Genomic DNA, 57671 nt, shown 5'->3' with positions numbered 1-57671 from the left:
GTTACCGCTATTGAGCCTGCAAGCGCGTTAATGCAGTCGGGCATTGCCTTCACGGGAGAGTCCGTGACGTGGATTAAAGATACCCTGCCCTTGCTGACATCTCAGAAGAAACAACACTATGGGTTAATTTTAATTAGTGCTGTTTGGATGCACTTGACCCACGTTCAGCAACAACAAAGCTTACAACGATGCAGCCAATTGCTTGTTGCCGAAGGGCACTTAGTGATTACCTTACGACACGGTGAATTTGATGACGAGCGTGTGGCAAATCCGCTGAACGAAAGTGATACCATCGAGTTCGCAAAATCCTGTGGCTTAACCTTAATCCATAACTTCGCCTCAAGCGACAAACTGCACCGCCAAGAGGTAAGTTGGCAAACCTTAGTCTTTACAAAATAAGCAGAAATGTCGCTTCACTCGGAGCACTTTTCATACTAACCTAGTGCTTGTTTGCAGGTTAATTTAGCGCAGTTAATTGAGCAAGGTTGTAGCCATTCGGAGGGCTTTTTGTGGCTGTAGTACATAGACGTACCTGTTTATTGATACTTTTCGCCGCTTTGGGGTTGCTGGTTAGCCTTTCTATTCCTGTGTCCGCCACTACTTCTGCGTCCGTTTCTGACACTACACTAGGCACAATTAGTGAGAATGCATTGCCTCATTTTGAAGAGGCTATTTTTCTACACCCTCAACAAACCTATCGCAAATTAGCCACGTTAGCACAATCAAATAACTTCAGCGATGAAGGCAAAGTTTGGCTTTTGTTGCGAAAAGCGCAGTCCGAAAGCGTATTAGCCCTTTACAAAGAAATGGACGCCACCCTTGTTGCTGTCGCACCGTTTGCCGATGTAATGACGAACGAGCAAAATGCGCTGTGGTATTATTTAAGGGGAAGCAGATTGCACCTTAAGGGCAATATTTCAGGCGCTATCGACGCACTGAAATATGCTGTTGAAGTCGCCAAAGAGGATACGAACAGTACGGTTTACGTGCTCGCCATTAGAGAATTAGGTTACGTATTTGCACTTTCTGGCGACTACTACCGCGCCACCCTTATACTGCAAGATGCTTATAAAAATCTCGTTATTTTAAACAACCAATTTTTTAATGGGTTGTTAGAAGAGAGTTTAGGCGACACCTACAACTACTTAGGCAATTACACAAAAGCCATTGAATATTACGAAGGCGCCCTTGTCTTCTTCGAGTCAATTGGCTACCAACCCCTTGTGGCCAGTACCTTGTTGGGGTTAGCCATTGTTAACCGGAAACTAGAGAATTGGAATGATGCACTTTCCTACTTCGACCGTTACGAAATAGCGCTGGATTTTTCTAGTGAGCACGGTGAAAAGTTCTACCTGCATTATGGCCGCGCCATGACATTGGCAGAAAAAGGAGAGTGCAACGTTGCTATTAGTGCCATAGATAATGCGCTGAGCTTATCGGGGCCCATCGATTACTACGCAGAACTTTATAAAAAAAGGGCCTTATGCAATCTAGCTCTTGATAACTTAGCCGCGGCAAAACAAGATTTATCGAAAGCGCGCACTATCTTTAACGGTTTAAAAGCGTTGCACAATACCCAGTGGCACTTAGAGCTTGATTACATTGCTGGTTTAGTCGCATTTAAAGACCATCGCTTTGAACAGGCATTTGAACTTATTCATAGGTATTACAAAGACTTTCTTGAATTGCAGCGTTTAAACAATTCAGAGTATGTCACCCAAGTACAAGCCACAATGGAAGCCGAGCGTAAAGACAAAGAAATTGCACTGTTAAGGCAACAAACACAACTTCAAGCGGCAACAGCAAGGGAGCAATCGCTTAAAGTACGGCAGAAAAATATGATGCTAGTAGGCGTAGTAGTAATCTTTGCTTTGTTACTTATTTTTGTGGTTTTCCAATACAAAAACTCAAGAAAGCTACTAGCCCTTTCTATTCGAGACGATCTTACTGGCTTACACAATCGGCGTTACTTCTTTGATTATTTTGAGCATAATCTAGTTAATTTAAGCCCTAATCACGTGGGGTTGGCGCTCATTTCTTTCGACATTGATAACTTCAAACACATTAACGACAACCTTGGTCATCACGTAGGCGATGAAGTCATTAAAACCGTGGCACAAACTGCGGCAAACACGCTACGTACGAATGACGTTATTGCACGTATTGGGGGAGACGAGTTTATTATCGCCCTTCCCCGCACCACACTTTTGCAAGCCAAAGAAATAGCCAAGCGAATCCTTGAAAATATCAGAAGTCACCGGTTTACCACTAAAGAAGGCGCAGATTTTAGTGTAACGGCGAGTTTGGGCGTGGCATATCATCATCAAAATAAGCTTATTGCCTTAGATGTGAAATCATTAATGGAGTCTGCCGACACAGCGCTATACCAATCTAAGCGTGCTGGCAAAAATCGCTTTACGGTGGCAGCTTAGGAAAATCGCGGGTAAGGCTTTATTTCTGGCAAAACTTACCTATTATTTGGGTAAGCTTCAAGAAAGGGAATTTATGATCAAAGCGAAGTTATTTTTTCTAAGCTTCTGTTTATTTTCATTTTTCAGCGGTGCAAACACGGGCTCTCGCCTAACTGCAACGGGCGGCATTACTGGGTTTGAAGGTACCGCTGGTGGTGGTATCACGCCTTGGGCCTTTATTAGCGGCTATGGCAGTAAAGAAGAAATTAACGGTACCGCGAATGTTCAATACCTTCATTTAAACGACTACACCTTAACCACCTTTGGTGCCAGCCTTGGCATTTACGATCGCGTTGAATTAAGCGTACAACGCCAAAGCCTAGATATTTCATCCGGCATTACCAGCAATGTTTTCAGCTTACTCACCGATGGGGCAATTAGCGCCGCACAATCTACCCGTATCGACATGGATATTGTGTCTGCAAAAGTGAAAATATTGGGTGATGGCGTTTTTAATCAACGCACTTGGGTACCCCAGGTGGCTGTTGGCGCACAATATAAAAAACACCGAGATTTTGATACCACGCTTCTATTGCCCGATGGCACCGGCCCACTTCCTAATCAAGGTGTTGCACGCATACTTGGGGCGAAAGATGATAGCGGTACTGACTTTTTTGTTTCTGCAACCAAGCTTTATTTAGGCCATATTAGCGGTTTTAATTTATTGACCAATCTGACCGCCCGCTATACCAAAGCAAATACCTTTGGCTTACTTGGTTTTGCTAGTGAAAATGACGATAGTTATAAACTGGAGTGGGAAGGCTCTTTGGCGCTGCTAACCAGCACGTCAACCGTAGTCGGTGTTGAGCTTAGAACGCAAACCAATCGCCTAGGCGGGTTAGCACAAGAAGATACGGTAACCGACGCCTTCATTGCTTATTTTCCCAATAAGTCATTTTCTCTCACCGCAGCTTATGTAGATTTAGGCAACTTGCCTATGCAGTCTAGCTCGACAGGCTTCTACCTAACTGCCACTGCTAATTTTTAAGTTGGTGATGATGAGTACCTATTTACATAAAACAAGAATAACGACAGCCGTAATTGCGCTACTTTTTACTCTGTTAGGCGGCATCAGTGGGTGTTCCAGCACGCAAACTGCCAAGCAAAATTCTACCAGACTGTACGATGAAATCGGTGGCAGTAAAACCCTTAATACTGTGTTTGGTGTTGCCATTAATCGCATCTATAAAGACCCTGTTATAGGGCATTACTTTAATGGTGTTCCAAAAAGTCATTTACGCAAACAACTGGTATTACAAACGTGCGAGCTTATTGGCGGCCCTTGTGTTTACGAAGGCAAGGCCATGCTAGAGACCCACAAAGACTTAAATATTAAAGAGCGAGAATTTTACATTTTGGTGGAGTATGTTCAGGGCGCTATGCGAGATGTAGGGCTAACTTATCAGCAAGAAAATCAAATTCTGCAAAAACTAGCACCAATCAAATACGAAACTATTTACCTGTAGTTTGTGGGGGCATCTAGTGGTATATCCACAGTATGTTTAGCACAGCTAGGCATATGCGCTGAAACTATCTCGCCTTTCGTGTAAAAACCTGCCAAGTTCAAGGACAGCTGTATTAGACATTCGTATTTTTAAAGGTAAAAGTGCTAAGGTTAGTCTGTGAGTTATCAATAGGATACATGGATGAGCCTACAGCTATATATAGATAAACTTTCCAACCTTCGCGCTGCCCGTGCTAACGGCCGGGCTAGGCCTCACAAAATATGTATGATGTTGGCTGTGGCAGATTTAATCGAGAATGGTCACATATCCACCAATAAGATTAACTACGATAACGAACTTAAATCTCGATTTACCTTTTATTTTGACCAGCTAAAACAGGGCAATGATGCTAACAGCCCATTTTTACCTTTTCATCATTTGGAAAGTGAGAAGTATTGGCACCTCGCATTTCGCTCTGATAGAGACGAAAAGAACTACAGATTAAAAAGCGCATCAGCCGCTAGGGTTGAAAAGTACGTCTATCATGCTTACCTCGATGTCCAGTTGTTTGAATATCTACGATCACAAAACTCCGCGATACACTTACGAGCAGCACTTAGCACTAATATTGATCAACTAGAAGAACAATTTGGCCGCTGGATGAAGCTTCAAGGCAAATCAGATAAAACGATAAAAAATTACATCGGTGCAATGAAATCCTCCCTATCAAATTGGGCAAACGATGCACACATCACTAATAAAAGTCTAATTAGCGTTGCCTCTTATTTCGAATACAAAACTATAACCACCAAGCTTCGGGAGCTGAACGAATTTAAAGCGAACGACAAACGTGGAAAGGGAATGTACTCGGCTGCACTAAACGCATACAGTGCTTTTTTAGAAGATGTTACCCAAGTAGAAACCCAATTCGATATTGAAGAAATTCTGGCACAACCAAATATTTCAAATACAACTAAGGCAACATTGGTAAATACACGGTTAGGTCAAGGTGGATTTAGGCAGGAGCTCATTTGTCTGTGGGGAGGCTGTTCAATTACTAATTACCAAAATACTGATTTTTTAATCGCTTCACACATTAAACCCTGGAAAGAGGCAAGCAACAGTGAACGCCTTGATAAATATAACGGCTTACTTCTTTTAGCAAACTTAGATAAAGCATTCGATAGAGGTTACATAAGCTTTCTAGATACGGGCAAAATTGTCATATCAGAAAAGTTAGCGGAACCAGAAGTGTTAGGTATCAATTCTAAAATGCGAGTTTCGCTTCAACGCTTCCACCAAGAGTACCTTGCGTTTCATAGAGAACAAGTTTTTCGCTATTCAGCATAAGTGAAAACATCTTCTTTTTACCTGAATATTGATTAACTTAGCGTTCATTTTTCGTTCATCTCCCATCCCCTATTCTTCTTATTAGTTCCCCAACCTAATAAGGATATTCAATGTATAAACTTCTTATCGCTCCAACCTGTTTTTTAGCAGCAAGTGCTGTATTTGCGGCTGACAAACCCATTATTAATGCTCCTTCATACGACTTTGCACAGGTTTCATTGGTGCAAACGGAATTCGCCGATTTAGATATGTTTACTCCGAAAGGCTTTGAGTTTAAGGCAAGTAAAGTACTTGGAATGAACGTTTTTGGTGAAGCCACATACTTTATGGCTGATGACAAAACCCAAGGGGTAAACATGGATGTCGACCGCTGGAAAGTGGCAGTTGGCTATATTCACCATTTTTCAAATCGCACAGTACTGGACGGTAAAGTCGGCTATGGTGAAATTGATATTAAAATAAACGACAGTGACAATGCCGTTTCAGCCGGAACCGAGTACTTTACCGGTGAAGCCAATATTCGACATATGATAACAAGCAATGTGGAAGTCTATGGCGGATTAGAATGGCAAAAATGGGATGAAGGTTCTGATCAAAAAGCCTATAAGTTAGGCACACAATACCGTTGGGATTCGATAGCAGTTGGCGGTGAATATACTAAATTCTCCGATTCCGAGGTGTTTGCTGCCTTTGTTCGCTACACCTTTTAAAAACGTTTAATTATCTGATTAATCAAAATAAAGTAGTGAAATCCTTGTGTATTTCGCTGCTTTATTTTCACAGCTTCATACTATTGATGAATACCTTTAATGTGGTTTATGGCCTATAACATAGCGGCTTGAAGCACCCTTACGAATCATTAAAGAATAATCAATCGTTATGAGGAATTTGAACATGGAAGAATTTATTGCATCACTTGATGTTGATCAGTATCTCCCTGGCGCACTAGCGTGGGCCACCAATATACTACTTGCGTTACTTATATTAATTATAGGCATGTGGGTAGCAGGTAAAGCATACAAAGGCATGGTTGCACTAGCCGGTCGATACCCCCAATTAGACGACACCCTATTTAAGTTTTTTGGTAGCGTAATACGCTACACCATCTTAGCTTTCGTGGGCATAGCAGTACTTAACCGTTTTGGTGTACAAACCGCATCTATCATTGCATTGCTGGGTGCCGCAGGGCTTGCCGTAGGCTTAGCACTGCAAGGCACACTGTCTAACTTAGCCGCTGGCGTTATGCTACTTATCTTCCGCCCTTACAAAGTAGATGACTTTGTAGAAGCAGCAGGTAAGTTTGGTAAAGTGACCGAAATAGATATGTTCACTACCATTTTGCAAACCTTCGATAACCAACACATTATCATTCCAAATAGCCAAATTTGGGGCGAGCAAATTACCAACCATTCACACCATGAAATTCGCGGTGTAGATATGACCTTTGGTGTTGCTTATGGTGAAAGTATTGATGCCGCACGTGCCGTTATCGACAAAGTACTTGCTGAACACCCACATGTACTTAAAGAACCTGCGCCGTTTGTTGAAGTAGAAACCTTAAACAACAGCTCGGTAGACTTCATTGTACGTCCGTTCTGTGAAGGTCAGCACTACTTCGATATTCGTTACTCAGTGCCTGAGCAAATTAAGAAAGGGCTTGATGAAGCGAACATTGAAATTCCATTCCCACATCGTAAAGTTATTTTGGTTAATGAGACCAATCAATAACAAGTCTTGATGTGAAATAGGTAAGTAGATACGCAGATAAGTAGAAAATAACTAAAAGCGACTGTTCAATGTTATTGAACAGTCGCTTTTTTGTATGCGGTTTTGACTTTATTTGCGCCTAAACCACCTGCCCGGCTGCCCAGCCGCTGCTCCACGCCCACTGAAAATTAAAGCCTCCTAGCCAACCGGTTACGTCTACCACTTCGCCTATAAAATAAAGGCCTTCTACGTTTTTAGCCATCATGGTTTTAGACGATAGCTCATCGGTGTTTACACCACCAATAGTAACTTCGGCGGTTCTGTAACCCTCGGTGCCGTTAGGTTTTATTTGCCAGTTTTCTAGCGTATTAGCAATAGCCTCGCATTCGCTGTGGCTCAATTGTTTTACCGGTACGTTGCGCCATTGATGATATTCAATAAAGCTTTGTACCATGCGTTTAGGAAACACTTTGTTTAAACAGGTTGCCAGTAAGGCATCTGGCGTGTCGGTGCGCGCCGTATTAATAAGCGCCTGCGCATCTTCGGTAGGTAGCGTATTAATGCTTAACGCCTCGCCTGCTTCCCAAAAGCTTGAGATTTGTAGCATGGCTGGGCCGCTTAGGCCGCGATGCGTAAACAGCATAGCTTCACGGAATGAGGTGTCGTTGCATTGTGCATTTACGTCTATGGCAATGCCGCTTAGCTCGGCTAATACGTCTTTGTCTTTATCTTGCAGGGTGAAAGGTACTAGTGCTGCGCGAGTGGGTAGCACGTTTAAGCCAAACTGCTCTGCCACTTTGTAGCCAAACGGTGTTGCGCCTAGCTTCGGCATGCTTAAGCCGCCGGTGGCGATAACTAGCGACTCACATTGGTATTCACCCAAAGAAGTGTTTAGCGTGTAACCTGATTCGGTTTTCTCAACGCTTATAATGTCGCAGCGTGTGGTAATAGTTACCCCCGCTTTATCACACTCTTTTAGCAGAAGTTCTACAATATCTTTGGCGCTGTCGTCGCAAAATAGCTGGCCTAGGGTTTTCTCATGGTATGCAATGCCGTGCTCGGCTACCAATCCAATAAAATCCCATTGGGTGTAGCGGCTTAATGCCGACTTACAAAAGTGTGGGTTTTGCGATAGAAAGTTTTCCGGGCCAGCGTACATATTGGTGAAGTTACAGCGTCCGCCTCCAGACATAAGAATTTTACGACCTACTTTTTTGGCGTGATCGAGCACTTCTACACTGCGCCCACGGGCACCGGCTTGCGCTGCACAAAACAGCCCTGCTGCACCAGCACCAATCACAATTACATCACGCTGTTTCACACTACTCACCTTTAACTGCTGTACCTGACTTGGAATATCGTACTAATTGCCCTAACTGTCTAATAATAAGGCATGGGGCAAAACGAGCTGAATTATACGTAAATGCTGGGGGGCTACAATGTATGCCAGCAGTTTAATTTTAAACCACTGCTGTAGCGTATTGGTAGATAGGGGTTTTTAGTCTTCGAGTGCAAAAGTTTATGTTCGCGCAAACACCGCTAAAGGGTGCGTAGTGATTAGCGCCATGTGTGCTCGCGCACCCGGTTTCATGGCATTTTCATGGCTTACACGTACCTTTAATTGGCTGCCGCTGTCTAGGGTTACGGCATAAAGGCGGCTTTCACCCTCGTAACGTACCCAATCTACAGTGCCATTGGGGCATTCATGGTCTGCCCGTAAACTTAAATCGTCAGGGCGCACTAACAAGTCTACCTTGCCGTTAGCACCATCTACTGATGTGCCAGGCACAGTGCCAATGTCAGTGGTAACGATGCCGTTATCGAAGGTGCCTGGAATAAAGCTAGCTTCACCCATAAATCGAGCTACAAAACGGCTGGCGGGCTCTGAGTAACATGCTTCTGGGGTAGCAAGTTGCTCTAGTACGCCTTTATTTAATATCCCTACTCTGTCACCTACGCTTAAGGCTTCTTCCTGGTCGTGAGTTACCCAAATAGCAGGCACGCCTGCAGCTTTAAGGGCATCGCGTATTTCCCAACGAAGGCTGTCTTTTAAGGCAGCGTCTAGATTTGAAAGGGGTTCATCTAATAAAACAAATGCCGGCTCGTGTGCCAAGGTGCGGGCTAGTGCAACACGTTGCTTTTGACCACCCGATAAACGAGCAGGCTTAGCATCGCGAAAATCTTCAAGGCCAAGAAGCTTTAACCAATGATCGGCAAGCTTAGTATCTTTTAAACGGAAGCAAACATTTTGCTGAACGGTCAAATGAGGGAACAGGGCGAAATCTTGAAACACCATGCCTACATTGCGTTTTTCAGGAGGCACCGTTTTCTTCGGCGTGGCGGTCCAGTTGCCAAGGGTCATTTGCCCTTCTGAAATAGGAATAAGGCCAGCTAATGCCTGTAAGATAGTGGTTTTACCGCAGCCTGTTGGGCCCACCAGCATGAGAATTTCGTCTGAACCTAATTCTAGGTTGAGCTTATTCACTACACGGGTAGCACCATAATTAACTGACAACTCACTCACTTTAAGCATTAACTACGATCATCCTCGGAAACGGTAAACTGGGCCCGGCGTTCGCCAGAAAGCATTAATATTAATCCAAAGCCCGATAACAATACCAGCAATAACCCCGGTACAGCAGCGCGACCAAAGTAACCGGCTTCGTACACACGCCACATGTAGGTGGCTAAGGTTTCAAACCCCGTTGGCCCCAACATTAGGGTGGCAGGTAATTCTCGCATGGCTTCTAAAAACACCAAGGCGGCACCGGCTATCATGCCTCTTAGGGTAAGTGGCAACGTAATGCGCATAAATGCTTCGCGAGGGCTAGCCCCTAACACTCGTGCTGCTTTCACTAATCCGGTATCTAAATTCTCTGCGGTACTACGCACACTACCCACGGCAAGGGGTATAAAGCGCAGAACATACGCCATCACTAACAAACCCAAGGTTTGATACAAATAAGGCAATTGAAGGCCAACGTAAACCAATGCAGTACCCATCACGATACCAGGTACGCCAAAACCAAAATAAGTAATGCGTTCCATTAAACGCCCAGCTTTGCCCGCAATAGCCGCGTGGGCAACGGGTATGGCCAAAATAACGGCCACAATAGCGGCTAGGAAAGACGCATAGGCTGAATTCCACGCATAACTAAACTCGAATCCACCTGTGCCTTCCCGTATTAGCCACAGAGTGAATACCGCAAGAGGCAATACTATAGCCAGCAACAATATAGGCATTGCTGCTAGTAACATAAGGTTACGCTGCCAACGGGCAGGCCATAAACTTAAATGTCTACCTGGGCGTTCTTTGGCGCCGCCAATACGACTTTCAATGAATAAGATTAATCCTACAATCACCATTAACTGCAAGCTCAGCATGGCAGCTTGGCTTAAGCCAAAGGCATTGTATTCAACAAAGATAACGCGGGTGAAAGTGTCTAATCCCATGATGGCTGGCGTACCAAAATCAGACAGCGCATAAAGTGCAGCTAATAAGGCGCCGGCAGCAATACTGGTGGCTACACGAGGTAATACCACGCGCCACAAACTAGTATACAAAGATACGCCAAGGGTGCGGGCTGCATTGATTAAGCTGGCATCAAGGCTTAGTAACGATGCCCGTGTGGTCATCATCACAAAAGGATAGGTGTACAATGACATAACTAGCGCTGAGCCCCACAAACCATCAATACTGGGTGTGGTAATCCCTAATACGTTTTCTATTTCGCCACCACGGCCAAATGAAAAGTACATGGCGAACGCACCGATATAACTGGGTAAGGCTAAGGGCGCAGCTAAAAGAATTAGCCAAAATCGTTTGAACGGCATTTGCACGTAAGCAGTAAAGAGCGCTAGGGGCACACCTATAAGCACCGAGCCAATAATAGTCAGCACCATGAGTGATACAGTGTTGCCGAGTACGCGCAAGTTGTGGGTGTCGAATATTTCTGCGCTATCTGATGCTAACGAAAATAAAACGCCTACTGGCAACAATGCCATTAACGCGATAATTAGAGCCAGCGGGTACGACTTTGGCCAGTTGCTCACAGCACCCCGACTTTTCGCATAAGGTTAAGCGTGGGGCGTAAATCTGCTAGTTTTCTAAGATCCATATCGGGTGGCGATATTTCAGATAATGCAGGTAAGCCTTGCGGCGGTGTAACACCTTGTACCAACGGAATTTCATACGCTTCGCTTGCCAAATACCCTTGTACTTCGCGGCTCAGTAAATAGCGGATAAAGTTAACAGGTAAATCACCTTCGCTTAATGCCACAATACCCGAAGCATTGACTAAACAGCCTGCATCGTTTTGCGTATAGGCAAGGGCAACATTAGCGTTTGGCTTACCGGCTTTTAAGCGCAGCGTGTAGTAATGGTTTGCAAAGCCCATATCCACTTCGCCCCGTTCAACGCCCATCACTACGCCAAGTTCGCCTGCGTATTTTTTCGCTTTGCTATTAACGCCTTTAAGCCAATCGGCCGTGGCCTTTTCGCCTTCTAAAATGCGCATAGCGGTAACGAATGACTGGAATGATGCATAGGCCGGAGCCCAACCCAATGCCAAATCACTATCGGCTAAGGCCATTACGCTATCTGGGATTTGATCGGGCGTTACCCGCTCTGTGTTATACGGCAATGTACGAATACGGCCAGTAACGGGTGTCCAGCTAGGATACTGGAAGCCGTCTTTCAATTGAGTGGTTAAGTCGGTAGGTAACGGCTTAGCTAAACCTGAATCGGTTACCATGCCAATACTACCGGTATCTACCGCCCAAAATAAATCAGCGCGTTTCACCCCTGCTTTTGCTTCTGCAGCAAGGGTATTGGCTAACGCGGCTGAAGCGCCGCGTCTAATTTTTAAGTTAAGCTTTGGATTACGTTTTTTAATGGCATCGAGTACATTTTCATACAAACCACCTTCACCACGCCCTAAATAAAGGGTGAGATCACCTTCCAACTGAGGAAGGGATTCTACCGACACACTTGCAATAGTGTTGGCAAAGCTCAAACTGCTGATAGGTAAACTACCTAACGCACCTGCGGCGGCTAAACCTTGTAAAAATGTTCTACGTTGCATTTGAAAAAACTATTCCTTAGAAAACGTCTTTACGACTTTTTTCTGCTTCTACTAACAAGGAACGAGCGCGGTCTAATTTAGTTTGCATAGTTTCCACTACGCCACGCACCGCCTCTACACCTTTACCGCCCGTAATTGCTTGTGGAAGGGTTACGTTAAAGTCTTTTTCTAAGTCTTCAACTAGGTCAGCGTCTAATTCAATTAACGCCCCTTCTACCCCTTCAAAACGCTGTAAGTATGTATCGTGAACCAAGGTGGTGGCAACTTCCGTCAGTTGCTCTGCCGATTTAGCGACTACGCGATCTAAACGCTTTTTAATATCGTCGATAACTTCAGGCGCGGTGGTTGGTTCAACTTCAGTGGTTTGTACTTTGGCAACCAAACCCTGCTTTTGATATTGTGACGCAAGTTTAACTGCGCCTAACGCTTGCCACAAGGCTTGATTAAGTTTGGTTTGCTCTGCGCGAACGTCTTCTACAGATTTGCCGTTTTCGATACCCATTTTAATGCCATAGATACCCTGCCAAATAGACGCATAAACAGGTACGTACTGAGTTTCTATCGCAGAATGAAAATCGACTTCTTCCCAATATTCAATTAGGGCGTCTGTGTCTACGTTCTTGCTGTCTTTTTCGTACGCATCAACAACACTGCCGAATTTTTCTTCTAACCAGTGTACTTCTTCTGTGTACTCACCAATATGAGCCTGAAGGTTGTTTACATGTTCGCTGATTACACCATTTGCAAAGGCGCTGCTTGTGCCCAATGAAAAGGTCACTGCTAATACTAATACCGAGGCACTTAGCTTCTTAAGTGTTGTTGTCATCATTTTTCCTAGTACGCTTCTAATTATGCAAATGATACTTATTATCATTAATTAAGTAAAGGTAACTCGACGTATGATTATGTCATACTTTCGTATTTCCAAATGGGCTTTAACGTCAGTAACTACGCTGATTTCAGTGAATATTGCGTTTAGCAATTCATCGTATAACCGCTATTCATTGGCTGTCTGCGGCATAGTTATATTACATTTTAACGACACTATGCGATCAACTTTAGTGAGGTCAAGCTAGTGCAAAAGGCTATCAATATTTTTATGACGTCCACTTACTTAGGCTCTCAAGAAGGGCTAGGTTAGTACATTTCGCGATCAAAAAAGGCCTGAGCATCACTTCATATTATGCTCAAGCCTTTCAATGGGTTTAGTGCTTAGTGCTAAACTTGCTGTTACAAGCTTTTTAGCATGCTCTCGGCATCACTGACTTCAAAGCGACCCGGATCTTCTACACTGATTTTTTTCACTACGCAGTCTTCAACTAACATGGCGTAACGCATAGAGCGCAAGCCACCAAAGTCGCTGGTATTCATGTCTAAACCAATTTGCTTTGTGAAATGACCGTTGCCGTCTGCCAGCATCATAATCTCTTCAGCGTTATTCACCTTACCCCATGCATCCATTACGAATGCATCGTTTACCGATAAGCAAATAACAGTGTCTACGCCTTTCGCTTTAATTTTATCTGCCAATGCTACATAGCCCGGTAGATGTGCTTGAGAACAGGTTGGCGTAAACGCGCCTGGCACTGCAAACATTACTACTCGCTTGTCGTTAAAAAGCTCGGCAGTGCCGGGGTTTGTCATCTCACCATTTACTAAAAGGCTGAAATCCACCTCGGGCAAGGTGCTACCAACTTCTATCATGCTGCTCTCCTAGGATTTTTGACGTAAATACACATCGAATCTATGTTTTTTACTTTCTATTGCCATTGATGGATTATTTCCTGCTAGCACTTCTGCACTATTAGGGCGTTTTACCACAACTCTAGCCGATGCTAGTGCTAACGCTGGCGCGAGTAACGCGTCGGCGTCGGCGTCGTGTCCAAGCAATTGTTGAAACAATCGCATTTCCTTCTTCACCAAGGCTGATTTCTTTTTGTGCGGAAACATAGGGTCTAAGTAAATCGCATCTACGTTTTCACCATTCCAGTATTGCATTACATCGGCACTATTTCCATGTTGTAGTGCTAATCGTTCTGCAAGTTCTGGGAAGCGCACTTGTAAACGTCGAATACCATCTTCAAGCAACGCGGCTACTATGGGCGAACGCTCTATCATAGTAACCTTGCAGCCTACACTAACCAACACAAATGCATCTCTGCCTAAACCCGGCGTAGCATCTACTACGTGCCATGGTTTTGCACCTTTAATTACATCACCTTTTAACCCCACCGCTTTTACAATAGGCTCTTTTCTGCCGCCACCATGGGCTTTGCGATATAGGCTAGCAGGGGAAGCAAAATCAACGTCAACCGGCAGTGTTTTCTTTTCGCTCGCATCAGCAAGGCCAAGTACATCGTGACTGACTTGAAGGTAAAAGCCTTCAACGGGCTTTTCTTCAATTGAAAAACCCCAGTTTTTACTGATCGTTAGCGCGAGCGCTTTGTCGCTTTCAAAGCGGGTATCGCCTTCGGTGCTAGCAATCACAAGAGGCAAAGTATTAAGCATGGCCATATTGCTCCTTGTGCCCTATCCAGCGGTTGATAATGGCTTGAGCGTGGGAAGGATATTGCTCCCATAAGGTATAGGCAATTTCTTGTACTTTGGGAATCAGCGCGGCATCGCGAACTAAGTCGGCAATTTTAAGTTCGGCCATACCGGTTTGACGAGTCCCCATAAATTCTCCTGGCCCACGAATTTCTAAGTCTCGCTGGGCAATGTAAAACCCATCGTTAGATTCACGCAAAACAGTTAATCGCTGAGTAGCCGTTTTAGACAAGGGGCTTTGGTACATAAGTACGCATTGGCTTTCTACCGCCCCACGCCCGACTCGCCCGCGAAGTTGGTGTAGCTGAGCTAACCCCAATCGTTCGGGGTTTTCAATAATCATAATACTGGCATTGGGTACATCTACCCCTACCTCAATGACGGTTGTGGCCACCAGTAAATCGAGCTCACCCGCTTTAAAGTCGGCCATTACTTGTAGTTTTTCAGCAGGCTTTAAGCGCCCATGCACTAAACCTACGTTAAGTTCCGGCAACGCTGTGCGAAGGATAACCGCTGCATCTTCGGCGGCTTGGCATTCCAACACTTCTGATTCATCAATTAGAGTACAAACCCAGTAGGCTTGCCTACCGTTTTCTTTACAGGCTGTGCGAACGCGCTCAATAACTTCCGCTCGCCTGCTATCCGGCAATACCACTGTGGTCACTGGTGTACGTCCCGGAGGTAATTCATCAATGACAGACGTATCTAGGTCGGCATAGGCAGTCATGGCCAGCGTTCGAGGTATAGGGGTTGCCGTCATAATTAACTGGTGTGGGTATCGCCCCTGTTGCTCGCCTTTATCGCGAAGCGCAAGGCGTTGATGTACACCAAATCTGTGCTGTTCATCCACAATCACCAAGGCGAGTTGTTGGTAGTTTACGCTTTCTTGAAAAATCGCGTGGGTGCCCACCAACATTTGTACATCGCCACTTTCAAGCCGCGCTAGCACTTCGGTGCGGGCTTTACCTTTAAGCTTACCGGCCAACCACCCAATTTCTATGCCCAGCGGCGCAAACCATTCTCTAAAATTATTAGCATGCTGTTCAGCAAGCAGCTCCGTTGGCGCCATTAACGCCACCTGATGCCCCGCGCCAATAGCAGATAGCGCAGCAAGGGCGGCCACTAAGGTTTTTCCTGAGCCTACGTCGCCTTGTACTAAGCGCATCATGGGTCTGGGGTGTTGCATATCTTGCTGAATATCGGCCACTACTCGCTGCTGTGCGCCTGTAGGCGAGAATGGCAACTGCGCTAACATCTTTTCAATAAGGGGCTTATCTACTTTTACGCTAATGCCGGGTTGTGCATCTGAAAGCTTACGTACTTTTAATACACTTAAATGGTGGGACAAAAGCTCTTCTAAAATTAATCGATACTGAGCAGGATGAAGCCCTTCTTCCATTTCATGCACATCGGTATCGGGGGTTGGCCGATGCACTGCATGTAATGCTTCGTTTAGGCTTATCTGGTCGCTGTACATACCGTCAGGCAGTAAGTCAGCCAGTGCGCCTTTATCTAACATTTTAAGGGCTTGGTCAGTTAAGTTGCGCAAGGTAAGTTGCTTTACTCCCTCGGTGGTGGGGTAAACAGGCGTTAACGATTCTGCTTCTAGCGGTGCGTCTTCATCGATGAGTTTGAACTCAGGGTGCATCATTTCAATGCCCCACTTGCCAGTGCGAACCTCACCAAAGCATCGTATTACATTGCCCGGCGTCATCATCGTGCGTTGAACTGCGCCAAAGTGAAAAAAACGCAAAGTAATGGTGCCTGTACCATCACTTAACTTCACCACCAACATGCGTTTTTTACCGTATTGGATATCGGCACTTTTTACTTCGCCCTGCACGCTAACATGGGTAAACGGGCGGCACTCGGCCACGCTGTAAACCCGTGTTCTGTCTTCATAACGGAGCGGCAGGTGAAACAGCACGTCTTGTAAGGTAAATAAGCCAATTTTAGCCAGCTTTTCGGCCACTTTAGCGCCTACCCCTTTTAGGGCGGTGATGGGCGTGGTGGCAAGAGTTTGCATTTGACCGACATTCCTTAGATCAAGCGTATGATTTCATTAGGGTAATGAAAGCAATCATTTATTAGAAACGAAGTGTAATAGATTGCGAGAAGCTTGGCGAGTACGGTTTAAGGCCAGTATGACAGGTGCTACGAGTTTGACAGGCTAGGCGCCTGTAGGCACTGTCTGTTCATCGTCAGATAAGGCGTGTAATGCTTCTGGCGTTAACTGCATTTGTTTCCACCAACTTGCTGGTGCATCAATGCGGCCTATGTCATCAATAGCCGGGTATGGAACCCCTTTCGTTTTACTTAAGGCGCACAGTCTGGGGTAACCTCTTTCGAACAACAGTTTTTGGCATTCTTCTTCAGGTAAATGTTCAACATCGTACATACCTGCCAGTTCACGCTGGCGCTGCGCTTCATATAGCACAAGTGCTGCCGCCACAGACACATTCAACGATTGCACCATACCCGCCATAGGAATGATGATATCTTGATCGGCCATCGCAATCGCTTCATCGGTAGCGCCGTAGCGTTCTTGACCAAAAATAATCGCGGTAGGTTTGGTGTAATCGACTTCACGAAAGCCCACTGCAGTATCAGACAAATGGGTCACTAACACCTGCATACCCTGCTGCTTAAGTGCGCCAATGGCGTTTCCTAAACTATCATGGTTGGTTTGGCGAACCCATTGCTGGCTGCCCATAGCGGTGTCGCCACGAAACTGATATTTCTCTTCCCACACGGTATGTACGCGGTGAATGCCAATGGCATCACAAGTGCGAACAACAGCCGATACATTGTGGGGTTTGTGTACGTTTTCGAGGCAAACCGTAAGGTCGGTTTGCCTTTTTGCCAACGCACTTCGAATGCGAAGGTAACGCTCTGGCGACATGACTTACTCCGGCAATTCCATCACGCCGTCGATTTCAATTTGTGCGCCTTTAGGCAATGCAGACACTTGCACTGCAGCACGCGCCGGGTATGGCTTGTTGAAGTAACGGCTCATAATTTCATTTACCGTCGCAAAGTGATCTAAATCGATAAGAAAGATGTTCACTTTTACCAAGTCGTTCGTGGTGCCGCCAGCGGCATCGCACACGGCTTTTAAGTTTTCAAAAACCTGTACCGCTTGTTCAGCGAAGTCTTCTGAAACCATTTCCATGGTCTCTGCAACCAAAGGAATTTGGCCAGAAAGATACACTGTTGTGCCAGCCTTAACTGCTTGACTGTAAGTACCAATAGCGGCAGGTGCCTTATCGGTCTGAATAATAGACTTAGACATAATGGATCCTAAAAATTTTTTAAAAGTTAGTGTCTGGACTGACTATGACGTGACACTTTCTGAACCTCTGGCATGGTGCGGATTTTTTTCATCACTCGTGCCAAATGTACGCGATTTTGCGTGGTAATTTCGATGTCGATAAAGTAGATATTACTCTCTTTTTCTTCTGTTTGCAGTCCAATAATATTGGAATCGCAACCAGAAATCGTATTCGTAAGGGTAGCAAGGGTACCCTGATGATTAAACAACTCAATTCGAAGCGATGCTTTAAATTCACCTTGGGGTTCTTCATCCCAACGCATAGGTAATACACGCTGAGGCTCTTCTCTTGAAAGCTTGCGAATGTTGTTACAACCAATTTGGTGAATCGTCATACCCCGACCTGGGCTTAATACCGCCACAATTTCATCGTCAGGAATAGGGTGACAACAACGGGCATAATGCACCAATAAGCCTTCCGTACCGCGAATAGCCACGTTACCTTTTTTCTCTGGTAAATCTGTGTTTTCACCTAACAGTCTGCGCGCAACAATAGCGCTTAGCTCGTTACCTAAACCGATATCGATAAGCAACGAATCAAAATCATCGTGCTTAGTTTCAGCCACCACACGTTCAATATCGGCCTCCAGAATATCGTCCAGCTTCACTTCACCTAATGCATGGCGCAGTAAGCGGTTACCCATGTTCACGGCTTCTTGCGAATGCTGCTTGCGCAAATATTGACGAATACGGGTGCGTGCGCGAGCACTTACTACGAAGTTCAGCCAGTTAGCATTGGGCTTAGCTTTAGGTGAGGTAATAATTTCTACGGTTTGGCCATTTTGTAGCGGCTTACTTAAGCTGTAGTTTCTACGCTCTACTCGAACACCTACACAGGTGTTACCAATATCTGAATGCACCGCATAGGCAAAGTCTACGGCCGTAGCGCCCATGGGCAGCTCAATAATGCGGCCATCTGGGGTGAATACGTATATTTCTTCTGGGAATAAATCCGTTTTAACCGATTCAATAAATTCGAACGATGAACTGGCTGATTGTTGAAGCTCAAGTAACGACTGCATCCACTTACGCGCTCTTAGTTGCGCAGTAGTGCCGTTGTCGCCAGGTTCTTTATAAAGCCAATGCGCGGCAACCCCTTTATCTGCCATTTGATCCATTTCTTGGGTACGAATTTGTATTTCTACCGGAATACCATGGGGGCCAATAAGCGAGGTGTGCAATGACTGATAGCCATTGGTACGGGGAATAGCAATGTAATCTTTAAAACGGTTTTCAATAGGCTTATACAAACTGTGCATAGCGCCTAACGAACGGTAACAATTATCGACTGAATCGACCACAATACGAAACGCGTAAATGTCCATCACTTCGTTGAACATGAGTTCTTTATTACGCATTTTACGATAAATAGAGTACAGGTGTTTTTCGCGGCCCAGTACGTCCGACTCAATTTTATAAGCCGTTAAGCGGGTGCTTAGTTCTTCACGAATATTTTCGATAATTTCTTTACGATTACCACGTGCTTGGCGAACCGCTGATTTCAGTGCGCGATGGCGCATAGGGTACATGGCAAGAAAACCTAAGTCTTCGAGCTCATTTTTAATATCGTGAATACCTAAGCGATGGGCAATAGGTGCATAAATTTCAAGGGTTTCAAGAGCAATACGGCGGCGCTTGTCAGGACGAAGCGAACCTAATGTACGCATATTGTGGGTACGGTCAGCTAGCTTAATCAGAATAACCCGGATGTCTTGCACCATGGCCATCATCATTTTACGGAAGTTTTCAGCCTGTGCTTCTTGCTTACTGCTAAAAGCAATTTTATCTAGCTTACTTACCCCTTCCACCAGCTCAGCAACGGTATCTCCGAAAGCTTCAGCAAGATCTTCTTGGCTGTAATGGGTGTCTTCAATCACGTCGTGTAGCAAGGCTGCCATGAGAGTTTCATGGTCTAAATGCATGTCAGCAAGAATACTGGCAACAGCAACAGGGTGCGTAATATAGGGGTCGCCACTTGAGCGCATTTGTCCATCGTGGGCTTCTTGAGCCAACACAAATGCCTCTTGTACCAGCTGAACTCGGTCAGCAGGCAAGTACTTTATTACTTTCTGTTTTAAGCCTTCAAACAAATACACGGACTAGTGCGACTCCTGATTAACGTTACAACCTTAAGAATACGTAGAATTGAGCCTTTAGCCAATACCCAAAAAGCAAAGCGCCAGTGCTTTTTTCAAAGCACTGGCGCTTAAACATACAATAGTTACCTTTGCGGTGAAACTATTGATCAGAAAGAATATTAGCTACTGAAGAAAATTCAGCATGTTCTTGTTGTTCCTGATCGCGCAAATCATCTTGTTCAAGTGTACTAGCAGTTACTAAACCTTCTTCGATTTCACGAAGTGCCGTTACGGTAGGCTTGTCATTTTGCACATCAACCATTGGCTCTTTACCTTCGGTGGCAATTTGACGTGCACGACGGGCCGCTACTAAAACCAAATCAAAGCGGTTACCAATTTTATCTACGGCATCTTCAACTGTTACGCGGGCCATGTATTTCTCCGAAAATTAGGTTGATAAAGTAATTCAAAAAACGGCCGCGTAGTATACACTCTTGTACTGCGCGATCCTAGCGGTTTGTTTGAAATTAAAACAATATAAATATTAAGCAGATCCGAGCAATTCGTCTAATAAAGGCTGATAACGCATTTGCTGTTTTATTGTTCTTAAACGCTGTGAAATCACAATCGCTTCTAAATCGTTAAGCGCTGTAGCGAAGTCGTCATTTATTATTACGTGGCTGAACTCATTAAAATGCGACATTTCAGCCACCGCTTCTTTCATGCGGCCGGCAATCACTTCATCGCTGTCTTGCCCACGGCTGTTTAAACGTTGCTCTAGCACCTCGATTGAAGGCGGTAATATAAAAATGCCACAGGTGTCAGGCATACGCTTTTGTACCTGACGTGCACCTTGCCAATCGATATCTAGAAACACATCGATACCTCGGTGCAAAGTTTGCTCAATCGTCACCCGTGATGTGCCGTAGTAATTACCGAATACTTCAGCCCACTCAAAAAAAACGCCTTGCTCTATAAGCGCTTCAAATTGCTCACGGCTTACAAAGTGGTAATGCTGCCCATCAACTTCACCCGGCCTAGGTTTACGAGTAGTATGGGACACTGACACTTCCATTGCATTATTGCTATTAGACGCGTACTTTTCCATTAACGCCTTTATAAGGCTGGATTTTCCTGCGCCGGAAGGCGCTGCAAGTATAAATAAGTTACCGAGTAATGATGCCATGAAAGTATTAAATATTTTTTAAAATATGGTGATTTCGTGGAGCAATGATAGCATATTGAACCGTTAAGCCGTAGTAGCAATCGTTTAAACATACTCTCGATGCCTGCGCCAACACTTCAAACAGTGTGATGAGTTTACAGCGCGTTTAATACCCGTGCTGTTTTAGGAAAATACAAGAAGTAGGAACACACAAACATGGCGCAAGAACTTTTGCCGTACGTTGAACAGAACCCCAGCTCTACGCCAAATGCGTGCGTAATTTGGCTTCATGGTTTAGGCGATTCTGGTCATGGCTTCGCGCCTATTGTACCTGAGCTAAAGCTACCTGATAGCATGTCAGTGAAGTTTGTTTTCCCCCACGCGCCAGAGCGTCCCGTTACCATTAACGGTGGCATGCGTATGCGAGCGTGGTACGACATCAAATCACTCGATTTCAATAGCCGCGCTGATTTAGATGGTGTACTTGAGTCGGCAAGTCAAGTGGAAGCCCTTATCCAAGAACAAGTAGATAATGGCATTCCTACAAACCGCATTGTGTTAGCAGGATTCTCGCAAGGTGGCGTAATAGCACTTCATGTGGCGCCTCGTTTCAAACACAAACTAGCTGGTGTGTTAGCATTATCGACGTATATGTGTGAGCCAAAATTATTGGCACAAGACGCTACCGATACGAATCGTGACATACCCATAATGATGGCCCATGGCGAGCAGGATGAAGTAGTACCAATTTTTATGGGCAATGCGGCATATAAGACGTTAACCGAGAATGGTTTTAATGCCACTTGGCAAACCTATACCATGCAACACAATGTATGCATGCAAGAGCTAAGTGATATATCTACTTGGCTACAAAAATTGCTTGCTTAGTGTGCTTGTACGCTTGTCATACAGCACGCTTAGAGGCTGCTTGATTAACTATACAAATTAACGCTACATCACTCGGTTTCTTCCAGCACCTTTCGCTTCGTAAAGGTGCTCGTCAGCCAACTTTACCGTGTCATTGATATTCGCGTCAGTCAGCGCTGTCGCCACCCCAAAACTGGCGGTGATCGAATGGAAAATATCGCCTTCTATAAACGGGGAGTTTTCAATTTCCACTCGAATTTTTTCAGCCAGCTTTACTGCCATACTCAAGGTTGTTTTGGGGTAAATAATTAAAAATTCCTCGCCCCCTGTACGTGACACAACATCGGTCGCCCTAATGGCGTTTTTCATTAGTGTAGCAACCTGAACTAATACTCTGTCGCCTACGTCATGCCCGTAGTTATCGTTTATTTTTTTAAAGTAATCGATATCCACCACAACAATACTTAACGGGAAATAATCTGCGGGGTTTTTCATTGCACGCTCAAAATAGACCGACTCTAGAAAACGCCGGTTTGGTACCTTCGTTAACGGGTCAGAATTGGCTTGGCGCAATCTTTCTAAGTTATCTGTCATCATCTCTTTTCTGCTTTTGTGCCAGAAGTATTCAGAAATAAACGCAACCGCAATAAAACTGCAAAGGGATATAAGGAACCTTGATACATCTTCACCACGATAGTTCGCAGGAATGGACTCTTGGTAGTAAACGATAAAGGCGACCACGCCTACTGTACCCGTGACGTAAAAAATGGCCGCTCTAAAACGCACGATAATAATTTGTATCAAAATGATCGGGTACACGAAGTGCAGCCCAGTATTATTGTAGCCACCGGTAATGGTGAGCACCGCCACCATAACCGCAACAATAAACCCCGCTATATAGTAAAAAATATTGCTGTTTTTAAAGATATGCGACAACGCTGCATTAGCGAAAACTGAAAACGAAAAAAAACCTAACCAAAACGCGAGATAGTGATCATCCCGCGCTAAATTTTTAGCGGCAAGCACGGCCATAATAATACCGCCAATATATGAGATGAAATACAAGGTCAAACGGCGGCGTTTCACTTCAGCGCCATTTAAATGTGTCTTTTCGAGAAATTTGTGTAACGAAGAAGTATCCATGAAAGCGGGAGCTTATACCTATTGCTAGCGTGCAATAAGCATAGTCACACTATGTACAATTTCCCAACCGTAAACCTGTGCGCAAGTTAAAGATTTAAGTACAATGTACTTATAAGTCGAACGAAAGCCTTTAGCAATAGTCGGTTGATTGCTTTAGGTTCTATGCCTTAAACAAGGCTCTAGACAGGATATTAATGATGCAAGCAGCCCCTAAAAGAACGATTCGTATTGCCACACGAAAAAGCGCACTGGCGCTATGGCAAGCAGAGTACGTGAAAGCGAAACTGTTAGAACACCATGATTCAATAGTGGTTGAACTGGTTCCAATGAGCACTCAAGGCGATAGAATCCTTGATACTCCTTTAGCAAAAATTGGTGGTAAAGGCTTGTTTATAAAAGAACTTGAAATAGCCATGCTAGAAGGCAGAGCCGATATTGCCGTGCACTCAATGAAGGATGTGCCGGTTGAATTTCCCGAAGATTTTGGCCTTCACGCCATTTGCGAACGTGAAAACCCGTTCGATGCCTTTGTCTCAAACCACTTTGATAATTTAGATGCATTGCCAGAAGGTGCTGTGGTGGGTACTTCTAGTCTTCGCCGCCAATGCCAAATTCGTAAACATCGTCCGGACCTGAAAATTAAAGATTTACGCGGCAATGTGAATACCCGCCTAGCCAAACTAGATGCTGGCGAATACGATGCCATCATTCTTGCCTCTGCTGGCCTTATACGTTTAGGCATGGAAGAGCGCATTAAAACGGGTTTACCAGCTTCGGTGTCCCTTCCGGCTGTTGGGCAAGGTGCTGTGGGTATTGAGTGTCGTAATGACGATGCCGAGCTTATTGCGTTACTTCAAGCGCTGAACCACGGTGAAACCCAAACACGGGTGAGCGCAGAGCGTGCTATGAATGAACGTTTAGAAGGCGGTTGCCAAGTACCTATCGGAAGTTTTGCTACCCTTGATGGAGACAGCATAACCTTAACAGGCATGGTGGGACAGCCAGATGGCTCAACCCTCTTATTTGCTTCTGCCACAGGCCCTACAAAAAATGCGAAGCGCATTGGCGTAGAAGTCGCCGACGCGCTGCTTGAACAGGGCGCAGGAGAAATTCTTAGCGCATTGTATGACTGATGTATGTTATCGCTAACATATGCGGTTGCTGATTTATGCTATTAATTACTCGCCCGCGTCCTAAATTACAGGCTAGTGCAGATGCTTTTGGGCAGGCGGGGATTGATGCCGTAGGGGTTGCTACGTCAGATATTCAAAGCATTCCTGATAAGGCAATCGAGTTACAACAGTTTCTGTTGGGCTCGGCCAGCATCAGTAACATTATCGTTACCAGCATTTATGCCGTGCCAGCAGCACTCGATGCACTCACTCACGCCTCATTTCTATCGGTGCCTCCTACGCTAATAGCGGTAGGTGATTCGACCGCTAGCGCACTACGCAGCGCGAATTTACCTTATAAAATTGTTACGCCTTCGCTACATACATCCGAAGGTATACTGGTCATGCAGCAACTTAATGAGGCAAACTGTACACAAGTCGTTATTATTAAGGGAGAAGGTGGTAGAGATACGCTTTCTCACGTTTTAGGCGAGAGAGGTATATCGGTTACTGAGTTTTGCGTCTATAAAAGAGAACCACTTACAAACCCAATTTACACAAAGAGCTGGAAAATTGGCGATGTTAGCGGCATTATCGCTACAAGCGAAAATATGGCAAAACAGCTTATCTCTAGCCATAGTATGCAATTATTAGCGTTGCCCTGGTTAACGGTAAGTGAACGAGTTGCAACGAGTTTACGTAATCTTGGGATAGCACGCGTTTCGGTGTGCAACCGCGCCACCGATCAGGCATTAATTGCCTGGGTAAAGGAAAATTGGGAGTATTAAATGTCTGACAAGAATGAGAAGGACCCTCAAAACGGGGAATTGGTAAGCGTGGAATCATCTAGTACGACATCAGCGAACACGGCATCAGGTAGAGATACCCTATCACCTGAAGATTCATCTAACGGCACGCCACAAAAAGCGAAAAAATCGTCGGGAACCAAGCTTCTGTGGTTTGTGGTTATTATTATTTTCCTTTTAGTACTCGGCATTATTGGTGCTGGTTATTGGTACTACACCCAACAACAAGGTAGCAGCGATTCCCTGGTTAAAGCCCAACTGGCGAACACGTCACAACTCAACGATATGCTTTCCGATCGTGAGCAGACAGCAGACGCATTGCGTATGCTAAATAGGCAAAACGATGAATTAAAAGATACGCTTGATGCTTTGCAGCAACAAAACAGTGCATTAGTGCAACAAGCAGAAGCAACCCAACAGCAACTTAACAGCATGGAAGGTCAACGTCCTGCCGATTGGCTTATTGCTGAAGCGGATTATTTGGTTCGCATGGCGGGTAGAAAACTGTGGTTAGAAAATGATGTACGCACAGCCACCTTACTGTTGGTGAACGCCGACAAGCGATTGAAATCGCTAGCCGACCCTTCTGTATTACCGGTTCGCGCTAAACTTGCCGAAGACATTCAAACGCTTCAACAAATGAACCCTGTATCTCAAAGTTCGGTCGCCCTAGCCCTTACTGGCATGTTGGCGCAAATTGATAAACTACCGTTAGATACTTTTGAAAAACCAGTAGACGCAAATGCTGACAGTAATGAACTGTCTGAATCGGCGAACGACTGGAAAGAGAACCTTGCAAAAGTATGGCACTCCATTGTTGATGGTTTTTTAACCGTGAAAAGTTTAGAAGGCCCTGTTGAGCCTGTCATGTCTCTACAAGCTCAATTTTTAGTGAAAGAGCAGCTTCGCTTACAATTAATGCATGCTCAATCAGCTGCGCTTAAAGCAGACTCAGGCCTGTATGAGCAATCTTTGGTTTACGCTAAAACCATGCTTGAAGAGCATTACGATGTAGAAAAGAGCCAAGTGACGGGTTTCATCTCAGCACTTGATAATCTTATTAGTACTGACATTTCACAACCCATCCCTAGTCAGTTGGCATCACAAAAGCCGCTTGAGCAATTATTAGAATCCCGTGTAAAACAAGCATTCAGTCAGGGAGCTAGCGCATTATGAGATGGTTAGTCATTGCCCTTGCGGTGCTGGCCGCATTTATTGTTGCGCTTATTGTTGGCCCCATGATTTTGGGCGACAAAGGCTACGTGCTGATTTCATTAGGTAATACCGCGATAGAAACCAGCCTAATTGGTTTTTGCATTATCATTATTTGCGCCATTATCAGCTGGTATATTATCTCTAAGTTGGTGTTATGGACATTAAGCTTGGTAACGGGGTCTCACCGCTGGTTTGGTGCATTAGGTGAGCGTAAACGCAAGCGTGCCTTTTACCATGGTTTACAGTCATTAGCAGCTGGCGACCTAAAAAGTGCTCACAAGGCACTTAGCCAAACCACTAATGGTGATTTTGAAGGGGTAAATTACTTGGCTGCCGCACAAGTAGCACAAAGCCAAAACGACCCGCAAAAAGCCCGTTATTTTCTACTACAAGCAGCAGAGTATGACAGTGCCAATGTAGCTGCCACTATCGTAATGGCGCGTATTGATGTTTCTGAAGGTAAGCATACCGACGCACTTGAAAAGCTAGATAGCTTAGATGAAGAAGAAGCCAACAACCCACAAGTGATACAACTTAAAGCGTCGATAATGGCAGAGCAAGGCCAATGGCAAACCTTGCAAGAAAAGCTAAGTGGTTGGCGCAAGGCGTTACCGAAAGAAGATTACACCTTATGGTCGCAGCGAATTGCCAAGGGCAAGCTAGCTGAAATTGCCAGTAAAAATGGGGCTGCTGAGCTTAAAACCCACTGGGAAGGGTTACCGCGTAAAATTAAGCAAGACGACGCTTATCGCGCGGCCTATATTCAACAATTGCTTGAACAAGGCATGCATGCTGAAGCGCAAACTTTGTTAGTAGAATGGCAAAAGAAAGGACCACACCCAGTATTGTTCCCGTATTTTACCCAGTTGAATATACCTAACGCAGCGCCATCGTTGCGGTTGCTGGAAAGCTGGATTAAACAAGACAGTGAAAATGTAGCGTTATATTCAACCTTGGGAAGAGTCGCATATAACGCAGGTGACGATATTCTGGCCGAGAAAGTGTTGTTAAAAGCAGTGAAGATGGAATCGAACAAAGATGATCTGTTATTGCTATCAGCCATTAGTGAGCGCAGACACGATAGCACCACGGCATTGCAATATTACAAGGAAGGCCAGCAGTTAGTGTAGTTTTACGCTGTTAGCTTTCAGACCGAAAGAGAGAGTAAAAAGAAAAGGTAAAAAGAAAGGCCAGTCATTTCATTTATGAGAACTGGCCTTTTTGTTTTATGCGGTGGTGCGGTCTACCGCTTTAGGCTCCGCTAATGCTTTTCGCTTTTGAAGCGATTGATAAAAGTTCGCATACGTGGGGCGCATAACGTATTTACCATCGCCCGCCTTCGCTAACAACTCACCGTTTTGCCACGCGATATTACCATTACAAATGGTCATCACAGGTACACCGGTAATTTCCATCCCTTCAAAAATATTGGTTTCAATATTCGACATGTGGGTTTCGGCTGAAATCACCTTTGAGCCTTTCGGATCCCATATCACTAAATCGGCATCGGAACCTTCACGTACCGCACCTTTAGCGGGGTACATATTGAAGATTTTGGCTGCGTTGGTAGACGTTACCGCTACAAATTCGTTAGGGGTTATTTTGCCGCCATTCACGCCTTTTTCCCACAATACCGCCAAGCGCTCTTCTACCCCAGCGGTGCCGTTTGGAATTTGCGTGAAGTTGTCTTTACCCATTGCTTTTTGTTCGTTACAAAAAGCGCAATGATCGGTAGCGGTAGTTTGTAGGGTACCCGACTGTAGGGCTTTCCATAATACGTCTTGATGCTTTTTAGGCCTAAACGGTGGGCTCATAACGTGGGCCGCTGCGCGCTCCCAGCTGACATCTTGATACACGCTATCATCAACCGTTAAATGCCCAGCCAACACTTCACCATAAACGTGGTGCCCGCGCTGCTGTGCATAACGAATAGCATCAACCGACTCTTCCACCGAGCAATGCACTAAATACAAAGGTGCGCCTAGGGTTTCAGCAATACTAATGGCACGGTAAGCCGCTTCACCTTCAACCATGGGCGGGCGAGATAACGGATGCGCTTCAGGCCCAGTAATACCTTTTTCCATCAATTGTTGTTGTAAGTGATACACCAGTTCACCGTTTTCGGCATGCACGGTAGCAATAGCGCCTAATTCCATACAACGGGTAAAGCTTGATACTAAAATATCATCGGTGGCCATGATGGCATTTTTGTACGCCATGAAATGTTTAAAGCTATTAATGCCGTATTCGGTAGCCAGAGTTTCCATGTCTTTATGCACACTGTCATCCCACCAGGTTATCGCCACGTGGAAGGTGTAGTTAGACATGGATTTTTCAGACCAGTCTCGCCACTGTTGATAGGCTTCCATCAAGGGCTGGCCTGGGCTTGGGATAACGAAATCGATAATAGTCGTGGTGCCACCAGCTAGAGCGGCAGCTGTGCCAGAGGCAAAGTCATCGGCGGCTACCGTGCCCATAAATGGCAGTTGCATGTGTGTGTGCGGGTCGATGCCGCCGGGCATGATTAGCTTTTCAGAGACATCGACTATCTCTACATCTGATTCATTTACAGCAAGATCTTCGCCTATTTTAGTAATTTTGCCGTCTTCGCAAAGTACATCGGCTTTGTAAGTCATTTCGTGGGTAACTACGGTACCACCGCGTAATAATATGGCCATTTTCGTGTCCTGTTTCGCGTAAATTTAAGAGGCTTTTGCTAGCTCACCAACATTTGTGTTCACGGTGTTAACTAGCTTGCCCGCCGCAAAGTAATAAATGATGGCGCCAGAAATAGAACCGGTAAACCATCCATAGTTATAAAACCATGTGAATACATCTGCAGTAATGGCTAACAATGTGATGCCAACTGGAATTAAGAAAGCGACAAAACCAGCCCAATTCACTTTCGGGTAAGCGGCACTGCTGGTGTACAGCGCGGCTACATCTAGCTCTTGTTTTCTAATCAGGAAATAATCAACAATCATTATGCCCGCAATAGGGCCCAGTAAGCTTGAATAACCCAGCAACCAATTTGAGTACAGGCTTTCTACACTAACGTCAGACTCTATAATGCCGGCCTTCTTTAAAAGCTCCCAACTCATCAATAACACACCTACTAAGCCAGTTAATAAAACGCCGCGGGTATGGTTAATATATTTTGGTGCTATGTTTTGAAAATCGTTGGTGGGAGATACTACGTTAGCGGCCGTGTTAGTAGATAAGGTAGCCACAATAATAAGTAGCATGGCGATTGCCACAAAAAACGGGCTATCAATATGACCAATAAGCGTTACCGGGTCGGATACGGTTTCACCAACTAAGGTCACTGACGCAGAGGTCAGTAATACCCCTAAGGCAGCAAACATAAACATGGTGAGGGGTAAGCCTATGATTTGCCCAGTCACTTGGGCTTTTTGGCTTTTAGCATAACGACTGAAATCAGGAATATTTAACGACAGTGTTGCCCAAAAACCTACCATGGCAGTGAGTCCGGCGAAGAAATAGCTGAAAAAGCCTGCATCTTCAGGGCGACTTGCGGGTGTGGCTAAAACCTCAGTAACCGATACTTTATCGCTCGCCCACCAAATCAGCCCAGCACCTACAATAAGGAGCAACGGGGCAGCTAGAGTTTCTAACCATTTAATCGACTCTGACCCTTTAATTACGATAAAGACATTTAATGCACCAAAAGCAAAAAAGCCTATTACTTCTCCTAAGCCGCCAAGCTGAGCCCAGCCGTCTGATACCGATGATAAAAACAGATGTATGGCAAGGCCGCCAAACATGGTTTGAATTCCAAACCAGCCGCAGGCTACAAAACCCCGTATTAGGCAGGGAATGTTAGAGCCCACCACACCAAACGATGAACGAAGTACCACCGGAAAGGGAATACCAAACTTAGTCCCTGGAAAGGCATTTAACGTAAGAGGAATAAGCACCACTATGTTTGCTAACAAAATAGTGAACAAGGCTTCCATTACCGACAAACCAAAGTAGCTGGTAAGCACGCCGCCAAGGGTGTAGGTAGGTACGCAGACCGCCATACCTACCCATAGCGCCGCTATGTTTCCTGTACCCCACGTACGCTCAGAAAGCTTAGTAGGTGCAAGGTCTTCGTTAAAATAGTCGCTCTCGGTCACCGATTTACTAAGTGTGACCTCACTGATTTCTGAACTCATACGCTTGCTCCCTCGTCTTCAGTAACAGGGGCGCCAGCGGCTTCAGCAATACGCTTGCTGGCGGTTAACATGGTATGAAGCAACACATTTGCGCCATCTTCACATTGCTCAGGGCTAGAGTATTCAATTTCGTTGTGGCTAATACCATTTTCACAAGGCGTGAAAATCATGCCCGCAGGAACTAGATCTGCCATGTAACAGGCGTCGTGACCTGCGCCCGCGTAGATATCCATGTGTGAATACCCTAAGTTTTCAGTGGCGGCTTTCACATCGTCGGAAGCGTTAAATTCGACCGGCGCAAAGTACCAAAAGTTATCAACAGTAATCTCTAAATTACGCTCTTTGGCTACCGAGTTGCAGTAGGCCACGAACTCTTCATGCATGGTAGCCAACACGTCGGGGTTAGGATTACGTAAATCGGCGCTGAATTTCACGTTTCCAGGAATAGTATTACGTGAATTTGGATAAACCTGCATAAAACCTACGGTGCCCAAGCCGTTGTCATAACGGTTAGCTAGCGATTCGATTTCCGCTACAATTTTGCCTGTGGCAACCATGGCATCTTTGCGTAAGTGCATTGGCGTGGTGCCAGAATGAGACTCCTGGCCTTGTATTTCTACGTTGTACCAACGAATACCTTGGCCTAAACGTACTACACCAATACGCTTTTCTTCATCTTCTAATATTGGGCCTTGCTCAATATGGGCTTCAAAAAAGGCGCCTATGTTACGGCTACCTAACTCTTCTTCACCCAAGTAGCCTATGCGAGCTAATTCGTCGCCTAAACGTAAACCGTTCACATCGGTTTTATCTAGTTCTTGTTGTAAATCAAAACGGCCTACATATACGCCAGAACCTTGCATGGCAGGCTGAAAGCGTGAGCCTTCTTCGTTGGTCCACACACTAACTTCAATGGGGGTTGGGGTAGTAATATTATTTTCATGTAGGGTGCGAAGTACTTCAACACCTGACAATACACCGAATACGCCGTCGAACTTACCGCCGGTAGGCTGGGTATCTAAGTGGCTTCCGGTAGCCACGGAAGGTAGTTCGTTATTAATACCTGGGCGTTTAGCAAAAATATTACCGAACTTATCTACTTTAATTTCACAACCGGTGGCTTCACACCATGCGCAAAACAAGTCTCTAGCTTGCTTGTCTAGATCTGTGCCGGCCAAGCGGTTACATCCGCCTTTTTCAGTGCCGCCAATCTCGCCCATTTCCATCAGGCTGTCCCATAATCTTTGACCGTTAATTCTAAGCTTATCCATTGTTTTGTCCTCGCAGGTGGAAGGTTATTCCTATTAACACTTTGCCCCAAATTAGCTCAGCGAACGTACTATAAGAGTGCAACCTTGATAAATTTATTTACCAAACGGTAAATATAATTTCTCTCTGATTTTGTACTGATTGTTCACTCATTATTATGTATCGCTACTATTGCTGAGACGCCTAAAGCAAAGGGCGTGATTATTCTTTTGTCTAATGCGCTGTTCTTTTTTTATGCGCATAGTTAATGCCGATAACACGATAAAAATTGACCGAATGGTAAATTCTTATATTTTGGACTTTCAACATTTATGCCAGCGGCTTTGCCAGAGGCCGTTGCACCGGTTTTTAATGGCCAACGAAGTTCGCTGATTTGCGAACTTCATCGGTTTAAACGCTAGCTTTATGATTAATTGCTTGGGAAAGAAAATTGACTGCCTTCACGCAAATTAGTTGAAGGCCAGCGTTGTGTAATGGCTTTTCTACGCGTGTAGAAACGCACAGAGTCCGGCCCGTAGGCATGTAAATCGCCAAACAATGAGCGCTTCCAACCACCAAAGCTGTGGTAAGACACAGGCACGGGTAACGGTACGTTCACACCCACCATGCCCACTTGAACCTGATCGATAAAGAAACGCGCGGCTTCACCATCACGGGTGAATATACAGGTACCATTGCCGTATTCGTGCTCGTTAATTAGCTCAAGTGCGGTTTGCATATCAGGTACACGTAGCATCACAAGTACAGGGCCAAAAATCTCTTTTTGGTAAATTTCCATGTGAGGTTTTACCTTGTCGAACAAGGTAGCTCCTAAGAAATAGCCTTCTTCAAAACCTTCTACACTAAGCTTTCTACCATCGCTGACTAAATCCGCTTCTTGGCTAATACCGGAGTCGATGAATCCACTTACAGTATCGAAATGTTGAGCACTGATTAACGGCCCCATGTCATTGCTGTTGTCGTTACCCGCCCCCACTTTTAAGGTTTCGATTTGTGCTGATAGCCTATCACGCAGGGTATCGCCCATTTCATCACCTACTGCCAGCACTACCGATAACGCCATACAGCGTTCGCCGCATGAGCCAAACGCAGCGCCCATTAGCGCATTAACAACGTTATCTACATCCGCATCTGGCATAACAATGGCGTGGTTTTTCGCGCCACCTAAGGCTTGGCAACGCTTACCGTTAGCACTGGCTTTTTGATAAATAGCTTCGGCAACAGGTGTTGAACCTACAAAACTTACCGCTTGAATCGTTGGGTCTTCAAGCAGTTGATCTACAGCAGCTTTGTCGCCGTTTACAACGTTTAGCACACCCGGCGGCAAGCCTGCTTCAGCCGCAAGCGCTGCAATGTATAAAGCGCTAGATGGGTCTTTTTCAGATGGCTTTAACACAAAGGTGTTGCCACACATGATAGCGCTGGGCCACATCCATAAAGGCACCATGGCCGGAAAGTTAAATGGCGTAATACCTGTCACTACACCTAGGGGCTGGAATTCACTCCACGCGTCAATGCCTGGGCCCACGTCTTTGCTGTGCTCACCTTTCAGCAATTGAGGCATGCCACAAGCAAACTCAACGTTTTCAATACCGCGCTGCAACTCACCTTTCGCATCGTGTAGCACTTTGCCGTGCTCTTCACTAATCAGTTCACAAATTTTGTCGCTGTGCTGCTCTAGCAATACTTTTAAGCGAAACATAACCTGTGCACGCTTTGCTGGTGGCGTGGCACGCCATGCTGGATAAGCCGCTTTTGCTGAATCTATCGCCTTTTGTACTAATGCCGATGAAGCCATTTCTACTTGGCCGCACACCGCGCCAGTAGAAGGGTTGTGAATATCAATCAAATTTCCATCTTGCGGCGCTACGTGTTCGCCATGAATGAAGTGTCCTACCAATGAAGTCATATCTGTATCTCTTTTTTGCGTAAGTGGACCAAGACGGTAAAGGCTTACTTGCCCATTAAGGTGTCTTGCATCGCGTTAATTAAGGTGTCGATTTCCGCTTTTTCGGTGGTAAACGGAAGGCCTAACTGAATAGTGTCGCCGCCGTAGCGTACGTAAAACCCTTTCTTCCACATGGCGTCAGCGATTTCATACGGGCGCCTTGCCGGTTCGCCTGGGTAGCTTTCAATGCTAAACCCTGCAGCAAATCCGAAGTTTCGAATATCACTCACGAATGGCATGCCTTTTAAGCTATGCACGGCCTCTTCAAAATACGGACTAAGTTCGGCAACCCGGCTAACAAGCTTTTCTTGTTCTAGAATATCAAGAGCAGCCATGGCTGCAGCGCAAGCAACAGGGTGGCCTGAATAGGTGTAACCGTGTGGTAATTCAATGTTGTAGTCGGCACCGCCTGCGTTAATCACAGTGTCGTAGATAAATTCGCGAGCCAATACCGCGCCCATAGGAACTGCGCCATTGGTGATCTGCTTGGCCACGTTAATCATATCGGGTACTACATCAAACGCATCGGCGCCAAATAAGCTACCTGTGCGGCCAAAGCCGGTAATCACTTCATCGAAAATAAGTAAAATATCGTGCTGGTTACACAGTTCGCGTAAGCGGCGTAAGTAGGCTTTGGGTGGAACGATAACCCCAGCAGAACCACTCATTGGCTCAACAATTACTGCCGCAATGTTCGACGCATCGTGTAATGCCACCATTTCGATAAGCTCATCAGCAAGCTCTTCACCATAGTTCGGTGCACCTTTGCAGAATTGATTATTCGGCAGCAAGGTATGTGAAAGGTGATCAGACTCCATCGCTGGCCCCCACATTTTTCGGTTTGCACCAATGCCGCCAAAGCTAATGCCGCCCCAACTTGCACCGTGATAGCCTTTCGCGCGACCAATAATACGGGTTTTGGTAGGCTGACCTTGCTGGCGCCAATAGGCACGAGCAATCTTGGTTGATGTATCAGCCGCTTCAGAACCAGAATTGGTGAAAAAGACTTTATTGATGTCGGCCGGCGCCATGTTGGCTAGTCTGTCAGCGAGTTCAAATGCCAAATTGTGGCCGTACTGAAAGGCGGGCGCGTAATCTAGCGTTGTTAGCTGTTTCGCGACTGCTTCGGCAATTTCAGGGCGGTTATGCCCTGCGCCGCATGTCCATAACCCAGATAATCCATCAAAGATTTTGCGACCATTGTCATCAATGAGGTAATTGCCTTGTGCACCGGTAATCATTTTAGGCGATGCTTTAAACTGGCGATTTGCAGTGTAAGGCATCCACAACGCATCCATTTGCGATTGTGATAGCTTGGAGGCCCACTGGGTCATAATTGTTTTCCTATGATATTTGTTCACTTGGTCTACTTTACCCAGCCTCATAAGTTCGATAAATTATAAATATTCAAATCTTACTTTCATAAACATGAAACTATGCGCGCAATTCTTGGAAACCTATCAGACACAGACATTCGCTTATTGAGAGTATTCATAGTGGTGGCGCAGGCTGGCGGCCTTTCTGCTGCCGAGCTAGAACTCAATATTGGGCGTTCTACCATTAGCCGACATTTAAAAGATTTAGAAACTCGGTTGGGTATGGTGCTTTGTCATCGAGGCCGCGGGGGCTTTTCGCTTACCGAAGAAGGAAAGCGAATTTATGAATCGACTCAACGCTTACTGCTGTCCCTACAAGACTTTAGAAATGAAGTTAACGACATGCACCGACATTTGCAGGGCAATGTGGTAGTAGCCATGTTCGATAAAACCGTGTCGAACGATGCGTGCAAGGTGAATGAAGCCATTTACACTTATCAGCAACAGGCGCCTAATGTGAATGTAGAAATTCATGTGGTGCCGGTTAATACCATTGAGCAAGGCATATTGGATGGGCGCTATCATATTGGCATTATTCCTACCCATCGTTCCTCTTCAAGCCTAAATTACCTACCCTTGTTTGGTGAGCAAATGCATCTGTACTGCGGAAGAAAACACCCTTTCTACATTGAGCTTGGCAACATTCCTCGAGAAGAAATATGTGAAGCTAAGTATGCGGGACTAAGCTTTCACAGCCCAAATATGGATAAAAGTATGTCCCTAGGGCTCAACAAAATGGCGGTAGCGAACGATCAGGAGGGCATTGCCACACTGATTTCTTCGGGCTGTTATTTAGGCTTCTTGCCTGATCATTATGCGGAATCTTTCGTAAAAAAAGGCCAGATGCGCGCTATCGAACCTAATAATTTCGCCTATCATTGTGAATTCGCGGCCATCTATCGTAAGTCACCTAAGCCCACCCGTTTGGTTGAGTTATTTTTAGAAGCCCTTGCTAAGGAACATGGGAAGGAAGAACCAATTGCTATTTAGCATAGCGATTACACTGACTTTATGACATTCAAGCGTTGTGCTTTCAATGCTTAGGTAAGCAGTAAATAGAACGAACAATAAGAACAAGTGGCAAATTTATACTACGTCACATGGAAGCGGTAACAGGAAATAAAAATGACAAAACCTACAAAGACGCAGGCCAATCGTGCAAAAACAGAGGCCGGAATTCTACGCGCCGCAGAAGAGGTATTTGCACAAAAAGGGTTTGCTGGCTCTTCAATGGATGCAGTGGCGCAACAAGCCGGTATCTCTAAACAGCTCATTTTGTATTACTTTCCAGGCAAAGATAAGTTGTACCAAGCCGTACTAGAAAACATGATTGATTTATGGCTTGAGAAAATGCAGTTCAACGACGACCCAGAGGCTTCACCAGCCAGCACCATTCGTCAGTACATTCAGCAGAAAATCGAGTTATCTCGTGATTATCCCAATGGGTCAAAAGTATTCGCCCATGAAATCATTAACGGCGCACCGGTACTGAAAACCTATTTGATAGAAAATTTAAAGCCTGCGTTTGAACGAGACGTAAAAATTATTGAGCGCTGGATAGCCGCTGGCCATATTCGCCCCGTCGATCCTAAGCATCTGTTTTTTACCATATGGGCTGCCACGCAAACCTATGCCGACTTCTCAACGCAAATTCAATTACTGTTAGGCAAGCCGTCTTTAGAACAAGATGATTTTAACGAGGCCACTGAATTTTTATGCAATTTCGTTTTAAGTGCCCTAGATGCACAACACTAGTGCATAAAAATTAATTTATCCCTATTTTTCTGGCGCGCTTCATCGAAAAGGCGCGCCTTTCACTTTCTACTCCCCTTATTTTACCACCAGCAATAAATCAAATTAAACCATTGTTATATATAATCTTTAATAAAATTAAGCCGAGCAATAAAACCTACCCAACACCCTACTAGCGCACCCAACTTGCTCTATTTTGAGACACACTTCGCACCAAAAAAAACTGTAAATATTTTCTTTACCATTTGGTAAAAACCATGATAAAGATTAAAAAAGCAACAGCCTAAATTGAATATTTAGTGCATTAACCTTACTTGCAGGAGACGCCCATTATGCTATCGCGCCAACACGCCATTGCCCTTGAACATGCTACAGGTGCACAGCTAGATGCACTTTGCGAACAAGCTGCAGGCGTTCGCGATACGCACTGGCCTAATACCCTCACGTACTCACGAAAGATATTTATTCCACTTACAAACATGTGTAGGGATACCTGTGGTTATTGCACGTTTGTAAAACATCCAGATTCGGGGCAAGCCAATATCTTAAACCCAAGTCAGGTGTTAGCTTCCGTGCTAAAAGGTCAGGCGCAAGGGTGTAAAGAAGCCTTGTTTAGCTTGGGTGAAAAACCTGAAAAGCGTTATCGCTACGCGAAAGATTGGTTGGCAACATTGGGCCATACCAGCATGGTGGATTACCTTACCGAAGTATGTGAAATGGTGCTGGATAAAAGCTTGATGATCCCCCATGTGAATGCGGGAACGTTAACCTTTAACGAGCTAAAACAGTTGAAAAACGTAAGCGGCAGCATGGGTATGATGCTCGAATGCACCAGCGACCGTTTGATGAAAAAGGGCCAAGCTCATTATGCCTGTCCAGACAAAATACCGGGTATTAGGCTAAAGACTTTGGAAGACGCAGGAAAGCTAGATATTCCCTTCACCACCGGCATTCTTATTGGCATTGGTGAAACGTGGGAAGAACGTGTTGATAGCTTAATAGCGATAAACACCCTGTTCCAAAAATACGGCCATATTCAAGAAGTCATTATTCAGAATTTTCGCGCGAAAGCCGGTACAGCCATGGCTAATGCGCCAGAGCCTACCCTAGATGATATGTGCCGCACATTGGCCATGGCACGGTTAATTTTGGACCCGGCTATTTCACTGCAAGCGCCGCCTAACCTAGCCCAAGAATACCCTCACTACATAGCCGCAGGCATTAACGATTGGGGCGGTATTTCACCGTTAACGAAAGATTTTATTAACCCTGAACGTAGCTGGCCGCAAATTACAGAATTAGCCACTGCATGCGAGCAACAAGGCTATGCATTGCAAGAGCGTTTAACGGTATATCCAAAGTACCTACAAGCTGGCGAACGTTACGTTACCAAAGCGTTGCATCAAGCTATGCCAGCTTGGCGCAGCGACGGCCTTGCCGTAGAGCAATGTATTGATAACACCACTTTTCAAGGAGTTGCTCATGGGTAACATACTGCAAAATATCACCTCGGTTTCACCTTGCGAACTAACCCCAGCGAGCGACTTCGCCTTACCGTACAGCGATACGCCTATTCAAAATAAGCTAAGCCAACTTCGCCCTGCTATTGCGCATATTTTACAACGGGCTTTAGAAGGCAAAATGCTTAATCACGAAGAAGCAGAAGCCTTGTTTTACTGCCAAGGAACGGAAACAGATGCCTTGTTGCATACCGCTGACATTGTGCGTGAACTGCGCACCGGCAATGATGCATCTTTTGTGATAACTCGTAATATTAACTTTACCAACGTGTGCCATATGGGCTGTCAGTTTTGTAATTTTGGGGTGAATAAAAACGCTGGCGATGCAGAGTTTTTAGCCCCTCATCAAGTGGCAGCAAGAGCCAAAGAGGCCCACGCTCGTGGCGCAACAGAAATTTGTGTTCAAGGTGGTTTGCACCCTGACTTACCTGCCAGTTTTTACGGTGATTTACTTGATACGGTGTCATCTACCGTACCCGATATTCATATTCATGCCTATTCGCCCTTTGAAATTTGGTATGGCGCTATGAAAGGCCGCAAAAGCTATACAGAATTATTAACCGACTTAAAACTGCGTGGCTTGGCTTCTATGCCAGGTACGGCTGCTGAAATTCTAGACACCGAAGTAAGACGCAAGCTAACTAAAAATAAACTCAGCACCGAAAACTGGCTTAAAATCATCGAAACTGCGCATAACGTTGGCTTACCAACCACATCCACCATTATGTATGGTCATATAGACGGGCCATCGCACTGGGCCGCTCATCTTATTTTATTACGTGACATGCAAGCGCGTACTGGCGGCTTTACCGAATTTGTTCCCTTAGGTTTTATTCATAATGACAGCCCCCTTTATAAAAATAACCCTAGCGAAGTAAGAACCGGCCCTACTGCCGATGAGCATTTCAAAATGCACGCCATTGCTCGGTTAGTGTTACAAGGCTATATCGATAACATTCAAGCCTCTTGGGTAAAAATGGGCCCAGATATGGCGTCAAAAGTGCTACGCGCAGGCGCTAACGACTTAGGCGGTACGCTAATGAATGAGAGCATTTCTCGTGCAGCAGGCGCTAGCCATGGCCAGGAAATTGTCCCTAGGGATATGGTGAACTTTATTCAGCGTGCGGGGCTAAACGCCCATCAGCGCAATACCTTGTACCACGTAGTTACCCCCTACGGCCGAGACAAAAAGCCAGCTCACCAAGAGGCGCTTGTGGGTTCAGAAGTTGCCAATCCAGTATCTAAAACTGCCAAGCCAGCCATTAGTCCATTTAACGCAGCATCTCACATTCCGGTGAAGGTAAGCGCATGAAGAACATAGTGTTATTCGCAGGCGGCGTAGGCGGTGCAAAAGCCGCAAAGGGCCTGTATCAATCAGACTACAAAAATAACCTAACCATTATTGGCAATGTGGGTGATGACGACGAGTTTCATAATTTATGGGTGTCGCCTGACCTAGACACGCTCACCTACACGTTGGCGAATGAAGTGAATCCGGTAACGGGCTGGGGGCTTAAAAACGACAGCTGCCGCATATTGTCGCGACTTGCTCAGTTTGGATCTAGCACGTGGATGCATTTGGGCGACATGGATATTGCCACCCATATTTTCAGAAGTGCTAAGCGGGCTGAAGGCACTAGCATGACGGCAATTACGCGCCAAATCACTACCCGATTAGGTATTACCGTACCTTTGCTACCTGCTACAGACGACAACCTGCAAACCCGACTCAAGACCGAAAACGGCTGGGTAGACTTTCAAACTTACTTTGTACATCAACGCTGCGAAGCTGATGTAACTGATATAGCGTACAAAGGTGCAGAATTCGCCTCTGCCACACCGGAAGTATTAGCCGCCATAGAAGCTGCAGACATCATTGTTTTTGCCCCTAGCAACCCGTTGCTCAGTATTGCACCTATGCTTGCTATACCACAAATTCGCGATGCACTAGCAGCAAGTGAAGCCACGAAAATTGCGGTATCGCCGCTTATAGCTGGGAAAGCAATTAAGGGCCCAGCGGAAAAACTATTACAGCAAATGAGCTATACGCCTGGCAACAAAGGCATTGCAGAATTTTATCAAAGCTTATGCGATGTATTAGTTATTGATAATCAAGATGATGGCGACATAGACACCATCGAAAGCTTCGGCTTACACGCACATTGCACTTCAACCCTAATGAAATCAGACCAAGACAAAGTCACCCTGATGGAAGAGGTAATTTCGGCGGCCACCGCTTATCAACTGGAGGTGCCTTGTGCATAAACTATGCGTTGTTATTCCAATGAAAGACCCCGCGTTTAGTAAGCAGCGATTGTCACCGCATTTACCTGCTAGTGTGCGTAAAGCCCTAGCAATCAAACTGTTTAAGAAAACCGTTATGTCGTTAAACGGCTCATTTCCACAGTGGCAGAAACTGGTAGTAACGCCGTCACTTTATATCGCCGATTTAGCCACCAGCTTGGGTTGTAAGGTCATATTCGAGCAAAAAGGCAGTAATTTAAATACTGCGCTTGCCCAAGCCACTGAGTGGAGTATGTCTCACGGCTTTACCCACCAGCTTATTTTGCCTGCTGATATCGCTCGGTTGGATGCAACCGAACTAACGTCAATTACCTCACTAGCCTATGGCGATACTTCTGTGGTTATAGGCAATGCCTATGATGGCGGCACGAATGCACTATGCACTACTCCGCCTAACGCTATTGATTTTGCTTTCGGTAAATCATCGTCTTATGAACATCATCAGGCGGCCATGGAAAAAGGCCTAAAGTGCGTGACGGTTCAGCCTAAATACTTGAGTCAAGACATCGACCATCCAGACGACCTTCGGCACGTGAATGACGTTGTCGACTCTTTGATTGCTTGAGGTAGAAAGTATGCAAGCACTTACCATCAACACTATTGAAGGCTTACCGGATATCCGCGAAGGCGACAATCTTGTGGGCTTGATAATTGAGAAGCTTACCGCACAGCGACAGGTTTTATGTGAAGGCGATGTATTGGTTATTGCCCAGAAAATCATATCGAAGGCCGAAGGCGCGGTTTGCCATGTTGACGATATTACCCCAACGCAAGAGGCCATAGACGTGGCTGAAAAGGTGAATAAAGACCCTCGCAAAGTTACGGTTATTTTATCTGAATCTACCCGCTTAGTAAAAGTGCATAAACACCCTGGCGCTAACGAAGGCATTATTCTTACCGAACATCGTTTAGGTCATATTAGTGCTAACGCAGCGGTTGATGAGTCGAACACCGATAACCCAGGCGAGTTAATTTTACTCCCCAAAGATCCCGACGCTAGTGCGCGAGAAATTGCTGAAAGTCTATGCAAATACTATGGCGCACCAGCCCACAGTATTGGCGTGGTGATAAGTGATACCTTTGGCCGCCCTTGGCGATTAGGCCAAACCAATGTGGCCATTGGCGTAGCGAATGTGCCCGCATTAAACCCACTTTATGGTGAATGTGATGCTTGGGGTCGCCCCCTAAAGGTTACAGCGCCTGCCCTTGCCGATGAACTTGCCGCAGCCTCTGGCTTGCTGATGAGCAAACAAGGTAAGTGCCCCGTTATTTTATTCAAAGGGCTTGAATGGGAAAGTAACCCAGACAGTAAAGCCTCAGACCTGTTAAGACCAACCCAAGAGGATTTATTTGCATGAAGATTGCTATTTTAGGCGGCACTGGCCCGCAAGGTTCGGGGCTAGCGAAACGCTTCGCCCTAGCGGGAATAGACGTCGTTATTGGTTCACGAGATGGTGAACGGGCGGCAGAAAAAGCCCAAGCATTACAAGAATCTATTGCAGCGGCAAGTACAGCCACTACGGGTACCATCAGTGGCACAGATACTATTGCAGCCACATCGGCAGCGGATGAATTCGTTATTATTTCAGTTCCTTGGGCTGCGCATCACGCGACCTTAGATGCAATCCGTCCATTGCTTCGCGACAAAATCGTTATCGATATTGTTGTACCGCTGGCAGAGAACAACCCCAAAGCGGTTGCCATGCCGCCAGAAGGCTCTGCCACAGAATCTGCCCAAGCATTGTTAGGCGATGACTATGCCGTGGTAGGCGCGCTACATAATGTATCTGCTGTCACCCTCAATAACCTTGAGCAAAGCATTAACTGCGACATTTTGGTATGCGGTAATCAGCTTGAAGCCAAAAATAAAGTCATAGCATTGCTAGATAACTTAGGTGTTCAAAGTTACAACGCTGGCCTAGCAGAAAGTGCCCGCTGTATTGAAGCCATCACCCCCATTTTGATTCGCTTAAACATATCCAAAGCAGTGCCATTTAGCCATGCAGGTATTCGTATCTGCCCACCCGATCATTAAAACGGCTACGTAAAAAACAAGCTAAGCAGCTAGTGATTAGCTACTAAGTATTAGCTGCCAAATAAATTTAGCAAAGAAAATTAAGTAAAGACACGCATTAAACAAAATAGAAAAAGCAGAGGAAGAACACATGGAATTTGGTATTACATTTAAAGGCTTTGTTAGCCCAGATCGTGCCCGGAAATTAGTAAAAATGGCCGAAGAAGCCGGTTTCGATTATTGCTGGTTTTACGATTCACACATTCTTTGGCGCGAGTCTTTCGTGGCAATGGCTATGTGTATGGAGCACACCACCAAAATGCGCTTTGGCCCTTGTGTGACCAACCCTAACGTACGTGATTGGTCGGTAGCGGCAAGCTTGTACGCCAGCTTGGCGTTGCAAAGTAATGGCCGTTTCGACATTGGTTTAGGGCGTGGCGATTCTTCCATGCGCGTAATGGGTAAAAAGCCTGCTAACTTAGCCCGCTTAACCGAATTTACTCACAAAGTGAAAGCTATGGTGCGCGGTGAAGAGGTGATGTACGGCGAATGCGAAAAGCCGGTTAAATTCCCTTGGGCTACAGGCTATGAACTGCCAGTTTGGGTGGGCGCTTATGGCCCGAAAGCCCTAGCTGTAGCTGGCGAGCATGGCGATGGTGTTATTCTTCAAATCGGCGACCCAGATTTAGTGCAATGGTTTGGCCAACAGTGCCAAGATGCAGGCAACAAAGTAGAACGCGACATGAGCGACTTCAAAGTTCAAGCTGCTGCACCTGCTTACTTTGGTGACATGGAAACCTGTATTGAAAAAACCAAATGGTTCCCTGCCATGGTAGGTAATCACGTGGCTGATATTGTAGAAAAATACGGTACAGATTCAGGCTTAGTACCAAAAAGCTTAACCGATTATATAGAACAACGTCGTGGCTACGATTATTCAAAACATGGTCAAAGCGATAACCCTTACCTAGACTTTATTACCGACGACATCGTAAAAAGCTTCTGTGTATTAGGTGAAGCTGAAGATCACATTACTAAAATTCAGGCGCTTAAAAATGCCGGAACCACGCAATTTAATATCTATTTAGACAACGGTGATGAAGAAAATATTATCACCCGTTACGGCAAAGAAGTTATCCCTGCCTTCCGCTAAATTTGATGACTAGCCAAGGGCGAGTTTCACGTAAATTATTGTCATTTAATTTGCGCGAAACTCTGTCCTACGCTATCGCGTTTCCTTATACCCATATCAATAAACCCTTTACCCTAAATCAGTTTCAACTCCCCAAAAATCAAGCTTTACCTATATATATTAGAAACTTAACCACTAACCAGCCAATTTCACCAACATCATCACATTGTTAATATATTGTAAACTTAGGAAAGTAAGTGCCACTTAGTTTCATAAACATGAAACATGACTTCGACACATGAATATTTACCCCTTGGTAAAACCCCTTTAGTTTCGTTAGAACAAAAGTTAATCAAATAAAAAACAAAAAAATACTTCTATGTAGTTTGTAGATGTAACAACAACAAGAAGGGAACACATCATGAAATCGAAACAAACGCTGTGCGCTTTAGCAATAGGATTAGCACTTCAATCTTCATACACTGCAGCAGCAGATTCGGTGGTACTTGAAAAAATTACGGTTACTTCGCAAAAGCGTGAGCAATACATAAACGACGTAAGTATTGCGGTAACGGCATTTAGTGGCGAGCAGATGGAGTCACTAGGTTTTGAAAGCAGCACTGATCTTATTGCATTTACGCCGGGTGTATCCCTAGCCGGTGATATTGGTGGTCAACGTGCCATCTTTAACATTCGTGGTGTTGTACAAAACGATTACGCCGATATTGCTGAAGCTCCTGTTGCGGTATACGTAGATGGCGGGTACTTAGCCAGTACACAAGCGCAAACATTCGGTTTATTCGATATAGCCCGTGTTGAAATATTAAAAGGCCCACAGGGCACCCTTTTTGGCCGTAACGCCACTGGCGGTATGGTAAATACCATTACAGCGAAGCCTACCGAAGAAGTGGAAGGTTACGCTGAACTCACCTTCGCTAGCTTCGAACAAAAACGCTTTGAAGGGGCGGTATCTGGCGCATTAAGCGATAAAGTATCGGGCCGTATCTCTGTGATGGCGAACCATATGGGCAACATCCTTGAGAACGTGTACGAAGATGAAGCGGCCCCCGACACCCGCGCCGGAAGTATTGGCGGCGGCGAAGACGGTTATAACGACGATACCAAAGCATTTCGTGCACAGTTAAACTTCGACTTAAGCGCTAATTCTAACCTTTTGGTTAGTGCAAATTGGGCAGATACCACCAAAAGTGAAGGCCCTTATCAGGTAGTTAATACCACAGAAGTTAAAGACGCTGCTGGTAATGTTATTGATGTTATATACGCCGCTGACGATCCACTAGGCTGTGACACCATTCAAGCTGGCGCTTGTGTAGACGGTAACTTTAACGGCGATCCGTTGCGCCCAGTTCAAGGCGGCGATTTTAACGGTAATATCGACCCTGATGGTAGCGGTGAGAAAGTAAATAAAGACTTCGCCTTTGAAGATCAAAACAAAATTAAGTCACGCGGCCTAGCGGCAACTTATGAATATGATTTTGACGACTTCACCTTTACCTCGGTGACCGACTGGAAAAACTTTACCCGTGTTATCGGCCTAGATTCAGATCAAACCGCCTCACCAGAATTGATTTTCCAATCAGACGGCGACATTACCCAGTTCAGTGAAGAGTTGCGCGTAAGCGGCAATACCATGAATAGCAAATGGGTAGCGGGCTTTTATTACTTAAGCATTGAAACTGACTACTTGCAAGGCCTAGCCGCAAGCCCAACGGGCGGTTATTTAGCCGGTGAAGAGCAAAATACGTTAGCCACTATCGATACCGACTCCTACTCTGTATTCGGGCAAATTGACTACGATTTAACCGACGAACTCGTGCTGGTATCGGGTTTACGTTTAGTACGTGAAAATAAGTCGATGGACGGCCAATTGCGTCAAAACGCGAACTTGGTAGACCGTGATATTGAAGTAGATTACGGCATTGATCCATTGGTAGATGTAGCCATGGATAATGATGAAACCATGTGGTCTGCAAAGCTACAGTTAGATTATAAACCAAACTCAGATACGCTTTTATATGCTGGTATTAACCGAGGCGTAAAAGCAGGCAACTTCAACGCGCCTTTAGGCGGTAGTTTTAGCACCTACGACGCCGAAGTACTTCTTGCCTATGAAGCGGGCGCAAAGCTAACCTTAATGGACGGTAAAGCACAGTTAAACAGTAGTATTTTCTACTATGATTACTCTGATTATCAGTCGTTTTCGTGGGTAAATAATGCTGGCGTAGTGTTCAACGAAGATGCGCAATTTACTGGTGCTGAAGTTGAGCTACTATTAAACCCTATTGATGCACTAGACATCATGTTCGGCGTGTCTTACACCGATGCTGTGGTAGAAGATTTAGAAGTAGCTTCAGGCGTATTTGTAGACACCACGCCCCCTTACACACCTGAGTGGCAATCATCAGGTTTAGTACGCTACACATGGGATATAGACAGCGGCAGTGTTGCAACGCTTATTAGTGGCTCGTACCAGTCAGAGTCTTTCCATAATGCCCGTAACTTTACTGCGCATACCATTGAAAGTCACTTTAAAGCCGATGCACGCATTACCTGGACTGACAAAGAAGATTTATGGAGTGTAGCCGCTTACGTAGATAACCTTACTGATTCAGACCACGAATTAATTGGTTTCGACGTATCAGGCTTCTACGGTACTTCGCAAATCTCTTACGCAAAACCACGCACTTACGGCATAACGGTAAGACGTAATTTCTAATTAGTAAAAGGCTAGCTGCGGTTAAAGATACAGCACAGCTCAACAAACATCCTGTAAGTAAAAACCCCGTTTAGGGGTTTTTTTATCTTTAATTCACATGAATTTAATTTAATCACACTTAGCCACTCCCGCAGCATGGATGCTGTAGAGAGGCCCCATGGATGGGTTCACGCCGTGTTTCTAAGGTGAGTTCGCTTTCGTGCCCCCTCAGGGCTTGTAATTTTATTTTCTTTCGCTTTATACTGATTACAGTTACTTGTCGGAGTGCTCAACTGAATTAACCCAGTGAGCTGAGACCGCGAAAGCGGGATCCGTTGAACCTGATCAGGCTAATACCTGCGAAGGGAACAAGAAAGTACAAAGTGGTAAGTTGTAAATGGTAAAAGTTAAGCCTTGTTGTATGGCATGACTTTATCCTTCGGGATTTTGCCTGCAATACCGGTCATGCTTCTGCGCACTTTGTATTCTCTCCTCCACTCCTGACAAGCATTTTATAACCTAAACTAACAGGCGAAAATGCTATGTCGACTCGACGTGAACAGCGCCAACAGGCGCAAGACTTTATTAATCAATTGGCCGGTGAGGCCTACCCTAATTCTACCCGTCACTACGAAAAAGGCAGCCGCGACGATATTAACGTTGCCATGCGACTGATTCACCAACACGACAGCTTAATTGGCGGCACCGAAGAAAACCCTATATTTGAAAGTAACCCACCCATTGGGGTTTACGATACTTCCGGTCCTTACGGCGACCCAGACGTTACCATTAACGTGCAAAAAGGGTTGGCGCCGCTACGAGAAAACTGGATTAAAGCCCGCGAAAACACATACCAGCTTGAAGGGGTATCGTCGCACTTCGCGAAGCAACGTGAGCAAGATATTGTCACTGAAGATTTTCGTTTCACGCGCACGCTGAAACCACGCAAAGCTCTAGATGGCAAAAATGTGACCCAGCTGCATTACGCTCGCCAAGGTATAATAACGCCCGAAATGGAATATATTGCCATTCGCGAAAACATGGGCCGCGACGCACTAAAAGACAGCCCGCTAAGCAATCAACACAAAGGCGAGCACTTCGGGGCCAACCTGCCTTCAAACATTACTCCTGAGTTTGTTCGCCAAGAAGTGGCAGCTGGTCGCGCGATTATTCCCGCGAACATAAACCACCCTGAACTAGAACCTATGATCATTGGCCGCAATTTTTTGGTCAAAATTAACGCCAACATTGGTAATTCAGCGGTCACCTCGTCTATTGAAGAGGAAGTAGAAAAGCTAGTGTGGTCTACGCGTTGGGGCGCCGATACGCTTATGGATTTATCCACCGGCCGCAACATTCACGAAACCCGCGAATGGCTGCTTCGAAACAGCCCTATTCCGTTAGGCACCGTTCCCATTTATCAGGCGCTTGAGAAAGTAAACGGCGTAGCCGAAGACCTTACGTGGGAGCTATTTAAAGACACCCTTATTGAACAAGCCGAACAAGGGGTAGACTACTTCACCATTCACGCAGGCGTATTGCTTGAATACGTACCGCTTACCGCAAACCGGGTAACGGGTATTGTGTCCCGCGGTGGCTCGATTATGGCCAAGTGGTGCTTAAGCCATCACAAGCAAAGCTTTTTGTATGAACGATTCCGCGATATTTGTGAAATTTGCGCCGCCTACGATGTGTCGCTTTCTTTAGGTGATGGATTACGCCCAGGCAGTGTGGCCGATGCAAATGATGAAGCCCAGTTCTCTGAACTTCGCACCTTAGGTGAGCTGACTAAAATAGCTTGGGAATACGATGTTCAGGTTATGATTGAAGGCCCAGGGCATGTGCCAATGCACATGATCAAAGCCAATATGGAAGAGCAGTTAACCCATTGCCATGAAGCGCCTTTTTACACATTAGGCCCCCTAACTACTGATATCGCGCCAGGTTATGACCACTTCACGTCTGGAATTGGTGCCGCTATGATAGGTTGGTACGGCTGCGCCATGCTTTGTTATGTTACCCCTAAAGAGCATTTGGGTTTGCCCAACAAAGAAGATGTTAAGCAGGGGCTAATTACCTACAAAATTGCGGCACATGCTGCCGACTTAGCCAAAGGCCACCCCGGTGCGCAAATTCGCGATAACGCCATGTCGAAAGCCCGTTTTGAGTTTCGTTGGGAAGACCAGTTCAACCTCGCATTAGACCCCCATACCGCCCGCGCTTATCACGATGAAACCCTGCCCAAGGCCTCGGGTAAAGTGGCACATTTTTGTTCTATGTGCGGCCCCAAGTTTTGTTCTATGAAAATTTCTCAAGAAGTGCGAGATGTAGCCAAAGCTAATCAGAAAGCTGCTCAACAAGACAATGCTCGTCAAGAAAAAGCACTGCAAGAAAAAGGCATGCAAGACATGGCTACCGCCTTTAATAACTCTGGAGCTGTGCTATATCACGGTGCCGATACCAAGGTGCAGCTGCCGTGATAGAAACAAAAAGAGGCTTATTTAAAGCAACACAAGCCATGAGCGAGGAACCCGTTGTATGGGCAATTGGTGGCATAGATACAAGTGGAGGCGCGGGTATAACCCGCGACGCCATTACCCTTGCTGATATAAATGTGCATGCATGCGTATTAACCACCCAGGTCGCAAACCAATCACATTCGATAATGCGAAGCGCATCCGCGCTAAGTATCGATACACTCAATGAACAATGGCAAGCACTCGAAAGCGACCTTCCACCTAGGGCAATAAAGATTGGCGCTATTGCAAACTCTGCTCAAGCCCTATTTTTGTGTGAGCATGTAGTAAAAATAAAACAGTATAAAACCTCTAACTGTTTTGTCGTTTGGGATCCTGTATTGGTAAGTTCGTCAGGAGGCGTTTTAGGTGAACTCAGCCAACATAGTATTGATACGCTTATTGCGACTGTGGATGTTGTTACCCCTAACGTGAAAGAGTTAGCACAGTTAACCGGCTGGCCTGTGCACTGTGAAAAGTCTCTATTAGCCGCGGCACAAGCGCTTATTGCCCGTGGGGCTCAAGCTGTTTACGTTAAAGGCGGCCACGCCCACTGGCAAAGTACAGCAATTGATACTTTCGTGTCAGCGCAGGCGATTCGAATTTTCCAACAACCCCGAGACAACATGGGTAACCTTAGAGGCACAGGTTGCATGTTTTCCAGTGCATTAGCCGGTTTTGTGGCAAGTGATTATGATATTCAAGATGCGCTAACCCTTGCTAATGCATACCTGCATAAAGTGCGTAACGCGTCGGTATTTTCAAGCAGTTCTGTCTGTTCTGCCGACCAAATTCATTGCGCAGGTTTAGTTGGCTTTCCTTTAACGCCGGTACACTATCCTTCTGTCCGCTATGGTGAAAATGACCCTATTTCGTACAAAACCCCGATGCAATTCCCTAAATTAACCAACACGTCACTAGGGATATACCCAGTGGTTAGCGATGTATCGCAATTGGAGGTACTGGTAAAAGCAGGCGCCGTGATTATTCAATTGAGAATAAAATTTGGCACTGAAGATTTCAAGTCGATACAAATAGCGAAGGCTGTAGAGATAGTAAAGAACACACCCTGTCAGTTATTTATTAACGATGACTGGGAATTAGCCATCAAGCATGGTGCCTACGGCGTACATTTGGGGCAAGAAGATCTCGAAACGGCGAATTTACAGGCCATTTCCCGTGCAGGGCTTAGGTTGGGTGTTTCTACCCACGGTTACTGTGAGCTTCAACGCATTAAAAGGCTAAGCCCCTCTTACATTGCACTTGGTCATATCTTTCCCACCACCACAAAAGACATGCCGTCGAAACCACAAGGGCTCGATCGCCTTTCACGTTACGTTCGGCTTTGTGCAGATATTCCTACGGTGGCCATTGGGGGTATTAATTCGTCACGAATTAACACGGTAGCCAGTACTGGCGTGTCGGGTATTGCCGTTGTGCGTGCCGTTACACAAGCAGCGGACCCCGCTGCGGCATTTCACGACTTGTTAAGGCGGATGAATGATGCCGAAGATAATGGCGAAGACATGGTAGACAGAATTACCGAGCCTGGCGCATTAGTTCAACACGGCCTTAGCTATGAATAGTGCACACCTTTCTGCCGATGACATCAGCCGTTACAGTCGCCAGTTGCTGCTTGATGACATTGACGAAGAAGGGCAAGCTCGCCTGAAACAAGCATACGCTGTTGTTATCGGGCTTGGAGGGCTAGGTACCTTAGTTGCGCGTTACTTGGTGGGTGCAGGTATTGGCAAAGTGTTGCTGGTAGATAACGACACTGTTGATAAGAGTAACATCCATCGGCAAGTGCTGTTTAACCAAGAACATATTGGCCAATACAAAACAAAAGCCAGCTATGCCCAGTTGCGCCTAGTAAACCCCCACACCCAGATTGAACTAGCCGAAATTCACGCAAATAGCAGTAACTTACCGTTGCTGATAACCGGTGCCCAGTGCGTGCTGGATTGCAGTGACAACATCACTACCCGAAAAGCCATTAATGCCGCTTGTGTTAACCAGCGCAAAGCACTTTTTATTGCTGCCGCCAGCCAGTACAGCTGGCAAGCGATAAACCTGCAATTGAGTGAAAAAAACAGTGGCTGCTACGCATGCCTACTTGCGCACACAAGGGTACAAGAAGACTGCATCAGTCAAGGTATTTTAGGCCCTGTGGTAGGCATGGCAGCATGCTTTCAAGCCACACAAGCATTGCTGTACATGGCGAATCCGAATACAAATATTACGTGGGGGCAATACCACATTATGAATGTGACCACTGCGCAGTTTCAGTCTTTTTCACTTCCGGCCTTTGAACACTGCGAGGTATGCCAATGTCCTTTATAACTATTTTATTAAATGGTGCACAGATGAGCTGCGCTCCTGACACGTCAGTATTAGCTTTTCTGACTGACCAAGACATAAGCCAAGACGGCACTGCTGTGGCTAAAAACGGCACTATTTTGGCCAAGCCGCTTTGGGATGAAATCCACTTACAAAACAACGATAAGCTTGATGTTTTCACGCTTGTAGCAGGAGGGTAAATGCTTACCTTAGCAAATCAGACATTTTCATCTCGCCTATTAATGGGTACAGGTAAATTCAGCTCGCCAAGCATCATGAAACGCAGCGTGAAAAGTGCCAAAAGCACTATGGTAACGTTAGCCATGAAGCGACTTTCTGCGCATATTGAGCATGATAATTCCTTAGCACTGTTAAGAGAATTAGACGTTACACTATTACCGAACACCTCTGGCGCCAAAAACGCACAGGAAGCCATTTTTGCTGCTGAGTTAGTCTATGAAGTGCTCGGTTCTCCATGGATAAAGTTAGAAATACACCCTGACCAACAGCACCTTTTACCAGACCCTATCGAAACCCTACGTGCCGCCGAAGTATTAGTGAAAAAAGGCTTCAATGTATTGCCGTATTGCCATGCCGACCCTGTGCTTTGTCGGCGGTTGGAAGAAGTGGGATGCGCAGCGGTTATGCCATTAGGCGCCCCTATTGGCACCAATCAAGGGTTACAAACCGCGCCTTTTTTGCGCATTATTATTGAACAAGCGAATGTGCCCGTTATTGTTGATGCGGGTATTGGCAAACCTAGCGAAGCCATGGCGGCCATGGAAATGGGTGCCGATGCCGTGTTGGTGAATACTGCCATTGCTACCGCCATTCATCCTGTTGCCATGGCGAGCGCCTTTTCTAAAGCCGTTGAAATAGGGCGTAAAGCCTACGAAGCGGGCATGCCCGACACACAGCAAGATGCCAAACCTTCCAGCCCCTTAACGCAATTTTTGGTGCAGGAGTAATTTGGTCATGCGTATTGCAAGCACACTCATGTCGCAAGATTTATCGAATATAGCGCTTTCTATTCAAAGTAAAACCAACAAGCACGTAGAGCAAGCGTTAGGTAAAACCAGCCGCAATTTAGATGATTTTATGGCGCTAATATCGCCTGCTGCCACGCCTTATGTAGAGGAGATGGCCGCGCAGTCACAAATGCTAACCCGCGCCCGATTCGGCAATACCATGGGGTTATTTGTACCGCTATATCTTGCCAACTTGTGTGCGAACGAATGTACTTACTGCGGCTTCACCATGAGTAACAAAATAAAGCGTACGGTGCTGAATTTGAGCCAAATAGAAACCGAGATAGACGCTATTACCGATATGGGGTTTTCACAAGTATTGCTGGTAACAGGCGAGCACGAGCAAAAGGTAGGCATGTCTTATTTTAGTGAAGTGCTACCGGCAATCAGGGCTAAAGTGAGCAACGTAATGATGGAAGTGCAACCGTTGCCACAAAAAGACTATGAAACCTTAAAGACCCTAGGGGTGGATGCGGTACTGGTTTACCAAGAAACCTATCATCCTCAAGCGTACGCGCGATACCATACCCGAGGCAAAAAGCAGGATTTCTTATGGCGTTTACAGACCAGCGATCGTATTGGCGCAGCAGGTATCGATAAAATAGGCATTGGTGCCTTATTAGGGTTAGGTGATTGGCGTACCGATAGTGTAATGACAGCCCTGCACGGGCAGCTTGTTCAGCAGCATTACTGGCGAAGTCGGGTGGCTATTTCTTTCCCGCGATTACGACAGTGCGAAGGCAACACCAACAATTCCGCTAATTTATTAACCCAACAATTTCCTAACGAAACGCAGTTACTGCAATTGATTTGTGCTCACCGCTTGTTTAATCCACAAGCTGAACTATCACTCTCAACCCGTGAATCGGCGCGTTTTCGCGATGGTGTGTTACCACTTGGTATAACGTCTATGTCAGCAGGGTCACAAACGCAACCAGGCGGTTATAGTGCGCCTTCAGAAGCGCTTAACCAGTTTGATATAGATGACACCCGCGCCGTAAATTTGGTAGCCGCCGCCATTGAAGCAAAAGGATTAGAGCCGGTATGGAAAGATTGGATGGCTTTTAGTTAGCCATTCAATAAATATCTTTTTTTAGTCACACACTTTCGCCTGTTTCAGTGTACCTCAAGGTTGCACTGTTCAGGGTAACAGCATGCAGTGCGATGCCAAGCGAGGCACTCCCAGAGCTGCTCCTCACAGTAAGCGCCCTTCTGGTGGTCGACCTCCTGGTGACGCATCTTAGTAGAAAAAGTGCATTAGATTTTCTAACGTAAAAATTTAATAAATGTTTTTTGCGTTATGGCCATTTTGGCTCTACAATCCGCGCAAATTTTAGCCAAACTATTTGTACCACTAAATACCTGTTTGGCTTTCTTCTCAGCCGTTGTTAACGGCGAATGCAATCTTAGCTTTTTTAAAACATAGCCGCCTAAAGTAGGACAAGTCGTTGGACACTGTAGAATTTATTCAAATTCGGAGATTTATTGTAAAGCTTGGCAAAATGCTGCATAAATACGGCACGCCTGCTTTCCGACTAGAAGCTTACTTATTAGAAGTTGCCAGCTACTTAGGCGTGCACGCTTCATTTATCTCCACGCCCACTTCATTAACTTTTGTTATTTGGAGTGACAGACATGAAGACGAATACAACCATGCCTCACGCCTACTTCCAGGCGACTTAGACATGAACGCGTTATCGCTTACCGACGAGCTTGCAGGCTCATTACTAAACGGTGAGCTTACCCTAGCAGCAGCCGATAAACGCCTTGATGAAATTGATGCTATGGGTAGCCCGTATGGTAAGTGGCTAACTGGCGGCGCGTTCGGTATGGCTACCAGCGCATTTGCTATGCTAATGGGTGCGAGTTGGGCTGAAATCGGTTGGTCGGGTTTGTTAGGCTTGCTTGCCTACGTGTGGACATTATGGTCGCAGCGTTCTAAGCGGGTTAATTTAATGCTAGAACCGGCTACCGCTTTCATTGCTGCCCTACTCGCGTGTGCTATTGGTACTTACATCGACCCAGGGATTAACATTCCTCTTATTGTACTTTCCTCGGTGATCGTATTTGTTCCCGGGCTTGCACTTACCATGGGGCTAGCCGAGCTTTCGTCCCGCAATATGGTATCGGGCACGGCCCGCACCATGGACGCTGTAATGCAGTTGTTTAAGCTTTATTTCGGTGCTTTTTTAGGAGTATCAGCAGGCTTTAGTTTATTTGGCGAGAACGTATACCAACCGGCTGAGTCTTTGCCTTATTGGGCGACGTGGTTATCGGTGTTTTTGTTATGTTTAGCGCTAGTGGCAATTTTTCGCACCCGGGTGAAACATATTCCATGGGCCATGGCGGCGGCCTTTATTGCCTACAGTGCCACGGCGTGGAGTGCTGATTACATGAGCCCAGGGTTAGGCGCATTCGTGGGTGCCTTCGCCCTAGGACTTTTTGCCAATGCTTTCACCCGCATTGCAAATCAGCCTGCTACCATTGTGGCTATGCATGGGCTAATTGTATTGGTGCCGGGATCTAAAACTTATATTGGGTTGAACTCGTTTATTTCGGGGCAAGACTTTGTACAAGCCGATCACTTAGGCCAAGAAGTGTTCTTGATCTTTATGTCGCTAGTAGCAGGGCTTATTTTTGCCAACGTTGTGATGCCAACTAAAAAAGCCCTTTAGCTTATGGTAGCTGAGCACGACTGATCGAATTTTCGCTTCGTGTCCATACTCTTAAAATGATCATATAAAAATAACAGCGTTATAAATAACGCTGTTATTTACTTTTATTTCAATAGCTTCATTAACGCCTTTCCTAAACGCACATTTAGCGCTCCCGCAGCGACGGCTTCAGCGGAGTTTTCCATAAATTTTGCACTTAACGAGCCACCAATTTGATTGGCGACTTCGTCAGTAGCCAAATCGAAAACGCCCTGCGCAGCAATATTTTGTGCTAATACGCCGAGTAGTTTCCAATTGCCTATGGTGCCTGGTCGAAGGCCATAAATTTTGGCCATGCGTCTTATGGTACGAAAGCTTATCCACATCACCGCAAAGGTTTGAATTAAGTTATTCGGGCTAATAAACGCCAGGCTTCCTGCGGTAATCGATTCTTTGTTTAGCACTTTCTGCGCTTTTTGCTGAACCGCGTTTAACACCGTATCGTGATACAGCCCAAGTCGCTCTTTGGCAGACATATCATTATGTAACTGGTTTTGGTAAATAGCGAAACAATGCGCAGCATAAGACGATGATGTAAAACGGCTACCATGGCGTTTGAGTACCTTATCAACGGTCTCAATGCTGTCTTCACCCGTTAACGATGCAATAGTTTGCCCATCATCAATGGCCTTATTAATTTGCTTATAACCTCGCCATTCTCGAAAGCTTAAATAACTGAAACAGGCTACAAACCCGCTAAGCATTGCTGCCAAAGCAGTGCTAGCAATAGGATGCTCAGCTACACTTACGGTAAGCGTGGTGTAGGCATCGAAAACGAAGAAGCCAATAATGGAAAGTACACCTAGCCCCAAGGTTAATCCACCAGTAGAAATACGCGCTTTTGCGCTGTCCATTTGCCATTCGTTGGTTTCAGTTTTTGCGGGCATCGCTGTATCGGGTGGCGTAATATCAAGGCGCTGCTGTACCACTTTGGGGCGATAGGCTGGCCCAGCTGCACTTGTTGGTTTCTCGGTATTTTTGTCCATCGAGCGTTGTTCATCCATCGAGTTTTGTTCGTTCATCGCGCTTGGCTTATTCATTGGAAACTCCTTCGGCCAACAAGAACTGGAGTAATCTGTCCAACCCTCTGCCGGATAGTATTCGCGCCATATAATCTTGTGGCACTTGGGTGTTCAATACAGGAAAGTGTGCATCTGCTTCCATGGCTTTAAGAGAAGCAGGTATAGGTTCAAATGCCGCTTCTACGTAGCCATTCTCGGCATCTTGATAACGCAGTGCGTTCGGCGAGCTACCTTCATCAGTCACCTGTATTGCCGATACTAAAAAGTGCTCAAACTGAATGGGTTTATCAACAAAACGGGCTCTGGCCCCTTCGGTAACCTGCTTAAGTAACGATAGCAAGTTTTCACGTTCAGACACCGGTATTAAATCAGCTTTTGTGGCCACAAAAGCCACTCTTCCAATAGCTTCTTTGCGCATAACATTGCGGGCAAACCACCCTGTTTGGCCGTACACAAAGGTGTCGGCCAAATGACTGAGTGTTTCTTTTAACTGATACAAATGCTGGCGGCTGTGATTTAACCCCTCGAATAAATCCACCAAAATAATTTGTTTGTCCGTTTCCCGGAACACAGACTGCTTTAACGGCGTTAACCAGTCTTTTTGAAACGCAGTAAAATGGCTTTCAAATGCTTTGTACCAAGGGTGAGATACATCGCTGGTAATGCTTGATGGTAACGGCGCAAAACCGAGCTGCTGCCAATCAAAATCACTTGAATCTAATAAGAAACTGCCAGGTTGTAGTAGGGATATACCATTTTTTTTCGCTATCACTAAATAGTGTCGATAGGCACTCACAAGGTCATTAATATTATCTTGAGTAGGTGATTGCTCGAAATCAAAGGCATTCACAACGGCCTTCCATTCATTCGCAAAATGCTGCTGGGGGCCGCTGCTTAATTGTGCCCATGCAGAATCAGACCACTGGGCATAAGTTTTACCTAGCATGGGGATATCGGTTATCCACTCCCCTGGGTAGTCGATAAACTCAAAAACAATATCGGTATGGGGTAGCACGTGGCGCTTAATACTGGTGGTTTGTGTTAACCGCACGATAAGTTTAAAGCCATAAGCTTCTTCTGTAGCGGCAGGCCAGCGGCCTTCAGCCAGTGCAGCCATGTTCTCTTCAAGAGGAAAGGGCTTGTAGCCGTCTATAGGTTCAATCCGCATGAACTCAACCTGTGAAGGCGGAAGGTATCGCAACAAAGGCATACAAGCATAACCCTCTTCGCTACGACTTTTCAGCATGGTCATTAAGCTGGTAAACAACATGGATTTGCCACTTCGGCTTAAGCCGGTAATGGTAAACCTATGGGTTTCTTTACTGAAGATATCAGACAGGGTTTCCCCTGATGCAGACGCGGCTGAGCGCACCTTATCAAGTAAAGAAGACAAACTGTTTTGCATGAGCCACCCGTTTCCTTTTAGTTGCACTTAAACATACGTGCTTCTACATAATGTGGTCATTAATTGATGTAAGACAAGCATATTGCACGTTTTGTTACAACTTCCACAATTTCGCC

At 45.6% G+C, this 57671-nt stretch carries 50 protein-coding genes and 1 riboswitch (1 of these 51 running past the window's edge); of the genes, 29 read left to right on the top strand and 21 right to left on the bottom strand.

The window, feature by feature from the left end; genetic code table 11:
• The 7 genes from KYS23_RS03715 to KYS23_RS03685 all read left to right on the top strand — a co-directional run.
• Window positions 1–399 carry the 3' portion of a class I SAM-dependent methyltransferase gene (locus KYS23_RS03715; RefSeq protein WP_159527974.1) on the top strand. The gene continues 195 nt to the left of window position 1, outside the view, so 399 of the gene's 594 nt are visible here — the last part of the coding sequence; the start codon falls outside the window, past its left edge; it ends in the stop codon at window positions 397–399.
• 110 nt (window positions 400–509) lie between these two features.
• Complete coding sequence (locus KYS23_RS03710) at window positions 510–2432, top strand: tetratricopeptide repeat-containing diguanylate cyclase (RefSeq protein ID WP_159527973.1); 1923 nt, start codon at window positions 510–512, stop codon at window positions 2430–2432.
• A 73-nt stretch (window positions 2433–2505) separates the two neighbouring features.
• Entirely contained in the window at window positions 2506–3459 is a 954-nt protein-coding gene (locus tag KYS23_RS03705) for a DUF3034 family protein (RefSeq protein WP_218418066.1), read from the top strand.
• Between the two features lie 10 nt (window positions 3460–3469).
• The gene (locus tag KYS23_RS03700) at window positions 3470–3937 is read left to right on the top strand and encodes a group I truncated hemoglobin (RefSeq protein ID WP_159527971.1); all 468 of its coding nucleotides are present in this window, start codon (window positions 3470–3472) and stop codon (window positions 3935–3937) included.
• 180 nt (window positions 3938–4117) lie between these two features.
• Window positions 4118–5266 (top strand): HNH endonuclease, encoded by a 1149-nt coding sequence (locus KYS23_RS03695; protein WP_159527970.1) that lies wholly within the window; start codon window positions 4118–4120, stop codon window positions 5264–5266.
• A gap of 110 nt (window positions 5267–5376) precedes the next feature.
• Window positions 5377–5976, top strand: coding sequence for an outer membrane beta-barrel protein (locus KYS23_RS03690; RefSeq protein ID WP_126872667.1), 600 nt, complete (start codon window positions 5377–5379; stop codon window positions 5974–5976).
• A gap of 184 nt (window positions 5977–6160) precedes the next feature.
• Complete coding sequence (locus KYS23_RS03685; RefSeq protein ID WP_057794772.1) at window positions 6161–6994, top strand: mechanosensitive ion channel family protein; 834 nt, start codon at window positions 6161–6163, stop codon at window positions 6992–6994.
• Between the two features lie 118 nt (window positions 6995–7112).
• Here KYS23_RS03685 and KYS23_RS03680 read toward each other — a convergent pair whose 3' ends face one another.
• The 13 genes from KYS23_RS03680 to gmk form a co-directional block, all read right to left on the bottom strand.
• Entirely contained in the window at window positions 7113–8294 is a 1182-nt protein-coding gene (locus tag KYS23_RS03680; protein ID WP_159527968.1) for a BaiN/RdsA family NAD(P)/FAD-dependent oxidoreductase, read from the bottom strand.
• Between the two features lie 198 nt (window positions 8295–8492).
• A complete protein-coding gene (locus KYS23_RS03675; RefSeq protein ID WP_218418065.1) occupies window positions 8493–9506 on the bottom strand; it encodes an ABC transporter ATP-binding protein in 1014 nt (337 codons plus the stop codon).
• Window positions 9506–11026 carry an ABC transporter permease gene (locus tag KYS23_RS03670; protein WP_218395839.1) on the bottom strand — a complete coding sequence of 507 codons (1521 nt, stop codon included), beginning with the start codon at window positions 11024–11026 and terminating at the stop codon, window positions 9506–9508. Before KYS23_RS03670 ends, KYS23_RS03675 begins: the two co-directional genes overlap by 1 nt.
• The gene (locus tag KYS23_RS03665; protein WP_218418064.1) at window positions 11023–12057 is read right to left on the bottom strand and encodes an extracellular solute-binding protein; all 1035 of its coding nucleotides are present in this window, start codon (window positions 12055–12057) and stop codon (window positions 11023–11025) included. The genes KYS23_RS03670 and KYS23_RS03665 overlap by 4 nt, the downstream gene beginning before the upstream one ends.
• 16 nt (window positions 12058–12073) lie before the next feature.
• Window positions 12074–12883, bottom strand: coding sequence for a hypothetical protein (locus KYS23_RS03660; RefSeq protein ID WP_218395843.1), 810 nt, complete (start codon window positions 12881–12883; stop codon window positions 12074–12076).
• 404 nt (window positions 12884–13287) lie between these two features.
• A complete protein-coding gene (locus KYS23_RS03655) occupies window positions 13288–13761 on the bottom strand; it encodes a peroxiredoxin (protein ID WP_159527963.1) in 474 nt (157 codons plus the stop codon).
• Window positions 13762–13770: 9 nt separating this feature from the next.
• Entirely contained in the window at window positions 13771–14565 is a 795-nt protein-coding gene (locus KYS23_RS03650; RefSeq protein ID WP_159527962.1) for a class I SAM-dependent methyltransferase, read from the bottom strand.
• On the bottom strand, window positions 14558–16630 hold the full coding sequence (gene recG, locus KYS23_RS03645) for an ATP-dependent DNA helicase RecG (RefSeq protein ID WP_159527961.1): 2073 nt from the start codon (window positions 16628–16630) through the stop codon (window positions 14558–14560). Before recG ends, KYS23_RS03650 begins: the two co-directional genes overlap by 8 nt.
• Window positions 16631–16774: 144 nt before the next feature.
• Complete coding sequence (gene trmH, locus KYS23_RS03640) at window positions 16775–17506, bottom strand: tRNA (guanosine(18)-2'-O)-methyltransferase TrmH (protein WP_218395847.1); 732 nt, start codon at window positions 17504–17506, stop codon at window positions 16775–16777.
• A 3-nt stretch (window positions 17507–17509) separates the two neighbouring features.
• Window positions 17510–17896: a RidA family protein gene (locus KYS23_RS03635; protein WP_159527960.1), complete on the bottom strand. Its 387-nt coding sequence runs from the start codon at window positions 17894–17896 to the stop codon at window positions 17510–17512.
• A gap of 26 nt (window positions 17897–17922) precedes the next feature.
• The gene (gene spoT, locus KYS23_RS03630) at window positions 17923–20031 is read right to left on the bottom strand and encodes a bifunctional GTP diphosphokinase/guanosine-3',5'-bis pyrophosphate 3'-pyrophosphohydrolase (protein WP_218418063.1); all 2109 of its coding nucleotides are present in this window, start codon (window positions 20029–20031) and stop codon (window positions 17923–17925) included.
• Window positions 20032–20173: 142 nt separating this feature from the next.
• Entirely contained in the window at window positions 20174–20446 is a 273-nt protein-coding gene (gene rpoZ / locus KYS23_RS03625; RefSeq protein ID WP_159527958.1) for a DNA-directed RNA polymerase subunit omega, read from the bottom strand.
• A gap of 111 nt (window positions 20447–20557) precedes the next feature.
• A complete protein-coding gene (gene gmk / locus KYS23_RS03620) occupies window positions 20558–21199 on the bottom strand; it encodes a guanylate kinase (RefSeq protein ID WP_159527957.1) in 642 nt (213 codons plus the stop codon).
• A 195-nt stretch (window positions 21200–21394) separates the two neighbouring features.
• On the opposite strand from gmk, the gene KYS23_RS03615 reads away from it, so the two are divergent.
• Entirely contained in the window at window positions 21395–22066 is a 672-nt protein-coding gene (locus tag KYS23_RS03615; protein WP_159527956.1) for an alpha/beta hydrolase, read from the top strand.
• 63 nt (window positions 22067–22129) lie between these two features.
• On the opposite strand, the gene KYS23_RS03610 is transcribed toward KYS23_RS03615, so the two are convergent.
• Complete coding sequence (locus KYS23_RS03610) at window positions 22130–23188, bottom strand: GGDEF domain-containing protein (protein WP_159527955.1); 1059 nt, start codon at window positions 23186–23188, stop codon at window positions 22130–22132.
• A 197-nt stretch (window positions 23189–23385) separates the two neighbouring features.
• Here KYS23_RS03610 and hemC point away from each other — a divergent pair, with 197 nt between their 5' ends.
• Genes hemC through KYS23_RS03590 form a run of 4 tightly spaced genes read left to right on the top strand, consistent with a single transcriptional unit; the run spans window position 23386 to window position 27451 of the window.
• Window positions 23386–24321 (top strand): hydroxymethylbilane synthase, encoded by a 936-nt coding sequence (gene hemC, locus KYS23_RS03605; protein WP_218395862.1) that lies wholly within the window; start codon window positions 23386–23388, stop codon window positions 24319–24321.
• Between the two features lie 35 nt (window positions 24322–24356).
• Window positions 24357–25088 carry a uroporphyrinogen-III synthase gene (locus KYS23_RS03600; RefSeq protein ID WP_159527954.1) on the top strand — a complete coding sequence of 244 codons (732 nt, stop codon included), beginning with the start codon at window positions 24357–24359 and terminating at the stop codon, window positions 25086–25088.
• Window positions 25089–26282 (top strand): uroporphyrinogen-III C-methyltransferase, encoded by a 1194-nt coding sequence (locus KYS23_RS03595; protein WP_218418062.1) that lies wholly within the window; start codon window positions 25089–25091, stop codon window positions 26280–26282.
• Window positions 26279–27451: a heme biosynthesis HemY N-terminal domain-containing protein gene (locus tag KYS23_RS03590; protein WP_218418061.1), complete on the top strand. Its 1173-nt coding sequence runs from the start codon at window positions 26279–26281 to the stop codon at window positions 27449–27451. Before KYS23_RS03595 ends, KYS23_RS03590 begins: the two co-directional genes overlap by 4 nt.
• 96 nt (window positions 27452–27547) lie before the next feature.
• Here KYS23_RS03590 and hydA read toward each other — a convergent pair whose 3' ends face one another.
• The 5 genes from hydA to aptA all read right to left on the bottom strand — a co-directional run bounded on the left by hydA (window position 27548) and on the right by aptA (window position 35050).
• A complete protein-coding gene (gene hydA, locus KYS23_RS03585) occupies window positions 27548–28999 on the bottom strand; it encodes a dihydropyrimidinase (protein WP_159527951.1) in 1452 nt (483 codons plus the stop codon).
• 24 nt (window positions 29000–29023) lie between these two features.
• Window positions 29024–30499 (bottom strand): NCS1 family nucleobase:cation symporter-1, encoded by a 1476-nt coding sequence (locus KYS23_RS03580; protein WP_218418060.1) that lies wholly within the window; start codon window positions 30497–30499, stop codon window positions 29024–29026.
• Complete coding sequence (locus KYS23_RS03575) at window positions 30496–31770, bottom strand: Zn-dependent hydrolase (protein WP_159527949.1); 1275 nt, start codon at window positions 31768–31770, stop codon at window positions 30496–30498. Before KYS23_RS03575 ends, KYS23_RS03580 begins: the two co-directional genes overlap by 4 nt.
• A 407-nt stretch (window positions 31771–32177) precedes the next feature.
• Window positions 32178–33677, bottom strand: coding sequence for a CoA-acylating methylmalonate-semialdehyde dehydrogenase (locus KYS23_RS03570; RefSeq protein WP_159527948.1), 1500 nt, complete (start codon window positions 33675–33677; stop codon window positions 32178–32180).
• 44 nt (window positions 33678–33721) lie between these two features.
• Window positions 33722–35050: an omega-aminotransferase AptA gene (gene aptA, locus KYS23_RS03565; protein ID WP_013786080.1), complete on the bottom strand. Its 1329-nt coding sequence runs from the start codon at window positions 35048–35050 to the stop codon at window positions 33722–33724.
• A gap of 102 nt (window positions 35051–35152) precedes the next feature.
• Here aptA and KYS23_RS03560 point away from each other — a divergent pair, with 102 nt between their 5' ends.
• The 17 genes from KYS23_RS03560 to KYS23_RS03480 all read left to right on the top strand — a co-directional run bounded on the left by KYS23_RS03560 (window position 35153) and on the right by KYS23_RS03480 (window position 55089).
• On the top strand, window positions 35153–36082 hold the full coding sequence (locus tag KYS23_RS03560; protein ID WP_159527947.1) for a LysR family transcriptional regulator: 930 nt from the start codon (window positions 35153–35155) through the stop codon (window positions 36080–36082).
• Between the two features lie 135 nt (window positions 36083–36217).
• On the top strand, window positions 36218–36847 hold the full coding sequence (locus tag KYS23_RS03555; RefSeq protein WP_126872678.1) for a TetR family transcriptional regulator C-terminal domain-containing protein: 630 nt from the start codon (window positions 36218–36220) through the stop codon (window positions 36845–36847).
• A gap of 329 nt (window positions 36848–37176) precedes the next feature.
• Window positions 37177–38334: a 7,8-didemethyl-8-hydroxy-5-deazariboflavin synthase CofG gene (cofG, locus tag KYS23_RS03550; protein WP_218418059.1), complete on the top strand. Its 1158-nt coding sequence runs from the start codon at window positions 37177–37179 to the stop codon at window positions 38332–38334.
• Window positions 38327–39676, top strand: coding sequence for a 5-amino-6-(D-ribitylamino)uracil--L-tyrosine 4-hydroxyphenyl transferase CofH (gene cofH, locus KYS23_RS03545; protein WP_218418058.1), 1350 nt, complete (start codon window positions 38327–38329; stop codon window positions 39674–39676). The genes cofG and cofH overlap by 8 nt, the downstream gene beginning before the upstream one ends.
• Entirely contained in the window at window positions 39673–40629 is a 957-nt protein-coding gene (cofD, locus tag KYS23_RS03540) for a 2-phospho-L-lactate transferase (RefSeq protein WP_159527944.1), read from the top strand. The genes cofH and cofD overlap by 4 nt, the downstream gene beginning before the upstream one ends.
• Window positions 40622–41233: a 2-phospho-L-lactate guanylyltransferase gene (gene cofC / locus KYS23_RS03535; RefSeq protein WP_218398325.1), complete on the top strand. Its 612-nt coding sequence runs from the start codon at window positions 40622–40624 to the stop codon at window positions 41231–41233. Before cofD ends, cofC begins: the two co-directional genes overlap by 8 nt.
• Before the next feature lie 10 nt (window positions 41234–41243).
• Window positions 41244–42026, top strand: coding sequence for a coenzyme F420-0:L-glutamate ligase (gene cofE / locus KYS23_RS03530; RefSeq protein ID WP_159527942.1), 783 nt, complete (start codon window positions 41244–41246; stop codon window positions 42024–42026).
• A complete protein-coding gene (gene npdG / locus KYS23_RS03525) occupies window positions 42023–42703 on the top strand; it encodes an NADPH-dependent F420 reductase (protein WP_126872683.1) in 681 nt (226 codons plus the stop codon). Before cofE ends, npdG begins: the two co-directional genes overlap by 4 nt.
• 130 nt (window positions 42704–42833) lie before the next feature.
• On the top strand, window positions 42834–43835 hold the full coding sequence (locus KYS23_RS03520) for a TIGR03842 family LLM class F420-dependent oxidoreductase (RefSeq protein ID WP_013786089.1): 1002 nt from the start codon (window positions 42834–42836) through the stop codon (window positions 43833–43835).
• A gap of 400 nt (window positions 43836–44235) precedes the next feature.
• On the top strand, window positions 44236–46551 hold the full coding sequence (locus KYS23_RS03515; RefSeq protein ID WP_218418057.1) for a TonB-dependent receptor: 2316 nt from the start codon (window positions 44236–44238) through the stop codon (window positions 46549–46551).
• 250 nt (window positions 46552–46801) lie between these two features.
• Window positions 46802–46915, top strand: a riboswitch (TPP riboswitch).
• Window positions 46916–47072: 157 nt separating this feature from the next.
• Window positions 47073–49010 (top strand): phosphomethylpyrimidine synthase ThiC, encoded by a 1938-nt coding sequence (gene thiC, locus KYS23_RS03510; protein ID WP_246604288.1) that lies wholly within the window; start codon window positions 47073–47075, stop codon window positions 49008–49010.
• A complete protein-coding gene (gene thiE / locus KYS23_RS03505; RefSeq protein WP_338081826.1) occupies window positions 49007–50632 on the top strand; it encodes a thiamine phosphate synthase in 1626 nt (541 codons plus the stop codon). The genes thiC and thiE overlap by 4 nt, the downstream gene beginning before the upstream one ends.
• Window positions 50625–51389 carry a HesA/MoeB/ThiF family protein gene (locus KYS23_RS03500; RefSeq protein WP_218418056.1) on the top strand — a complete coding sequence of 255 codons (765 nt, stop codon included), beginning with the start codon at window positions 50625–50627 and terminating at the stop codon, window positions 51387–51389. The genes thiE and KYS23_RS03500 overlap by 8 nt, the downstream gene beginning before the upstream one ends.
• Entirely contained in the window at window positions 51371–51586 is a 216-nt protein-coding gene (gene thiS, locus KYS23_RS03495; protein ID WP_338081825.1) for a sulfur carrier protein ThiS, read from the top strand. Before KYS23_RS03500 ends, thiS begins: the two co-directional genes overlap by 19 nt.
• Window positions 51587–52354, top strand: a complete 768-nt coding sequence (locus tag KYS23_RS03490) for a thiazole synthase (RefSeq protein ID WP_159527936.1) — start codon at window positions 51587–51589, stop codon at window positions 52352–52354.
• A 7-nt stretch (window positions 52355–52361) separates the two neighbouring features.
• Complete coding sequence (gene thiH / locus KYS23_RS03485; protein ID WP_218418054.1) at window positions 52362–53486, top strand: 2-iminoacetate synthase ThiH; 1125 nt, start codon at window positions 52362–52364, stop codon at window positions 53484–53486.
• A gap of 376 nt (window positions 53487–53862) precedes the next feature.
• Window positions 53863–55089: a threonine/serine exporter family protein gene (locus tag KYS23_RS03480; RefSeq protein ID WP_218418053.1), complete on the top strand. Its 1227-nt coding sequence runs from the start codon at window positions 53863–53865 to the stop codon at window positions 55087–55089.
• 104 nt (window positions 55090–55193) lie between these two features.
• On the opposite strand, the gene KYS23_RS03475 is transcribed toward KYS23_RS03480, so the two are convergent.
• On the bottom strand, window positions 55194–56168 hold the full coding sequence (locus KYS23_RS03475) for a DUF697 domain-containing protein (protein WP_218418052.1): 975 nt from the start codon (window positions 56166–56168) through the stop codon (window positions 55194–55196).
• The gene (locus KYS23_RS03470; protein WP_218418051.1) at window positions 56161–57555 is read right to left on the bottom strand and encodes a YcjX family protein; all 1395 of its coding nucleotides are present in this window, start codon (window positions 57553–57555) and stop codon (window positions 56161–56163) included. Before KYS23_RS03470 ends, KYS23_RS03475 begins: the two co-directional genes overlap by 8 nt.
• Between the last annotated feature and the right edge of the window lie 116 nt (window positions 57556–57671).

Origin of the sequence: Alteromonas lipotrueae (assembly GCF_019249255.1) — a bacterium.
GTDB classification, from domain to species: domain Bacteria; phylum Pseudomonadota; class Gammaproteobacteria; order Enterobacterales; family Alteromonadaceae; genus Alteromonas; species Alteromonas lipotrueae.
This window is presented reverse-complemented; position numbering and strand designations above follow the sequence as displayed.

Coding starts and splice junctions, on each gene's coding strand:
- KYS23_RS03555 (WP_126872678.1), top strand. CDS start 36,218: ATGACAAAACCTACAAAGACGCAGGCCAATCGTGCAAAAACAGAGGCC.
- trmH (WP_218395847.1), bottom strand. CDS start 17,506: ATGTCGCCAGAGCGTTACCTTCGCATTCGAAGTGCGTTGGCAAAAAGG.
- cofH (WP_218418058.1), top strand. CDS start 38,327: ATGGGTAACATACTGCAAAATATCACCTCGGTTTCACCTTGCGAACTA.
- KYS23_RS03575 (WP_159527949.1), bottom strand. CDS start 31,770: ATGGATAAGCTTAGAATTAACGGTCAAAGATTATGGGACAGCCTGATG.
- KYS23_RS03470 (WP_218418051.1), bottom strand. CDS start 57,555: ATGCAAAACAGTTTGTCTTCTTTACTTGATAAGGTGCGCTCAGCCGCG.
- KYS23_RS03685 (WP_057794772.1), top strand. CDS start 6,161: ATGGAAGAATTTATTGCATCACTTGATGTTGATCAGTATCTCCCTGGC.
- gmk (WP_159527957.1), bottom strand. CDS start 21,199: ATGGCATCATTACTCGGTAACTTATTTATACTTGCAGCGCCTTCCGGC.
- hemC (WP_218395862.1), top strand. CDS start 23,386: ATGCAAGCAGCCCCTAAAAGAACGATTCGTATTGCCACACGAAAAAGC.
- KYS23_RS03570 (WP_159527948.1), bottom strand. CDS start 33,677: ATGACTTCATTGGTAGGACACTTCATTCATGGCGAACACGTAGCGCCG.
- KYS23_RS03705 (WP_218418066.1), top strand. CDS start 2,506: ATGATCAAAGCGAAGTTATTTTTTCTAAGCTTCTGTTTATTTTCATTT.
- cofE (WP_159527942.1), top strand. CDS start 41,244: ATGCAAGCACTTACCATCAACACTATTGAAGGCTTACCGGATATCCGC.
- KYS23_RS03595 (WP_218418062.1), top strand. CDS start 25,089: ATGTCTGACAAGAATGAGAAGGACCCTCAAAACGGGGAATTGGTAAGC.
- KYS23_RS03600 (WP_159527954.1), top strand. CDS start 24,357: ATGCTATTAATTACTCGCCCGCGTCCTAAATTACAGGCTAGTGCAGAT.
- KYS23_RS03520 (WP_013786089.1), top strand. CDS start 42,834: ATGGAATTTGGTATTACATTTAAAGGCTTTGTTAGCCCAGATCGTGCC.
- KYS23_RS03695 (WP_159527970.1), top strand. CDS start 4,118: ATGAGCCTACAGCTATATATAGATAAACTTTCCAACCTTCGCGCTGCC.
- KYS23_RS03500 (WP_218418056.1), top strand. CDS start 50,625: ATGAATAGTGCACACCTTTCTGCCGATGACATCAGCCGTTACAGTCGC.
- KYS23_RS03490 (WP_159527936.1), top strand. CDS start 51,587: ATGCTTACCTTAGCAAATCAGACATTTTCATCTCGCCTATTAATGGGT.
- KYS23_RS03560 (WP_159527947.1), top strand. CDS start 35,153: ATGCGCGCAATTCTTGGAAACCTATCAGACACAGACATTCGCTTATTG.
- KYS23_RS03700 (WP_159527971.1), top strand. CDS start 3,470: ATGAGTACCTATTTACATAAAACAAGAATAACGACAGCCGTAATTGCG.
- recG (WP_159527961.1), bottom strand. CDS start 16,630: ATGCAAACTCTTGCCACCACGCCCATCACCGCCCTAAAAGGGGTAGGC.
- KYS23_RS03690 (WP_126872667.1), top strand. CDS start 5,377: ATGTATAAACTTCTTATCGCTCCAACCTGTTTTTTAGCAGCAAGTGCT.
- thiC (WP_246604288.1), top strand. CDS start 47,073: ATGTCGACTCGACGTGAACAGCGCCAACAGGCGCAAGACTTTATTAAT.
- KYS23_RS03515 (WP_218418057.1), top strand. CDS start 44,236: ATGAAATCGAAACAAACGCTGTGCGCTTTAGCAATAGGATTAGCACTT.
- thiH (WP_218418054.1), top strand. CDS start 52,362: ATGCGTATTGCAAGCACACTCATGTCGCAAGATTTATCGAATATAGCG.
- KYS23_RS03610 (WP_159527955.1), bottom strand. CDS start 23,188: ATGGATACTTCTTCGTTACACAAATTTCTCGAAAAGACACATTTAAAT.
- KYS23_RS03655 (WP_159527963.1), bottom strand. CDS start 13,761: ATGATAGAAGTTGGTAGCACCTTGCCCGAGGTGGATTTCAGCCTTTTA.
- KYS23_RS03650 (WP_159527962.1), bottom strand. CDS start 14,565: ATGCTTAATACTTTGCCTCTTGTGATTGCTAGCACCGAAGGCGATACC.
- thiS (WP_338081825.1), top strand. CDS start 51,371: ATGCCAATGTCCTTTATAACTATTTTATTAAATGGTGCACAGATGAGC.
- KYS23_RS03635 (WP_159527960.1), bottom strand. CDS start 17,896: ATGTCTAAGTCTATTATTCAGACCGATAAGGCACCTGCCGCTATTGGT.
- rpoZ (WP_159527958.1), bottom strand. CDS start 20,446: ATGGCCCGCGTAACAGTTGAAGATGCCGTAGATAAAATTGGTAACCGC.
- KYS23_RS03675 (WP_218418065.1), bottom strand. CDS start 9,506: ATGCTTAAAGTGAGTGAGTTGTCAGTTAATTATGGTGCTACCCGTGTA.
- KYS23_RS03580 (WP_218418060.1), bottom strand. CDS start 30,499: ATGAGTTCAGAAATCAGTGAGGTCACACTTAGTAAATCGGTGACCGAG.
- KYS23_RS03590 (WP_218418061.1), top strand. CDS start 26,279: ATGAGATGGTTAGTCATTGCCCTTGCGGTGCTGGCCGCATTTATTGTT.
- KYS23_RS03660 (WP_218395843.1), bottom strand. CDS start 12,883: ATGACAACAACACTTAAGAAGCTAAGTGCCTCGGTATTAGTATTAGCA.
- KYS23_RS03665 (WP_218418064.1), bottom strand. CDS start 12,057: ATGCAACGTAGAACATTTTTACAAGGTTTAGCCGCCGCAGGTGCGTTA.
- hydA (WP_159527951.1), bottom strand. CDS start 28,999: ATGGCCATATTATTACGCGGTGGTACCGTAGTTACCCACGAAATGACT.
- cofD (WP_159527944.1), top strand. CDS start 39,673: ATGAAGAACATAGTGTTATTCGCAGGCGGCGTAGGCGGTGCAAAAGCC.
- KYS23_RS03475 (WP_218418052.1), bottom strand. CDS start 56,168: ATGAATAAGCCAAGCGCGATGAACGAACAAAACTCGATGGATGAACAA.
- aptA (WP_013786080.1), bottom strand. CDS start 35,050: ATGACCCAGTGGGCCTCCAAGCTATCACAATCGCAAATGGATGCGTTG.
- cofG (WP_218418059.1), top strand. CDS start 37,177: ATGCTATCGCGCCAACACGCCATTGCCCTTGAACATGCTACAGGTGCA.
- KYS23_RS03615 (WP_159527956.1), top strand. CDS start 21,395: ATGGCGCAAGAACTTTTGCCGTACGTTGAACAGAACCCCAGCTCTACG.
- npdG (WP_126872683.1), top strand. CDS start 42,023: ATGAAGATTGCTATTTTAGGCGGCACTGGCCCGCAAGGTTCGGGGCTA.